This is a genomic window from Desulfomonilia bacterium (genome assembly GCA_036567785.1).
Taxonomy (GTDB): Bacteria; Desulfobacterota; Desulfomonilia; order UBA1062; family UBA1062; genus DATCTV01.
In genome coordinates, this window is record DATCTV010000035.1 from 1 (window position 1) to 57,671 (window position 57,671).

At 47.6% G+C, this 57,671-nt stretch carries 54 protein-coding genes and 4 tRNA genes (1 of these 58 running past the window's edge); 14 read left to right on the forward strand and 44 right to left on the reverse strand.

Annotation, left to right across the window (positions count from 1 at the left end; genetic code table 11):
• The 7 genes from VIS94_10125 to VIS94_10155 form a co-directional block, all read right to left on the reverse strand.
• Positions 1–141 (reverse strand): GTP-binding protein (locus VIS94_10125; GenBank protein ID HEY9161432.1); only part of this gene is annotated, 141 nt, incomplete at its 3' end.
• Between the two features lie 51 nt (positions 142–192).
• Positions 193–268, reverse strand: a tRNA-Thr gene (locus VIS94_10130).
• Positions 269–294: 26 nt separating this feature from the next.
• Positions 295–370 (reverse strand) — tRNA-Gly (locus VIS94_10135).
• A 71-nt stretch (positions 371–441) separates the two neighbouring features.
• Positions 442–526, reverse strand: a tRNA-Tyr gene (locus VIS94_10140).
• Positions 527–535: 9 nt separating this feature from the next.
• A tRNA-Thr gene (locus VIS94_10145) sits at positions 536–611 on the reverse strand.
• Positions 612–737: 126 nt separating this feature from the next.
• Positions 738–1,595 carry a 3-hydroxybutyryl-CoA dehydrogenase gene (locus VIS94_10150; GenBank protein ID HEY9161433.1) on the reverse strand — a complete coding sequence of 286 codons (858 nt, stop codon included), beginning with the start codon at positions 1,593–1,595 and terminating at the stop codon, positions 738–740.
• A 14-nt stretch (positions 1,596–1,609) separates the two neighbouring features.
• The gene (locus tag VIS94_10155; GenBank protein HEY9161434.1) at positions 1,610–2,788 is read right to left on the reverse strand and encodes an acetyl-CoA C-acetyltransferase; all 1,179 of its coding nucleotides are present in this window, start codon (positions 2,786–2,788) and stop codon (positions 1,610–1,612) included.
• Positions 2,789–3,017: 229 nt separating this feature from the next.
• Between VIS94_10155 and VIS94_10160 the strand changes: the two genes are divergently transcribed.
• Genes VIS94_10160 through VIS94_10195 form a run of 8 tightly spaced genes read left to right on the forward strand, consistent with a single transcriptional unit; the run spans position 3,018 to position 11,192 of the window.
• Positions 3,018–3,998 carry a MoxR family ATPase gene (locus VIS94_10160; protein ID HEY9161435.1) on the forward strand — a complete coding sequence of 327 codons (981 nt, stop codon included), beginning with the start codon at positions 3,018–3,020 and terminating at the stop codon, positions 3,996–3,998.
• Positions 3,998–4,879 carry a DUF58 domain-containing protein gene (locus tag VIS94_10165; GenBank protein ID HEY9161436.1) on the forward strand — a complete coding sequence of 294 codons (882 nt, stop codon included), beginning with the start codon at positions 3,998–4,000 and terminating at the stop codon, positions 4,877–4,879. Before VIS94_10160 ends, VIS94_10165 begins: the two co-directional genes overlap by 1 nt.
• Entirely contained in the window at positions 4,872–5,834 is a 963-nt protein-coding gene (locus VIS94_10170) for a hypothetical protein (protein ID HEY9161437.1), read from the forward strand. Before VIS94_10165 ends, VIS94_10170 begins: the two co-directional genes overlap by 8 nt.
• Positions 5,831–6,829, forward strand: coding sequence for a VWA domain-containing protein (locus VIS94_10175; GenBank protein ID HEY9161438.1), 999 nt, complete (start codon positions 5,831–5,833; stop codon positions 6,827–6,829). The genes VIS94_10170 and VIS94_10175 overlap by 4 nt, the downstream gene beginning before the upstream one ends.
• On the forward strand, positions 6,826–7,842 hold the full coding sequence (locus tag VIS94_10180) for a VWA domain-containing protein (GenBank protein ID HEY9161439.1): 1,017 nt from the start codon (positions 6,826–6,828) through the stop codon (positions 7,840–7,842). The genes VIS94_10175 and VIS94_10180 overlap by 4 nt, the downstream gene beginning before the upstream one ends.
• A 1-nt stretch (position 7,843) precedes the next feature.
• Complete coding sequence (locus VIS94_10185) at positions 7,844–8,695, forward strand: tetratricopeptide repeat protein (protein HEY9161440.1); 852 nt, start codon at positions 7,844–7,846, stop codon at positions 8,693–8,695.
• Positions 8,695–10,434: a BatD family protein gene (locus VIS94_10190; protein HEY9161441.1), complete on the forward strand. Its 1,740-nt coding sequence runs from the start codon at positions 8,695–8,697 to the stop codon at positions 10,432–10,434. Before VIS94_10185 ends, VIS94_10190 begins: the two co-directional genes overlap by 1 nt.
• Positions 10,431–11,192, forward strand: coding sequence for an SH3 domain-containing protein (locus VIS94_10195; GenBank protein ID HEY9161442.1), 762 nt, complete (start codon positions 10,431–10,433; stop codon positions 11,190–11,192). Before VIS94_10190 ends, VIS94_10195 begins: the two co-directional genes overlap by 4 nt.
• 22 nt (positions 11,193–11,214) lie before the next feature.
• On the opposite strand, the gene VIS94_10200 is transcribed toward VIS94_10195, so the two are convergent.
• From VIS94_10200 to VIS94_10320, 25 genes are all read right to left on the reverse strand, one after another.
• Entirely contained in the window at positions 11,215–11,736 is a 522-nt protein-coding gene (locus VIS94_10200; protein ID HEY9161443.1) for a DUF3795 domain-containing protein, read from the reverse strand.
• 24 nt (positions 11,737–11,760) lie between these two features.
• Entirely contained in the window at positions 11,761–12,402 is a 642-nt protein-coding gene (gene lepB, locus VIS94_10205; GenBank protein ID HEY9161444.1) for a signal peptidase I, read from the reverse strand.
• A 3-nt stretch (positions 12,403–12,405) separates the two neighbouring features.
• Positions 12,406–13,068: a hypothetical protein gene (locus VIS94_10210; protein HEY9161445.1), complete on the reverse strand. Its 663-nt coding sequence runs from the start codon at positions 13,066–13,068 to the stop codon at positions 12,406–12,408.
• 40 nt (positions 13,069–13,108) lie between these two features.
• Positions 13,109–13,513, reverse strand: coding sequence for an acetyl-CoA carboxylase biotin carboxyl carrier protein (gene accB, locus VIS94_10215; GenBank protein HEY9161446.1), 405 nt, complete (start codon positions 13,511–13,513; stop codon positions 13,109–13,111).
• A complete protein-coding gene (gene efp, locus VIS94_10220) occupies positions 13,514–14,077 on the reverse strand; it encodes an elongation factor P (GenBank protein HEY9161447.1) in 564 nt (187 codons plus the stop codon). It abuts the gene before it with no gap.
• A gap of 26 nt (positions 14,078–14,103) precedes the next feature.
• Complete coding sequence (locus VIS94_10225) at positions 14,104–15,168, reverse strand: Xaa-Pro peptidase family protein (GenBank protein ID HEY9161448.1); 1,065 nt, start codon at positions 15,166–15,168, stop codon at positions 14,104–14,106.
• Complete coding sequence (gene aroQ, locus VIS94_10230) at positions 15,153–15,590, reverse strand: type II 3-dehydroquinate dehydratase (GenBank protein HEY9161449.1); 438 nt, start codon at positions 15,588–15,590, stop codon at positions 15,153–15,155. Before aroQ ends, VIS94_10225 begins: the two co-directional genes overlap by 16 nt.
• Positions 15,571–16,095 (reverse strand): hypothetical protein, encoded by a 525-nt coding sequence (locus VIS94_10235; GenBank protein HEY9161450.1) that lies wholly within the window; start codon positions 16,093–16,095, stop codon positions 15,571–15,573. The genes aroQ and VIS94_10235 overlap by 20 nt, the downstream gene beginning before the upstream one ends.
• A complete protein-coding gene (gene aroB / locus VIS94_10240; protein HEY9161451.1) occupies positions 16,070–17,626 on the reverse strand; it encodes a 3-dehydroquinate synthase in 1,557 nt (518 codons plus the stop codon). Before aroB ends, VIS94_10235 begins: the two co-directional genes overlap by 26 nt.
• On the reverse strand, positions 17,623–18,750 hold the full coding sequence (gene aroC, locus VIS94_10245; GenBank protein HEY9161452.1) for a chorismate synthase: 1,128 nt from the start codon (positions 18,748–18,750) through the stop codon (positions 17,623–17,625). Before aroC ends, aroB begins: the two co-directional genes overlap by 4 nt.
• 134 nt (positions 18,751–18,884) lie before the next feature.
• Entirely contained in the window at positions 18,885–19,514 is a 630-nt protein-coding gene (locus VIS94_10250; GenBank protein HEY9161453.1) for an HAD family hydrolase, read from the reverse strand.
• A 34-nt stretch (positions 19,515–19,548) separates the two neighbouring features.
• Positions 19,549–20,220 carry a phosphoribosyltransferase gene (locus VIS94_10255; GenBank protein ID HEY9161454.1) on the reverse strand — a complete coding sequence of 224 codons (672 nt, stop codon included), beginning with the start codon at positions 20,218–20,220 and terminating at the stop codon, positions 19,549–19,551.
• Positions 20,221–20,276: 56 nt separating this feature from the next.
• Positions 20,277–21,122 (reverse strand): type II secretion system protein GspN, encoded by an 846-nt coding sequence (gene gspN, locus VIS94_10260; GenBank protein HEY9161455.1) that lies wholly within the window; start codon positions 21,120–21,122, stop codon positions 20,277–20,279.
• The gene (gene gspM / locus VIS94_10265) at positions 21,115–21,684 is read right to left on the reverse strand and encodes a type II secretion system protein GspM (protein ID HEY9161456.1); all 570 of its coding nucleotides are present in this window, start codon (positions 21,682–21,684) and stop codon (positions 21,115–21,117) included. The genes gspN and gspM overlap by 8 nt, the downstream gene beginning before the upstream one ends.
• Positions 21,681–23,183, reverse strand: coding sequence for a PilN domain-containing protein (locus tag VIS94_10270; GenBank protein HEY9161457.1), 1,503 nt, complete (start codon positions 23,181–23,183; stop codon positions 21,681–21,683). Before VIS94_10270 ends, gspM begins: the two co-directional genes overlap by 4 nt.
• 20 nt (positions 23,184–23,203) lie before the next feature.
• Positions 23,204–24,220, reverse strand: coding sequence for a type II secretion system minor pseudopilin GspK (gspK, locus tag VIS94_10275; GenBank protein HEY9161458.1), 1,017 nt, complete (start codon positions 24,218–24,220; stop codon positions 23,204–23,206).
• Positions 24,217–25,038 (reverse strand): prepilin-type N-terminal cleavage/methylation domain-containing protein, encoded by an 822-nt coding sequence (locus tag VIS94_10280; protein HEY9161459.1) that lies wholly within the window; start codon positions 25,036–25,038, stop codon positions 24,217–24,219. The genes gspK and VIS94_10280 overlap by 4 nt, the downstream gene beginning before the upstream one ends.
• The gene (locus tag VIS94_10285; GenBank protein ID HEY9161460.1) at positions 25,028–25,405 is read right to left on the reverse strand and encodes a prepilin-type N-terminal cleavage/methylation domain-containing protein; all 378 of its coding nucleotides are present in this window, start codon (positions 25,403–25,405) and stop codon (positions 25,028–25,030) included. Before VIS94_10285 ends, VIS94_10280 begins: the two co-directional genes overlap by 11 nt.
• A complete protein-coding gene (locus VIS94_10290) occupies positions 25,392–25,910 on the reverse strand; it encodes a type II secretion system protein (GenBank protein ID HEY9161461.1) in 519 nt (172 codons plus the stop codon). Before VIS94_10290 ends, VIS94_10285 begins: the two co-directional genes overlap by 14 nt.
• A complete protein-coding gene (gene gspG / locus VIS94_10295; protein HEY9161462.1) occupies positions 25,885–26,337 on the reverse strand; it encodes a type II secretion system major pseudopilin GspG in 453 nt (150 codons plus the stop codon). Before gspG ends, VIS94_10290 begins: the two co-directional genes overlap by 26 nt.
• Before the next feature lie 15 nt (positions 26,338–26,352).
• Positions 26,353–27,576, reverse strand: coding sequence for a type II secretion system inner membrane protein GspF (gene gspF, locus VIS94_10300; protein ID HEY9161463.1), 1,224 nt, complete (start codon positions 27,574–27,576; stop codon positions 26,353–26,355).
• 9 nt (positions 27,577–27,585) lie between these two features.
• On the reverse strand, positions 27,586–28,629 hold the full coding sequence (locus VIS94_10305; protein ID HEY9161464.1) for a peptidylprolyl isomerase: 1,044 nt from the start codon (positions 28,627–28,629) through the stop codon (positions 27,586–27,588).
• A 143-nt stretch (positions 28,630–28,772) separates the two neighbouring features.
• Positions 28,773–29,414 (reverse strand): thiamine diphosphokinase, encoded by a 642-nt coding sequence (locus VIS94_10310; protein HEY9161465.1) that lies wholly within the window; start codon positions 29,412–29,414, stop codon positions 28,773–28,775.
• A gap of 12 nt (positions 29,415–29,426) precedes the next feature.
• Positions 29,427–29,972 carry a dTDP-4-dehydrorhamnose 3,5-epimerase gene (rfbC, locus tag VIS94_10315; GenBank protein HEY9161466.1) on the reverse strand — a complete coding sequence of 182 codons (546 nt, stop codon included), beginning with the start codon at positions 29,970–29,972 and terminating at the stop codon, positions 29,427–29,429.
• 49 nt (positions 29,973–30,021) lie between these two features.
• Positions 30,022–30,597, reverse strand: a complete 576-nt coding sequence (locus VIS94_10320; protein ID HEY9161467.1) for a flavodoxin family protein — start codon at positions 30,595–30,597, stop codon at positions 30,022–30,024.
• Between the two features lie 167 nt (positions 30,598–30,764).
• Between VIS94_10320 and VIS94_10325 the strand changes: the two genes are divergently transcribed.
• Entirely contained in the window at positions 30,765–31,922 is a 1,158-nt protein-coding gene (locus tag VIS94_10325; GenBank protein ID HEY9161468.1) for a metallophosphoesterase, read from the forward strand.
• Between the two features lie 66 nt (positions 31,923–31,988).
• On the opposite strand, the gene VIS94_10330 is transcribed toward VIS94_10325, so the two are convergent.
• Positions 31,989–32,489, reverse strand: a complete 501-nt coding sequence (locus tag VIS94_10330; GenBank protein HEY9161469.1) for a winged helix DNA-binding protein — start codon at positions 32,487–32,489, stop codon at positions 31,989–31,991.
• 162 nt (positions 32,490–32,651) lie between these two features.
• Here VIS94_10330 and VIS94_10335 point away from each other — a divergent pair, with 162 nt between their 5' ends.
• Positions 32,652–33,170, forward strand: coding sequence for a hypothetical protein (locus tag VIS94_10335; GenBank protein HEY9161470.1), 519 nt, complete (start codon positions 32,652–32,654; stop codon positions 33,168–33,170).
• A 16-nt stretch (positions 33,171–33,186) separates the two neighbouring features.
• On the opposite strand, the gene rdgC is transcribed toward VIS94_10335, so the two are convergent.
• The 8 genes from rdgC to VIS94_10375 all read right to left on the reverse strand — a co-directional run bounded on the left by rdgC (position 33,187) and on the right by VIS94_10375 (position 43,889).
• Positions 33,187–34,347 (reverse strand): recombination-associated protein RdgC, encoded by a 1,161-nt coding sequence (rdgC, locus tag VIS94_10340; protein HEY9161471.1) that lies wholly within the window; start codon positions 34,345–34,347, stop codon positions 33,187–33,189.
• A gap of 159 nt (positions 34,348–34,506) precedes the next feature.
• Positions 34,507–37,512 (reverse strand): PAS domain S-box protein, encoded by a 3,006-nt coding sequence (locus VIS94_10345; GenBank protein ID HEY9161472.1) that lies wholly within the window; start codon positions 37,510–37,512, stop codon positions 34,507–34,509.
• A gap of 91 nt (positions 37,513–37,603) precedes the next feature.
• Positions 37,604–38,623 carry an AI-2E family transporter gene (locus tag VIS94_10350; GenBank protein ID HEY9161473.1) on the reverse strand — a complete coding sequence of 340 codons (1,020 nt, stop codon included), beginning with the start codon at positions 38,621–38,623 and terminating at the stop codon, positions 37,604–37,606.
• Between the two features lie 35 nt (positions 38,624–38,658).
• Positions 38,659–39,942 carry a hypothetical protein gene (locus VIS94_10355; GenBank protein ID HEY9161474.1) on the reverse strand — a complete coding sequence of 428 codons (1,284 nt, stop codon included), beginning with the start codon at positions 39,940–39,942 and terminating at the stop codon, positions 38,659–38,661.
• A complete protein-coding gene (locus VIS94_10360) occupies positions 39,939–40,631 on the reverse strand; it encodes an ABC transporter ATP-binding protein (protein ID HEY9161475.1) in 693 nt (230 codons plus the stop codon). The genes VIS94_10355 and VIS94_10360 overlap by 4 nt, the downstream gene beginning before the upstream one ends.
• Positions 40,632–40,667: 36 nt before the next feature.
• Complete coding sequence (locus tag VIS94_10365) at positions 40,668–41,900, reverse strand: FtsX-like permease family protein (GenBank protein HEY9161476.1); 1,233 nt, start codon at positions 41,898–41,900, stop codon at positions 40,668–40,670.
• Positions 41,901–41,910: 10 nt separating this feature from the next.
• Entirely contained in the window at positions 41,911–43,137 is a 1,227-nt protein-coding gene (locus VIS94_10370) for an ABC transporter permease (GenBank protein ID HEY9161477.1), read from the reverse strand.
• A 2-nt stretch (positions 43,138–43,139) separates the two neighbouring features.
• Positions 43,140–43,889: an outer membrane lipoprotein-sorting protein gene (locus VIS94_10375; GenBank protein ID HEY9161478.1), complete on the reverse strand. Its 750-nt coding sequence runs from the start codon at positions 43,887–43,889 to the stop codon at positions 43,140–43,142.
• Positions 43,890–44,042: 153 nt separating this feature from the next.
• Between VIS94_10375 and VIS94_10380 the strand changes: the two genes are divergently transcribed.
• From VIS94_10380 to VIS94_10390, 3 genes are read left to right on the forward strand one after another with little or no spacing between them, the layout of a single operon-like run.
• The gene (locus VIS94_10380) at positions 44,043–46,376 is read left to right on the forward strand and encodes a PAS domain S-box protein (GenBank protein ID HEY9161479.1); all 2,334 of its coding nucleotides are present in this window, start codon (positions 44,043–44,045) and stop codon (positions 46,374–46,376) included.
• A 29-nt stretch (positions 46,377–46,405) separates the two neighbouring features.
• Entirely contained in the window at positions 46,406–48,652 is a 2,247-nt protein-coding gene (locus tag VIS94_10385) for a PAS domain S-box protein (protein HEY9161480.1), read from the forward strand.
• 36 nt (positions 48,653–48,688) lie between these two features.
• Positions 48,689–51,430 carry a hypothetical protein gene (locus VIS94_10390; protein HEY9161481.1) on the forward strand — a complete coding sequence of 914 codons (2,742 nt, stop codon included), beginning with the start codon at positions 48,689–48,691 and terminating at the stop codon, positions 51,428–51,430.
• 89 nt (positions 51,431–51,519) lie between these two features.
• On the opposite strand, the gene VIS94_10395 is transcribed toward VIS94_10390, so the two are convergent.
• The 3 genes from VIS94_10395 to VIS94_10405 all read right to left on the reverse strand — a co-directional run bounded on the left by VIS94_10395 (position 51,520) and on the right by VIS94_10405 (position 57,127).
• The gene (locus VIS94_10395) at positions 51,520–53,511 is read right to left on the reverse strand and encodes an aldehyde ferredoxin oxidoreductase family protein (protein ID HEY9161482.1); all 1,992 of its coding nucleotides are present in this window, start codon (positions 53,509–53,511) and stop codon (positions 51,520–51,522) included.
• Between the two features lie 33 nt (positions 53,512–53,544).
• Positions 53,545–54,375, reverse strand: a complete 831-nt coding sequence (locus VIS94_10400) for an SDR family NAD(P)-dependent oxidoreductase (GenBank protein ID HEY9161483.1) — start codon at positions 54,373–54,375, stop codon at positions 53,545–53,547.
• 535 nt (positions 54,376–54,910) lie between these two features.
• Positions 54,911–57,127, reverse strand: coding sequence for a response regulator (locus VIS94_10405; protein HEY9161484.1), 2,217 nt, complete (start codon positions 57,125–57,127; stop codon positions 54,911–54,913).
• 167 nt (positions 57,128–57,294) lie between these two features.
• On the opposite strand from VIS94_10405, the gene VIS94_10410 reads away from it, so the two are divergent.
• Positions 57,295–57,671, forward strand: the 5' portion of a protein-coding gene (locus VIS94_10410) for an AEC family transporter (GenBank protein ID HEY9161485.1). The gene runs 121 nt beyond the window's last position; the window shows 377 of its 498 coding nt (coding positions 1–377); its start codon is at positions 57,295–57,297; its stop codon lies beyond the right edge, outside the window.

The window sequence follows — 57,671 nt, forward strand, 5'->3', positions numbered from 1 at the left end:
ATATGCTACATATTCGGCCATCCCCTTCTTCGCCAAATGCTTCGTTATCGCCGCCGTCAACGTCGTCTTACCATGATCTATGTGCCCTATCGTACCTATATTAACATGCGGCTTCGTCCTCTTAAATACTTCCTTGGCCATGTCAGAACCCCCTTTCTCTTATTTCTATTTTTCTTTTATATACGTTATTAATGGAGCCCACATCCAGGATTGAACTGGAGACCTCGTCCTTACCAAGGACGTGCTCTACCAACTGAGCTATGTGGGCATCTCTGCCAGTTCTTTGAGGGAAAGTGGAGCGGGAAACGGGATTCGAACCCGCGACCCTCAGCTTGGAAGGCTGACGCTCTAGCCACTGAGCTATTCCCGCATATCCGTCAAGATGAACGCAGTCAATATCGACTATAGTCTCCTGCGATCCCTCTTTTTAAAGCCTATTCCTGGTGGAGGGGGGTGGATTCGAACCACCGAAGGCGCCGCCGGCAGATTTACAGTCTGCTCCCTTTAGCCACTCGGGAACCCCTCCGTATTTTTCTGGAGCTGGAGATGGGACTTGAACCCGCAACCTGCTGATTACAAATCAGCTGCTCTGCCGATTGAGCTACTCCAGCCCTGTGTGCGCACACCTATTCTATGCGCAGATTCCGTCTCTAAACAATGCATTATTAAAAGTCAAGCTTTAATCTTGTATTTATTATAAATTCTTTGAAAAATGATTCTATTATATTTCCTTATCATCATGACTGGGAATATTCATAGAAACCCTTGCCCGTTTTCTTGCCCAGCCATCCTGCTTCGACATATTTCCTAAGCAATGGGCACGGACGATATTTAGAATCGCAGAAACCATCATAAAGAGTCTGCATAATGGCAAGGCAGGTATCCAGTCCTATCAGGTCTGCAAGAGCTAAAGGACCCATCGGATGATTCATCCCGAGTTTCATTACCGTATCGATCGCATCTGCCGTGCCGACTCCGTGATAAAGACAGTAGACCGCCTCGTTTATCATGGGCATAAGTATCCTGTTGGCTATGAATCCCGGATAGTCGTTCGCCTCGGCCGGAATCTTTCCGAATTTAACAGACAGATCCCATGTTAGCTTGAAGGTCTCATCGGATGTAGCTATTCCTCGAATGATTTCGACCAGCTTCATTACCGGAACCGGGTTCATGAAGTGCATCCCTATTACTTTGTCAGGTCTCTTCGTTTTTGCGGCTATACGGCCAATCGGAATGGATGACGTATTTGTTGAAAGTATTGAGTCTGCAGGACAGACCTCGTCCAGCGTTTTGAATATTCCAAACTTTATGTCTTCCCTCTCGCTGGCAGCTTCCACTATGAAATCCGCTGATTCCATATCCTTAAGGTTTGTACTGAGCTTAATCCTGTCGAGAACCGCATTCTTTTCGTCCTCGCTCATCTTTCCTTTCTCGACGTTTTTGGAAAGAAGCTTCGCAATATTCTTGAGTCCTTTGTCGACGAACTCCTGTGCTATATCGTTCATGATCACATTGATACCGCTCATTGCTGCAACCTGTGCAATACCATTGCCCATCTGTCCCGCGCCGATCACTCCGAAAGTCTTAATTTCCATTGTTTTTCTCCCTTCTATCTCTTCACTACCAGTGCGACGGCCTCTCCTCCGCCAAGACACAGTGAGGCGAGCCCTGTCTTCAGATCTCTTTTTTCCATTTCATATAAAAGCGTCGTCAGAATCCGAGCGCCGCTTGCACCGATTGGATGGCCTAAAGCAACGCTTCCGCCGTTCACATTTACCCTGGCCCTATCTAGCTTGAGTTCTTTCTCGATGGCACATGAAGAACCTGAAAACGCCTCGTTTACCTCGAACAAATCAACCTCATTCAGGCTGATACCCTGTTTTTTTAGCACCTTCGGAATAGCCAGTATAGGTGCGACGAGAACGTATTTCATATCCAGACCTGCCGAAGCCTGAGCACCTATGGTGGCCATGATTCTGCACTCCAGTTCCACTGCCTTTTCCCTTGCCATAACGACAACCGCAGCAGCTCCATCGGAAATGACGGATGCATTTCCTGCGGTGCCTACGCCCCCGTTCTTCTTGAACGCGGGAGGCATTTTGGCCAGTACCTCGTAAGGAGTCGGTTTCGGACATTCATCGGTATCGAACATCGATATATTTCCCTTTCTGTCTTTTATAGGTACGGGCACTATTTCATCCTTGAATCTTCCCGATTCTATGGCCGTAATGGCTCTTTTGTAGGATTCCTCGGCAAACCTGTCCTGATCTTCACGGGTGATTCCGTATTTTTCCGAGCAGAGTTCGTTTGACATCCCCATGTGGAAATCATTTACGACATCCCACAGACCATCGTGGACCATATGGTCCCGGATTGCCCCGTCGCCCATGCGGTAGCCGAATCTGCCTTTTTCCAGATAATAGGGGGCCATACTCATACATTCCATACCGCCCGCCACTACAACATCCGCATCACCGCATTGAACCGCCTGTGCTGCAAGCATCACGGCCTTGAGACTGGAGCCGCATACCTTATTTACCGAAATTGCCTCTACCTCCCATGGCATGCCTGCTTCTATCACTGCGAGTTTTCCAGGATTCTGGCCGTAACCGCACGGAAGCACTATTCCCATTATGGCTTCGTCAACATCTGATTTCTTTATGCCGGCCCTTTTCACTGCTTCATCGATAACCAGGGCTCCCAGTTTTACTGCCCCCAAATTTGCCAGCGATCCGCCGAAAGATCCCAATGGAGTCCTTACAGCACTGACTATGACAGCTTCTCTCATGAACATTTCCTCCAATCTTAAGAAAAGTGTCCCATGGATAAACGAGCGTGCAGATAATATCAAGCAAAAAGGATGTATATTTGACAATACAGGAAATGAAGGCAAGTGCCACTTCAGTTTATATGCATTAAAATTTTTTAGTCTTTGTAAAAAAATGTAAACCCGTCTTGAAAAGAAAAAACAATGTTATTAATAACTCAAGCATTCTTTCAGGGAGGGTTGAACAGTTATGGATATTCAGGAAGTCACCAGAAAGATCGAACAGGAAAGCCTCATTTTCAGACAGGTCTCCAGCGAAATAGGAAAAGTCATCGTTGGCCAGCGAAATCTCGTCGAACGAATGCTTATAGGGCTCTTATGTAACGGACATCTTCTGCTGGAAGGCCTGCCCGGGCTCGCAAAGACCACAGCCGTAAAAACCCTGGCGCAAGTAATCAACACCTCCTTCCAACGCATACAGTTTACGCCTGACCTTCTGCCGGCTGACATCATCGGAACGCAGATATACCGAATGGAAAGTGGTTCTTTCGAGGTCAAGAAAGGTCCAATATTCCATAACATAATCCTTGCCGATGAGATCAACCGCGCTCCGGCCAAGGTCCAGAGCGCTCTGCTCGAAGCAATGCAGGAGCGCCAGGTAACCATCGGAGAGACAACCTTCAAGCTAGGAAACCCGTTCCTTGTCCTTGCAACACAGAACCCGATCGAGCAGGAGGGCACCTATCCCCTACCCGAAGCCCAGATCGACCGCTTCATGCTGAAGATAAAAGTGGGCTACCCCTCCGAGGCCGAGGAAAAGGAGATCATGCAGCGCTCATATATGCAAAGCGGTGAAGAGGTTAAGACAGTCATAGAACCCGAGAAGCTCATCCAGGCAAGCCGGACAATGAATAGCATCCACATGGAAGACAAGCTCATGGACTACATAGTCAGGATAACTAATGCCACAAGGCGGCCAAAAGATTTCGGCCTCAAGGTCGGCCCCCTCGTAAGCTATGGCGCATCTCCTAGGGCTTCAATCTGGCTGGGGTTGGCATCAAAGGCATATGCCTTCCTGATGGGACGCGGCTATGTCATACCGCAGGATATAAAGACCATGGCGCCGGACGTATTGAGGCACCGCATCATATTGAGCTATGAAGCGGAAGCCGAGGGAAAAAGCGCCGATGAAATAATAGAGGCCGTCCTAGAACGTATAGAGGTCCCCTGATGCTCTCGGAAGAGATCCTTTCGAAGATACAGAAGTTCCACTTCCACACCCGCCACATGGCCAACGAAATGTTCGCGGGACAGTACGTAAGCGCCTTCAAGGGTCACGGCATGGAATTTTCCGAAGTGCGTGAATATCAGTCTGGCGACGATATACGATCAATCGACTGGAATGTCTCGGCCAGAAACGGCCGTCCCTTTGTAAAGGTATTCCACGAGGAACGAGAGCTTACCCTTATCCTGCTAATAGACATGTCCGGTTCGCAGCAGTTCGGGACAAAAGGCCGCTTCAAGAGGGATGTCATGGCTGAAATAGCCGGCATGCTGGCATTCCTCGCCATACGCACGAACGACAAGGTCGGTGCGATACTTTTCACCTCTCAGGTCGAGAGATTCCTCCCCCCGAAAAAAGGGGCGAATCACGTATGGAGGCTCATCAAGGAGATATTTACATTCGAGGCCGTAAGGCCGCGAACCAGCATCGACTCCGCGCTGACATATCTCAACCGTGCCGTTAAACGACATGCGATCGTCTTCCTGCTTTCCGACTGCATGGACGAGGGGTTTGAAAAAAGCCTCAGACTTACAGCCAGAAAGCATGACCTAACCATACTGCGTATTACCGATCCCGCCGAATCCGAACTTCCGGATGCAGGACTCATACGCATGAGAGATCCCGAGACAGGCGAAAGTTCAGTGATAAACACTTCGAGCACTCAGGTAAGACAGAGGTGGAGAATGGAAAAGGCCCAACAGGATGCCTATCTGAAGACAATAACATCCGCATGTGGCGTGGATGTAGTTGATATAAGCACCAACGGTGATGTCATGGAGCCTCTTTCCAGACTTTTCCTAAGCAGGAGAAACCGGATAAATGTCTGAAAAATCCTTCATTCGCTGCATCATTTTGATTACCGTACTTATGATATGCGCTTCAGTGCTGATGGCCGCAACGCCTCAACAGAAGGCAGCGAATCCTGCAAATGCGCCTGTATCCAACGGGACAATGAAAATCGCAGCACGCCTAGATCCCGTTTCGGCAAAGGTCGGTGACACCGTAACGCTCAACCTTGGATTTACCCTCCCTAAAGATTGCCGGCTTCCTGAAAAGCCTCAGATCGAAGGTATTGACAATCTTAGCATCACAGGAATAAAGGCCGATCCCAGCGGTCTCAAAGTGACTTTCATAGCAGATTCCCTCGAGAGCATACCTATAGGCCCGGTTAAGCTCACCTATCTGAACGGCAAGGGAGAAAGGCTTACCGCCTCGTCGGATGCCCTCATATTAAAGGTTGGCAGTAACATGGGATCGAGTCCGGATAAACAGCATCTCAAGCCTATACAGGACATCATACCTGCCTATCCGCTCTGGCTGCCATGGGTTCTCTGGACGGCACTAGCTGTACTAATTGTTGCATGTGCTGCAGGCATCATCCTGTGGCTCAAGAAACGATCAGCAAGAAGGCAAGGAATTTTAGCAGCCCCGCCATATATACGTGCAAGGAATGGTCTCGAACAACTGGAGGCATCGGCGCTTTTTGAATCAGGCAGGATAAAGGAATACTATTTTCGCTTCTCCGAGATCATGAAGCGGTATCTTGAGGAGATAAGAGGCTTTCCTGCGGCAGAATCCACGACGGAAGAGATATCCCAGTTCATTGCCCTGGATATCGACCGGGAACTTCTGGCCATCCTGAAAAGGGCGGATATGGTTAAATTCGCGGACAGCGTTCCATCACCATCACAAAAGTCTCAGGACATTGAATCTGCACTTGAATACATCTCGTGCACTTCACCGGAATCGAAACCCGCACATGAAGGGGAGAATCTGCAATGAGTTTCCGTTTCGCTTACCCGATTCTTATGTGCGTGCTACTTGCTCTGGTCTTTATATGGTTGTTCCTTGAGACAAGGCACTCGAATTCATCGGCTGTCTTTTCGACCGCATCGTCCCTCAAAAAGCTCATGAATGGAGGAGAAAGGCTGAAGGCACGCCTTCCCCTCATACTGGCCGCCTCGGCCCTTATACTATTGTGCGTTGCCGCAGGCCGGCCTCAGCTCTACAATGTTGAACATGAAACCATCTCGCCGGGTGTGGATATAATACTATGCCTTGATACATCACGCTCTATGGAAGCCATGGATTTCACTCTAGACGGTCAACCCGCAACACGCCTTACTGCAGTCAAGAAGGTCGTGAGCGAATTCATAAAGGAGCGCGAGCACGACAGGATGGGCATAGTCGTCTTCGGAGCCGAGGCATATACACAAGCACCTCTCACCATGGACAAAGGTCTGCTCCTTAAGCTTGTAGAAAACATGCAGACAGGGATGGCGGGCGACAGCACTTCCATGGGCGACGCCATCGCCATCAGCGCAAAACGGCTCAAGGATATCAATGCGCCATCGAAGATAATCATCCTGGTTACCGATGGACGAAGCAACACGGGAAAAATTTCTCCGCAGCAGGCCGCAGAGGCCGCAAGGGCGCTGGGGATAAAGATCTACACGATAGGCGTGGGAGGGCACGGAAGGGCGCCGATTGTAGTAAATACTCCATTCGGACAGCAGGTGGGTTATATCGATGACGACCTCGACGAAAACACGCTGACTGACATAGCCAGGACAACGGACGCCCGATTCTTCCTGGCATCCGACACCAAAGGGCTTGAAGATATCTACGGCATCATAAACAAGGCCGAGAAGCGCGATGTCAAGATAAAGGAATTTTTCAGTTTCAAGGAGCTTTACCGCTGGCTGCTCATTCCAGCGCTTGTTCTTCTTTTCGCCGCCCTCGGGCTGGAAATAAGCATATTCGGAGTTGTACCATGAGCTTCAGCAATACATGGATACTTCATTTTCTGTGGTTGTTGCCGTTCGTTGCTGCCGGCCTCATTATCTCCGGACGGCTGAGAACCGCAAGGCTCAAAAGGATGGCCGATCCGGACCTTCTCGTCCGTCTCGCAGGAAAGCCGAGACCCGGTGTACGCTTTTTCAAGGGCGTGCTCATCACAGCCGCGCTGGCTCTACTGATTACAGCACTTGCGGGCCCGCGCTGGGGGTCTCATTATCAGGAGGTGACCCAGAAGGGAGTGGATATCATAGTCTGTGTGGATGCAAGCCCTAGCATGCTGGCTTCTGATGTTAAACCGAACAGGCTCGAGCAGGCGAAACGCGAGGTATCTGATTTCATAAAGGTGGTGCAGGGAGACCGTGTAGGACTGGTGGCGTTTTCAGGAGAGGCGTTTCTCGAATGCCCGCTCACCCTGGACTATTCCGCACTACAGATGTTTCTCGGTCAGATCGAGCCGGGGATGATACCTGTTCCCGGCACCGACCTCGGAAAGGCCATTGACAAGTCGCTGGACGCCTTTGACTATAAATCCGCCACGGACAAGGTAATACTTCTGATCACTGACGGTGAGGACAATGAAGGCAGGGGAAAGGCGGCGGCAGAAAAGGCAAAGGCAAAAGGCGTGAAGATTTATGTCTTCGGCATAGGAGCACCGGAAGGCGCGCCTGTTCCGGACACAGAAGGGGGCGGATTTGCAAAGGACAGCGAGGGAAACATGGTGCTTTCGAAGCTTGACGAAAACGGCCTCAGGGAAATCGCCCGGCTTACAGGAGGCGGCTATGTCCGCGCCGCAACTGGCGACCTCGACCTGGACATGCTCTACTTCGCCGGCATCAAATTCCACACGAAGGCAAGCGAACTCAAGAGCGGCAAAATCAAGGTCTATGAGGACAGATTCGCCTGGTTCATTGCTGCCGCAATACTTCTCTTATTGTGCGAAAGACTTTTGAAAGAGCGGGGCAAACCTCAGGATTTGGTAAAGGGTGCATAAGATGAAAAACTTAACCTTCATTTTTGTCATTCTTCTCACCATCAGCCTTTCATTTGAATTCGCTCATGCAGCATCCAATCCCGACAGGCTTTACAGAAAAGGTGAATACAAGCAGGCCGAATCCTCATATGAAAAACTCGACCTGGAGAATCCCAAGGACATATCATACCGCTACAACAAAGGCTGTGCCCTTTATCAGCTCAAAGACTACAAAAAGGCACAAGAAGCATTTACAAGCGTCTATCAGAGGGCCGTGGATAATGACATGCGCTTCAGGGCGGCATACAACCTCGGGAATACCGCCTTTATGGCAGGTGATATGCAGTCTGCAGTATCATTTTTCAAGGAAGCCCTTCGCATGAAACCTGGAAGCGGCGATGCCCGCAACAATCTCGAACTGGCACTTAAAAAAATAAAAGAGGAAGAGGAGAAAAAGAAACAGCAGCAGCAACAACAACAGAATCAGCAGAACAAAAAGGAGCAGGAAAACAAGCAGCAGAATGACCAGTCCGGAAACAACCAGCAGAATGACCAGCAGAAAAATGACAAGCAGCAGAAAGGCAAAAACGACACCCTGAAAGATCAATCCGGACAAAAACAGCAAAAGGATGGAAACCAGCAACAGCAACAACAACAGCAGCAGCCGCAGAATCTTGAAGGAGAACTGAAGGCCGTTAATCCTGCTCAAGTTGACAAACAGGATAAAACGGGTCAGAAACAGCAGCAGGCCAACTCGCCTGCCAGGGCACAGGCCGAGGCACTGCTGGGAAACATCCAGGAGGACCGGTCCCGCTTCCACAAGAACCAGCCCCAGCAGGAGGACGGGTCACCTAAATCGGGTAAATACTGGTAATGAAAAAGATTACGATCATATCTATATTAATATTATGCCTTCTGGCGCCGGGAATTGTCTCGGCCAAGACCGGTATAAGCATCTCACTCGACCGCAATGAAGCAACCGTGGGCGATACGGTGCAGCTGAACGTCAGCATCGAAGGAGGCTCAGGAGGCGACCCTTCCATACAGGGACTTCAGGATTTTACAGTAAGCCGTGGCGGGACATCTTCACAGATACAGATCATCAACGGCAGCATGACAAGGTCGAACCAGACCACATACATCCTGCAGCCCATAAAGACCGGAACCTTCACCATAGGACCGGCAAGCATAACTGTCTCGGGAAGAACATACTCGAGCAACACAGTACGTTTGAGCGTTTCAAGAGAGCCAAATGTTAACGCCGGTGCGGCAGGTCCTCTTTCTCTCTCTGCAAGCATGTCCTCGACAACTGCCTATCCCGGTCAGCAGATCGTCTACACGCTAAAGCTGTTTCGTTCGGTCAGGGTAAGCGACGTCTCGGTTCAGCTTCCTGAGGTAAAAGGCATATCGTTCAAACAGCTGGGCGAGCCTTCCGAATACCAGACAACTGCAGGCGGGAATGTTGTGCAGGTCCTGGAAGTCCGATATCTGCTCAGCGTAAGCAAACCCGGGGAATACAGGATAGCCCCTTCATCGATGCGGATGAGCGTCTATGACCAGTCGCGACGCAGCAGACAGGATTTTTTCAATGACCCTTTCTTCGAGACACGCGGCAAACCGGCAGTGGTTTCATCCGGAGCGCTCAGCCTCAGCGTAAGGCCTTTTCCCCAGGAGGGAAGACCTGCCGATTTCAGCGGCCTCGTAGGGAAATTCGATATGAAGACACAACTCGATCCTGCTCAGGTCAAGACCGGCGACTCCGCCAACCTGACAATAACGGTAAGCGGCGAAGGCACTGTGAACATGATACCGGACCTTACATTTGCCGATATCGATGGACTCAAGGTATATCCGGACCAGCCGAAGATCGAATCGGATACGACTTCAGGAGGGGAAACCGGATCGAAGACTATGAAATGGGCCATCGTGCCGAAGAAACCGGGTATCTATGAATTGCCGCAGCTCAGTCTTACATATTTCGATACGGCCTCCGGCAGCTACAGGACCCTCAAGTCTCCTGCGCTCAGGCTTAACGTCTCCCAGGGTGATGTACAGTCCGGGCAGGCCCCTGCCGCCGGCAGCCAGTTACAGACATCCGACGCAACCCAAAAATCAGAGGTCAGGGAACTCGGCAGGGATATCCTTCCCATACACACCGATGCAGGGGACATGAGACAGGGCTTTAACGTCATGAAAAACACCCTTTACGCATCAATAATCCTTCTCATTCCACCAATTGCCTGGCTGGCCGTTGCAGCTTTTGTCAGACGAAGGAATTGGGGCATGAAGCATGAAGGCGTGATAAAAGCGAAAAAGGCGGCAGATGTTTTCTGTTCATCGCTCACAGGACATAATCTCAGCGCAAACCTGACAATAGAAGCCATACGCATCTTTATCAACAACAGATTCGGGCTTTCCTACGGCATCATAACACCTGAAGAAGCATATGACATCCTTACGGACCGGGGAGTCGGCCAGACAGATGCAGGTGACCTCAGGAAGGCGCTTTCAGAACTCCAGCAGTCAGTCTATACAGGAAAAGGGGATATGCCCGCAAAAACAGAGATCGACCTTTGCAGATTGATAAGGCGCATAGACAGGGAGGCGAAATGAAACGTTTCTTCATGAGCGCATTAACGCTAACTTCAATGCTCTTTATCATCGGTATTTCAAACGCATACGCAACGAACGCCGAAGAAGACTTTTTCAAGGGCAATCAGGCATACAGGAACGGGGACTATGCAGATGCCGTTCGTCTTTATTCCAAGCTTGCAGGCAAAAGATATCCGTCGCCTCATCTGTTATACAATCTCGGGAACGCCTATTTCCGGCTCGGAGACAAAGGAAACACAATATTGAATTATGAACGGGCCAGAATGTTCCTGCCAAGGGATGCAGACCTTATATTCAACCTGGGTTATGTCAGGGACAGATTGCAGGATGCGACGGAACCTCCCGGCCCCCCTCTTCAGTCAGTATTCTTCTGGCTTGATTCCGTGAATCCTAATGAGCTGTTCGTCATGTTCGCAGTTGTGAACCTGCTTTTCTTTGCCGTTCTGATCCTCAGAATTTTCGTAAAAGAGGAATGGGCTTTTGTAATGCTCATAGTTCTTCTCGTGGCCTGGCTGGGCACAGGTGTTTCATTCGGCGTCAAATGCTATCAGGCGGCATATGATAACCGCGCCGTGGTCACCGGCAAAGAGGTATCGGTGCTGGCAGGGCCTGATCCGAAAGACACTGAACTCTTCAGGCTTCATGCCGGAACAGTCGTCAGGACTGACAAGAGAGAAGGCGGCTGGACATTGATCAGGTTAGCGTCAGATAAACGCGGATGGGTTAATGATTCGTCTATTGGCATGATCAAAGGCTGATATCTTAGTTGAGTTATTTATTCTAAAGCCTTCCGTCTAGCTTCTCCGCTACATCCGCCTTACAGTTGCGGCAGGTTTTGGCTCCACGGAACAAGGGTTTGCCGCATTCGGGACAATGATATCGCTTGCAGACCGACCGGGCCCATTCAACGCTGCCCTCTTCGTCACCTAGTTCCCTGACCTTTTTACGCCATACAGGGATAGTATCTTTCATAACGCGCCTGCCTGTGGCGAATCCGAAATTCTCGATCATTTCACATGGCCAATCCGTACATTGGTGGCATGAATAGAACCCCTTGGCTCTTATACAGTCTCTGATTGAGCACATTTTACAGTAGCCATAAAGCTTCTCGGGAGGCTCAGGCTGCATGCAACCCATGCATTCGGTATCTTCAGGTTTAGTTCCGTAGAGATTACCCATGACTGTCTTGAATTTTTCATTTTTGTCCCTGGTTGCGATATAAACCCCGCAGGCCCCGCAATAAAGCCCGCACGGCGCCATAAGACTCTTGTTTCTTATCTCTTCCTCGCTCCACCCTTCCATTTTCTTCTCCTTTTTTTGTTCACATCACCTTATCACATGGCCTATCCTGCCGAGCCGCTGCAGAATATGATCCTTATCCCATGAGAAGTAGAGTATAAGGGCCTTGCCCTTGATGTTCTGTATGGAAAGCGGCCCCCAGAACCGGCTGTCGAAACTGTTGTCCCTGTTATCACCCATCACGAAAACAGTACCCTGCGGAATCGTCATCTCAGGCATGTTGTCCCTGATAGCTGCCTCGCCGCTGTTAATAAGCGGTTCGGTATATTTTTCATGTCCCAGAACAAGTTCTCTGCCGTTTATAAAAACTTTCTTGTCCTTTATCGCAATTCTCTCACCGGGCAGACCTACGACGCGCTTTACAAAATCGACCGACTTGTCCAGCGGAAAGGAAAATATTATGACATCGCCTCTCCCGGGTACTATATCCTTTCCCCATAATTTGTCAGTTGTGAACGGTATGGTGGAGCCGTAATTGAATTTAGTAGCCAGGAGCCAGTCGTTTTTGAATACGGTATCTTCCATTGAAGAACTGGGTACCCAGTAGGATCCCAGAATAAAAGCCTTTATTATCATGGCAAGAATGAAAGCCACGACCAATGCCTCGGCCCATTCCCGCAATGCACCTTTCTTCTTTATTACCACCGGTTCGTTTGCAGTTTTATCCATCACTTATATCTCTCCTGCACTGATACTTTGATACATTAGTTTCCTGACCGCCTCAACAAACGACTTTTCGGGAAATTCCGGCAGCATTTCATAAATGCCCGCCGGCGGTCTTGCCTCCGGACCGAAAACCCTTTTATAGAGATCACGGTCAACATTCAGCGGGATCACCCCTTGCAGAAGAAAGAACTCTTTTTTTCTCATCTGTGCCGCACCCATTATTTTCCTTCCCATGTATTGAAGCTCAAGCTGTGCACCCCTCTCAAAACAGATGCTTGAGAAACCGCTTTTGTGAGTAAGCAACCCGGCTTCAAGTCCGCAGACCTTGAATGCCTTGAGAAAAATATGGGATATCATGCCATATGCTGCCATTATATCGCCCTTGAACTGTCCTTCCAAAGGGGCGCTGACGCTGAAGGTTATATCATCTGAATGCAGCACGGCTCCTCCTCCTGTTGGACGCATAAGCACAGGTATGTCAAGGTCCTTATCATAAAGCCTGAAACCCTTCTGGTGATAGCCTGCCGTCACCGCAACCCTGTCCCAGTTGTAGAATCTTAGCGCTCCTGGTATTTCTCTACTGATGACTTTTTCGAAAAGGGCCTCGTCCCTGCCCATGTTCATCTCAGAGGGATATCTGCCGTCAGAAATAAAAAGCCAGGGGCTCATCGTTCCCCCCCGGCATTTTTAATCGGGATCATTTTCTGGTTTATAATCCTTCAATTATAAAAAGAGGGTCTCCATATCCGACCCTTTCGCCATCCTGTTTCAAAATAGCCGATACTGTGCCGTTCACATGAGACTCTATCTCGTTCATCAGCTTCATAGCCTCAATTACGCAGAGGCATTGCCCTTTTGCCACCCTGTCACCCACCTGCACAAACGGTTGGGCTTCAGGAACGGAAGCCCTGTAAAAAGTGCCTACAAGTGGTGAGGTCACTGTAATAGTCGGCTTTTCTTCTACCTTGGTCATTGCCCTCGGCTCTGAAGATGCTTTTTCTGGCTGCGGTTTGATTCCTCTTACGACATGGATCCTTTCGGGTGTCCATTCAAGCTCGACGATATCCGTCCCTTTGATAATATCAATAACATCTTTGAGTGTTTTCAGATTCATTCAGCTCACTCTCTCGATATAGGTCCCGTTTCTTGTATCAACCTTTAAAAGATCACCCTCGTTTATAAAGAGAGGAACCTGTATGGTCGCGCCTGTCTCAAGCTTGGCGGGTTTTGTCCCCCCGCTTACCGTATTGCCTCTGACTCCGGGAACGGTTTCGACAACTTTAAGCTCAAGAAAATTTGGGAGTTCGACTCCGATGGGTTTCTTATTATGGAACAGGATATCGACAATGCAGTTTTCTTTCAGATAACCCAGGGTATCACCCATATGGTCTTCGGTGAGCGCCATCTGCTCATACGTCTCGTTGTCCATGAAATGATAGCCCGAATCATCATTATAAAGGTAAACCATGTTTTTATCTTCGAGATCTGGCACATCAACCTTTTCTCCGGATCGAAATGTCTTTTCGAGAACACGGCCCGAAACAAGGCTTTTCATTTTTGTCCTTACGAAAGCCCCGCCCTTTCCGGGTTTGACATGCTGAAAATCAACAATGATGAACGGCTCCTTATCAAGCTCTATCCTCAGTCCCTTTCTGAAATCCGCTGTCGAATATTGCATTGCTACCTCTTAATAATTTTTTCACCTCAGTCGGCTATTATTATAGCACCCTTAGCAATATTTGTAAGGTGCTTGCAAGAGCTATCTGTTACAAAAAGGCAATCCTCAATGCGTATGCCGTACCTTCCTTCAAAATATGCGGCAGGCTCAATTGTTATAACCATACCCTGTCTGATTGAATCGCCCGATCTTGGAGAAATTGCGGGCGGTTCGTGAACCTCCATGCCTACGCCATGACCCGTACCGTGTCCATAGCAGTGTTCCAGCCCGTTTTCATCAAGATAGCCCCTTGCAAGCGCATCTATATCCGAGGCCTTTTTCCCAGGCGCGATTCCTTCGATGGCCCTCTGCTGGGCTTTCCAAACCTTTGCATAGACATCCTTGAACTCAGCATCCGGTTCTCCCGTGAATACGGTAACTGTCTGGTCGGAACAGTATCCTTCATATATGCATCCGAAATCGAAGACGACAGCCTCCTTTCTGCCGATTATCTTATCCGTCGGGGAAGCATGCGGCATTGCGCTTCTCGGACCCGATGCCACAATTGTCTCGAATGACGGGCCATCCGCCCCTGACCTTCTCATCTCATATTCAATCTCGATTGCAACATCCCTTTCGGTCCTTCCAATGATGCCCTTCTCAAGGATGCTTTTCATTACCTTTTCTGATATCTCTGCCGCCTGAACTATTTTCCTGACCTCTACGCCGTCCTTGATTATTCTAAGGTCCCTGAGCATACTCCCTGCAGGCACAAGCTCCACACCTGAAAATATCTCCTTGAGCTTCGTGGCCATATCGTAATCAAGGATATTCGATTCAAAACCGATTCTTGATATCTTCCTTTCCGTCAGAAAGAGGCCGATTTCTTCCCACTTCTGAGAAATTTCCTGAACATCATAAGAAGTTTCAAGTTCAGCCTGGACCGTGTATCGCGAATCGACAAAGAGCCTTACCTGATCACTCGTAATTATGAGCGCAGCATCCGTGCCAGTGAAACCGGTGACCCATAAAATATTGGGCCTGGATACCAAAAGAAGCGCATCAAGGCCGTCGGAGAGATACGCCCTGGCCCTTGCTAGCCTCGTTTCCATCCGGCCAGTCCCTCAAGGGCAAGGCAGTACCCTATGGGACCCAGACCCGCTATGGTCCCTATGGCGATATCGGAGAAAAAGCTCTTATGTCTGAAATCTTCACGTTTCGCGACATTACTTATGTGGACTTCGACAAACGGGATATCTGCCGCCAGCATGGCATCGCGCAATGCTACAGATGTGTGGGTAAATCCGCCTGGGTTGATGATGATGCCGTCCATCTTTTCAATTCCGGCCTTGTGAATCCTGTCAATAAGCTCCCCTTCATGGTTCGATTGAAAAAAATCGATTTCTGCTCCGAGTATTTGAGCCTTTTCCCTGATCATCTTCTCGATATCGGCAAGGGTGGTGGTCCCGTAAACAGATGTCTCCCTTTTTCCGAGCATATTGAGATTCGGGCCGTTAATTATCAGAACCTTCATATTTAATCCTCCCAAGCCATTCTTCAAGCGTTTTGATGATGAAAAGCTTCTGTATGTCGGTGGCCTCTTTTTTTACTCCGGCATCAGTCCTGATTTCTTCAAGCGCAGCAAATATGTCAAGCGACTGCTCATAAAGCCCCTGTGCCGCATATACCCTGGCAAGTTCAATCGATTGGCCCGAAACCATTTCAGTTTCAGGTGTCCCTTCAAGAAGATCCAGCGCCTCGTCATCCTCCGGCCTGAATGCAATATAGCGTTCAATGCATCTTCTGGAAAGGTCTGACTCGCCCATTTTCGCATAAACGGTTCCCAGATGCTTCAGGGCATCTACCATTTCATCGATCTGCGCCTCGATGCCGGCAAGTATGAGGGCCGCCTGCTGATACTCGCCCATTTTCATGAGCGACATACCCAGAATTATCTTATCCCTGGTAGTCGTAATCTCACTGGATGCCTCGATTATATCGAGATATCTTCCTTCAGCGAACGCCTTTTTTATATCCACGTGAATACCTCTTATATGCATCAAGTATGAAATCCAGTTTCAATTTTCTGACCTCAAAGCCGCCTATCCCCTTTGCCAGAACGAAATTGATGCCATCGGAAGCGGACTTCTTGTCGACCGCCATTGCCGTGCCGACTCTGCCAGCCGGGGGAAGAGAATATCTGCCCGAGACCATGCCGTATTTGTCCATTAGCTTTTTCACCCTGGATATTTCACTGCTCTTCATCAGACCGAGTTCACCGGAAAGGAAACACGCAAACTCCATACCCATGGCGACCGCCTCGCCATGATGCATTTTAAATTCATAATACTGCTCGATTGCATGGCCGAGCGTATGTCCGAAATTGAGGATACGTCTCAGTGATCCTTCCAGTTCATCTCTGGCCACCACATACGCCTTGTCCCTGCAGCACATCCTGACAACAGTTTCCATATCGAGGCCTTCATTCTCAAGACCGTCGAAAATGACCCTGTCCATAATGATGCCGTATTTAACGACCTCTCCCATACCGCCTGTGATTTCTTCCTTTTCAAGTGTATCAAGAAACTTTGTATCACACACAACGAATGCAGGCTGTTTGAACAGGCCTATCAGATTTTTGCCCTTTTCATGGTTTATTCCGGTCTTGCCCCCAATGCTTGCATCCACTTGTGAAAGCAGCGTAGTGGGCACCTGGACAACAGGAATCCCCCTCATGAAAACGCCCGATGCAAACCCGGAAAGATCCCCGGTAACGCCCCCGCCGATTGCGAGGCAGGACCACTGCCGGTTCATACCGGATGAAAGCATTTCTGAAAGAACCTTATCAAGAAACTCGCAGCTCTTAGACCCTTCACCCGCCGGGACTTCCATTATTAGGTGCCTGAATCCGGAAACTGCCTTTTTGATTTTACTTTTGTAAAGCCTTGATACATTTTCATCGACAAGGCAGAAAATGCCTTCGGGTTTCATATGGCGGCTGATAAGTGCATCAAGCCCGTCGAATATTCCCTTACCGATATAGACAGGGTAAGGCTGGTTTTCCAGAAGCACCGGCACAGGCTCTGGTGCGGTTTCTATGAATTTCTTTATTTTCTTTGCCGATCCTTTTACGCTCAGTCGATTTGTATCGATTATCAGATCTGCGTCCGAGTAGGCGGTCCGGCGCGAATCGAAAAGCTTTTCGATTCCATCGTTCCAGTTCGGTCTGTTGCTGTCCCTGCCCACACGTTTTCTGAGGACATCTAGCGGCGCCGTAAGGTTTATTATCGCACCTGATGCCTTCATGACAGCACGATTCAATGGATTTACAGGCGCGCCGCCGCCGGTTGAGACAATACCTGTACCTTTACCGGCTACTTCAAAGAGGACATCCCTTTCTATCATACGAAATGCCTTCTCGCCGGCATATTTGAAAATTTCGGGAATGGTGGAACCTGTCTTTGAGACAATTACTTCATCCATGTCGATAAACGGCTGAGACATTATCTTCGCAAGCTCTGCGCCTATAGTTGTCTTGCCAGTTCCCATGAATCCAGTAAGAAAGATCATCGAAGTATCGAACGCCTCCTGTGTTCATCAAATGCATATTTCAACTCGTCAATATTTGCCTGACCGTAATCGTTTAATATTGCTCTGGCGATTGCAATAATCATCATTGCCTCGCCTGCAACGCTTGCGGCAGGCACTGCGCAGTAATCGGAGCGTTCATATTGCGCCTTCACTTCCGCACCGCTTCTGATGTCAATTGAATTTAGCCCCTTGATAAGCGTTGGAATAGGTTTCATCGTGCATGTGACGATAATATTCTCTCCGTTTGAAATGCCGCCTTCAATACCGCCTGCATTGTTCGTTCCCCTTTTGCCTCCTGCGTATATTTCATCATGAAGAACAGAGCCTCTCATCTCACCCGACAGTGTACCCTTTCCAATCTGTACAGCTTTAATCGCAGGAATGGACATCATGAATGCGGATATCATCGTATCCAGCCTCTTGTCCCACTGTGCGGATGAGCCGATGCCGGCAGGAAGCCCTGTGACCTCTATCCTGAAATTTCCACCCAGGGTGTCACCATCCTTGATGGCCTTTTCAATTTCCTTTTCCATTTCTTCCGATGCCGCCGGGTCAGGACAGAAAACACTCGATGCGTCTCTTTTCATTATATCAAACTCACCATCGAACCTCGCCTTCCCTATTCCTGTGACGAAGCCGTAAACCTCGATGCCGAGCACTTTTAACAGGCACCTTAAAAATCCGCCCGCGGCAACCCTTCCTGCTGTTTCTCTTGCGCTGCTCCTTTCCAGGACATTGCGCAAATCCTTGTGGCCGAACCTTATTGCGCCTGACAAGTCCGCATGCCCGGGTCTGGGCGTATAAAGTTCTTTTCCCGGAATTATGCTGAAAGGGTCCATAAAACTTTTCCAGTTTTCAAAATCGACATTCCACACAGCTAGAAGTACCGGGCTTCCCAGAGTTATGCCGCCGCGAATACCGGACAGGACATCAACCTTGTCTTTTTCTATCTTCATCCGTCCGCCACGGCCGTAACCCATTTGCCGCCTGGCAAGGTCGTTATCAACAGCCTCTTTTGAAATCTCGAGTCCCGCAGGTATCCCGTCAAGAAAGGCAAATATTCCCCTGCCGTGTGATTCTCCAGCCGTATAGAATGTCAGCATGGCCTTTTACCGCCTCCGAATTTCTTTATTGGAATCTAATACAGATATAACCCCATAGGCAACAAAGGGAATACTAAAAAAGGAATAAATATGAGAAATTGTTTTTTCGATTACCGGCATCCACTTTTGGGCATTCATCCATTTACAATACCCAGAATCTCATCAAGCGAATCTATCGAGCTTTCATGCCTTTCACCTTTACCTCGGAATATATGGCAGGCGTCATAGCCCGCTTTTACAGGCGCCATGAAATCATGATGAATGCTGTCGCCCACATGGATGAATGGACCTGCAACATTCTCGAGCCTGCTGAAGGCGTATGGGCCCGACTTGAGCATATTCCAGTCATCAGGGAGTGAAACTACAAGGTCAAAATAGGGGTTCAACCCGCCTCTGCTCATCTCTTCATCAAGAAAGAGCCTTGTTGCGTTTGAAAATATTATAAGCTTGAAACCCTGCTGCTTAAGCCTGCTGAGGGTCGGTATGACATCGCTGTAAAGCGCTATGCGATGGGAGAAATTTCTGATTATTTCATCTGCATCTTCATCAAGCCCGAAATGTTTAAGCCAGAAAGGAAGCTGGTAATATCTGATTGACCTGTCTCCTATAATCTCGTAGGCGTTCCGGCATATAAATCTCGCCGCTTCTTCAGGGATCTTATAGCTCCGAGATACACTTGAAGGAACCCCCTCTTCCCAGACGGCATCGACGAATGTACGGGTGGTAAGAGTCCCGTCCAGGTCGAAGGATATTGCCCTGTTCATTTTATCTTTTTTATGTCCTTTAGCACTGACATGATCAGAGAAGGTGCCATGCCCCGTCGCGCTCTTCAATCTCTCCCGATATGCTCATGTCCGAGAGCGCTTTTTCGATATCCCGCGTGGCTATCTCCAGGTTCATTGAATCTTCAAGTATCCCTATTATCTCTTCAATTGTAGCACCGCCTGTTATCTGGAGAGCTTTCTCGGTAAATATGACCAGGTCTTCATGCTTGGACCACGGGAACAGCACCCACCGCCAGTCATCCATGACCCTGGGACAGAAATCCGCCTTGAATCTGCTGTCCTTTTTACTGACAAGAACCGCTGTTTTTATATCTCCAACCTTTGAACTCAGGTAGTTTACAACCGCATTCATGGTCATGCCTTCATCGCTGACATCATCGACAACAAGCACTTTCTTATCGGTAAGGTTGATTTCCGGGAGCGGATATATCAGTATCGGATTTTCAGTAATTGTCATATCGCCTGTCAGATGACCCATCTGGAATGTACATATATGTTTTTTCTGAAGGTAATCGAGCAGTATTCTTGCAGGGACAAGCCCTCCCCTTGCAACCGCAATAACCACATCAGGGTCATAGCCTGTCTCGTTGAGATTCAAATAGACATCCCAGACTAGATTTTCCAGGTCATCCCAGGTTATGTTTATCGCTTTTGGAAAATTGCTTTTCTTATTGTTCAAGTCCATTTTCATCTCCCCCCATTTCTATCCTCAACTGCTGTTTGTCTGTCTCCACTGATTCTCTAATTGAAATTCGTTCTAGGTGAACCCAATTTTCCCCCGATAGAGATCCTGACATTTTCATTTCCTGACGATCCGAGAAAAGACCTGTAAGCTGGTGAAAGCCTCAGACCGACTACAAAATTAAGGTCAGAGTTCTCAATACTGTCCCCCATTTTCATATCGCCGCGCATATTGCCCGAAACATCGTTCCCTGACAGATCAGCCTTGGAGATTTTCAATAATCCCTTATCCATATCCGCCTTCAGCTCAAACTTACTGAACGGGATGGCAGCAATAGGAAAGCCCGGTATGTTAATCGGTATCTGACCGTTGTCGACAAGGAGGTTTATTTCACCTTTTGATCTTTCAGGTTCTTTCTTTATGTATGTAACATCCACCTCGCCGCTCACTGTACCAGACAACTCCTCGAGCTTTTTGGAAAAATGCCTCACTACTGCCAGTTCGAACTTCTTCATGCTCAGATCGACATCAATCCTGTTCCCGATCTTTAAAAAGGTCGTGGCAATGCGCCCTTTGAGCGAACCCTTCCCTTCCGTCATTTTAACGCCCAGAGCGAACCGGCCGATGAACAGGGGGAGTATCTTCGGTTTTAATGTCAGGCTGTCCATGACATGCTCATCAGATATATCAAGTCCGATCATCGTCCATCCTATAGGCAATGCGGGCTTAATCGCGTTTATGGAAACATCCATGTCAATGACCCTGCTCAAAGCATCTTCGAATTTCGGCTTTAATGCATAATAGGGAAACAGCAGATATGAAAACAGCAGAACACAGAAAACCCCATAGACAATATAAAGAGTTTTCTTCCAGAAATTGGGTTTTGCTGCAGTTGCATTATCCATTTATCTGCACCTGAAAAGTGACATCTATGGTTTTATCCTTCTCCGATTTTCTTAGATTGAAACGATTGAACTTCAGATTGGTCGGCGAAGTATCAATACCATATAAAAATCCTATCAGATCTCCTTCGGAAACCCCCTTGATCCTTATTTCCACAGCCTCTCTCTTGTTGTCGGCCAGTGTCACAGGTTTCATATACTCTATTTTGTCCTTGATATTCTGTTTCCCGGCAAGATCCTCAAGGTATCCGAATACGGTGAAATCACCCCTCGACGCCCGGCTGCTTGCATTTGCGGATTCAATCGCCTTAATCTTCGAACCGATTTCATATACCTTATTTAACTGCTTTTCCTTAATATCAATATTTTTCTCCATCCTGGCATTGAGCCTTCCCAGTGGAAGCATGACGAATATAACCAGAATAAAGATCATGGCAAAACAGCAGCCTGCAAAAAGGTATTGTTTCTCTCTCCTGGTAAGCTTCTGATTCAGCTTGTCATTCAATTCATCCTTTAACTTGATCACACCATTCAGATTAATGGCATCCTTCAGATTAATTTTCATTTTGGACCGCCCATGGAACAGGTTAATTTGAATATGACCTTCTGATCATTTTTGTTTACATTTGCGGATATGATTTTCACTTCCCTTATAAACGGGATCTTAGAAATGCCTGATTTGATTTTTTCGACATTTTCATATGAATCCGTCGTGCCTGAGATAGTCAGCGCACTTTCATCAAGTGTCAGGGAATCAATTACCGTATTCAGATCCGCCGGAATCTTTTCGCTCAGTTCTCTCATAACGGCAAGGGGCGATTGTCCTGCACCTGCACCGGTTCCATATTCGGAATTGAGGGTTTTGAGCCTTTGCTCAAGCTGAATAACAGGGTCTACCATCGGGGACCCGGGCGGCATAAGCATTGCAAACTGTTTTTTTACCTGCGCATCAAGCTTGTGGCTGATCCGGCTTTTCAGAACAGTGTCCGCCGTATAGCCGATACCCCACAGCACGACAAGAATGACGGCTGCCTTTACCCAGACACCGAATTGTGCCTTCAATTTTCCCAGTTGAGCTGTAAAAGGATTGGCGTTTTGATAGAAATTCACCATGTCGACCTTGTCTTCACCCCTGAAGGCAAGTGATACGGACATGAACGAGAGCATCATGTCCTTTGTCGAGCCGTCATATATGATACCTTTAAAGGACGGCTGGCTGTTGTATATTTCCGAACTCTCGAGCATTGTGGAAAAATCGTTAATGCAGGTGGCATAACCGGCAGGTATCGCTATATAGTTCTCAACCTCCCGCGGAATCTTATACAGAGATATCATCACTTCCATTATAAGCCTGTCGAGATGGCCGCCTCCGTCAATACCTGTTTCCATGGCTTTTTCGAATGCGTCGTTTATGCTTATCGCCATATCTTTCGCCACAGACTCCAGAAGCATTTCAAAACCCTGAGGCAGAGAACCCATATGCTTGACCACATTTCCGTGTAATATACAGATGGATGTGTCTCTCCATCCCATATGGATTACGACGTATCCCTTTTCTTCTCCCAGATTGAATATGTTCCTGGCCCCGGCTCCTATTGCCGATGAAGGGGCTTCCAGGACTTCGGGATCAATTCCCGCGTTCCTTAAGCCCGATACTATTTTTTCAACCTCTGTCTTTCTGGCCGCAGCAGCCTCGATGAGAGTCTCACCTGCATCATCCTTGCCGACTATTACGAAATCAACCTTAAGGTCATCCCCGACAGGGAGCAGAGTCTCCGCCTCCGGGCCAACCGTCTCCGCAATCTTCTTTCTGTCGGTGAAAGGCCTTTTCATCTGGCGGTACATGACATACTGGCCTGATAATGCGGTTATGTTTTTTTCTGCACGAAAACCAATCTCGGAAATAAGCGATTTGACGTCTTCTTCAAAGCTCTTGACAGGACGGCCGTGAGCAACATCTCTCCTTCGTCTTATAAGCTTCTCAATGGTGGATTCTCCAGAGTTAAAAAGGCATGCCTGTATTTCGGTATCGTCTCCGTAAACACCCAGAGAGTATCTTGCCATATTTGAGTCGCTCCCCTTGTTTAATATATTTTATAATATACTATTTGCGGGGTACCATTATCAATCACAAAGAGCTTTGCTTTTGTATTAATCGTAGCACCAGTTGATACTATGGTACCTTTGATGTCCACACTGAACATGGTGCTTTGTATGTCAAGCATCGCCTTCAGTTTGGCAGCCTCATTCGGGTCTTCCACCAGCGTATCGTAATTCGGGATGCATTTAAGCACTTCATCTGTTTTTTTAAACGGTCTGCAGTCAATGATCTGTTCGGCAGTCATTTCATCAATCCTTGGGGCAAGGCACATCAGCACCTCTTTCGAAGCGGTATTCAAATTTACTACACCCTTGCCCATTGAATTTGTCCCGGCCGTTATGAACTGTCCTATGCCCTTGTAGTCTTCTGTACCGTAATACCATTCCTTTTTCATGCCTTTGACCAGAAGGATTTCTTCCGGCGAGTCCATTGGACCGTCCTTGCAGTCGTAAGGCTCGTCCAGCGTCTTGTAATAATCATCCTCAGCACCGCCGTTCGGCTGAGGTTCATTATCAATGTCGATCCAGTCACAAATACTGTTAATAAGATCATCAGCCTCTTTGTCAGATATATCTATCTTAAGGACATCAATCATCAGTCTCTTAAGCTGTGCCGCCCTGAATTCATTCTTTTTATATATGTCGCCATCAAGTTCGACCAGGCTGTTTATATCGAGCTTGGAACACTCGTCTGTAATTTTTCCTTCTATGTTCATATCTTCAAGACTGCCGCTCGCCACCATCATGAATTGAGAAAACTTGGCCCAGTCTTCATCATCAGCATCATATTCGTTGTCGTCATCAGCCAGTATGGACATTGCAGCCTCAACCCCTGCGCTTCCCAGATACTGCAACTGGAGGGAATCCCTGAAATTATAGGCAAGCGCCCGGTCCATGCCCTGATCGGATTTGAAATTGAATATGAGTATGTAGAACAGCGCACATACAGCCAGCACAAGAATAAGCACCACCCCTTTTTTATCCTTGATCAGCGGTCTCATTCCTGCTTTTCCCCGCTTGCCGGCAGCTGCATCTTTGCAATCACCGGATACGCAACCCCGGTAAACGCATATTTATCATTGCCGTTTTTAAATGTTATTGTGATCTTGATTAAAGACGGCAGTGTTGGGGGAGACATGCTTGTTGCATCCCACTCATCGCTTTCTTTCCCGCTTTTGTCATAATAGACTATATTCATGGAAACAACGTTCTCTGCTATTTCCATCCCGGGATTTTTCCCTGAGTCGGTTATCCCGTCATGGGGTTTATTGTCCTCGCGTCTTATCAGCAAATAGAGTTCCTTGTTGTCAGGGTCTTCCTTAAGCTCGTAGTCAACCTCGTTTACGATACCGCTTATATCGCCAAGACCGATATCGCTCGTGGTCGTGAAATATATCTTGTCGGTATCATTTGTCCCGTCATTCTCATTCTTTCCTATAAACCTGTATTTCTGGGCAAGTTCGTTGGCCTTTTCATTTTTCTTGAGGTCTTCGTCCAATATCAGATACGGTGAAAAATATATGCAGTTCAGGTCCTTAATCATCCGGTCCAGACAAAGCCTCGCCATCTGGTAAACTTCCGTCTGGGCAGCTACCGTGCTTGTCACCTTATGCGACTGGTAGAATGTGACGTAGACCGTACCCATGACAACAATGGATATGGCAATCGCGAGCATTACCTCTATCAGGGTAAAGCCCTTTCTTCTTGATTTCTCTTCTATTTCTGTCATGCGGAAGTTCGTCGATAACGGCTCAATCACACCGGCGTAATCGTCATTGAAGTCGGCGCATGAATCGAGATTGTCTCTGTCAGCTTGCATATATAAAAGTTATGATCTTATTCTGGTAGGCATCTTTGCCTGTTCCAAATTTCACTGTAAGCGTATATTTGTAGTAGGCGGCTAATGGTGTAGCCTCAATATCTTCTATGTATGTATATCCCGGGTAATCCGCTCCGAAATCTCCGCTTTTCTGTCCCGGCGTCGGCTTCTCCTGATTAATCCCGGCCTTGACCTCGGAGATATGCTTTTCCGCAAGAAGTGTTGCTGTTGTTATGAACTTTGACTGCGAGCACATTTTTATGCCCTCGGCCTCCGCCTCCAGAAGAGCCATGAATGTAATGCTTAGAAAAACCATCGCAATCATTACTTCAAGCAGGCTGAATCCTTTGCTGCTATTGCTTGCCATATCCCATCTCGATATAACTGTCGTGAACCTTGAATTTGCCTGAAAACGGCTTGACTTCCAGCGTATATATTTTGTCGCCGCTTCCTTCAAGATAAATAAGGCTCTTCTCGATTATTCCGTCTGTGTTTACCTTGATATCGGCCTTGCCCTGTTCTTTTTTCGGCTGATTCATGGTCTTGACGCCCTTGATTTCGATTGAACCAGGAAGTTTGATCTTCTTTTCCAGCTCGGGTTCTTTTCCCGAACTCTCAGGTACCGGGTAAAAACCGACCGTCTTGTTATCGATATCATACTGGATATAACAGGGTTTATGCTGGTTTACCGCAAAGGACTTGGTATTGAGATACAGGCCTTCCAGCATCCTCTGTGCCACGTCAATATCGGAATTGGTCAGACTGGTTATTATACGGGGGGCTGCATATCCAAGAACAATGCTGATGATCGCCATAACGATCATCAGCTCAAGGAGAGTAAACCCTTTACTGGGTCCGTTCCTGCGACTCACTTTCCCAGTTCCCTATTATTTTGCTCTGATCTCCGCCCGGACCGTCAGGACCGTAAGAGAATATATCGACACCATTCACATTATGGGTTCCGGGATTCAAGTACATATATTCATTTCCCCAGGGATCTTTGGGCACTTTCCCCTTTTCAAGATAACCGCCTTCTTTCCAGTTCTTGGGAATATTGCCCACAACAGGCTTTTCCACAAGGGCCTTGAGGCCCTGTTCGGTCGACGGATATTCAAAGTTTTCCAGTTTGTAGAGTTTGAGTGCATCTTCAAGGGTCTGTATCTGAATTTTTGTCTGGTTTATCCTTGCCTTCTCAGGTTCCTTCATCAGATTTGTTGCGACAAATGTGACGAGAATGCCAAGAATAACCACAACCACAAGCAATTCGATAAGTGTAAATCCTCTTTTGTCAGTCTGCATTCTCTTCCCCCTTCTCTACTTGATTGCTGTGCTCATCTGTATCATCGGCAACAGCACTGAAATGATAATGAATCCTACGATAAACGCCATGAATATGATCATAACCGGTTCAAGTACGGAAGTAAGCCCGGCAACCGTTGTTTCGATATCGTCTTCATAGGCATCCGCAGCCTTGATAAGCATCTCTTCAAGGGTTCCGCTTCGCTCGCCCACTTCAATCATATGATACACCATCGACGGGAATATGCCTGACCTCCTGAGCGGAGCGGCAAGAGTAGAACCTTCAATGATATCGTTTGTCGCCTCGCTCAGATACGCCTCCATAACCTTGTTCTGAACAATCGTCTTCACAATCGTCATCGCCTCGACAATAGGGACACCTGCCGTTAAAAGCGTACCGAGAGTTCTGGCAAACCTGGCAACCGACACCTTGACGAATACCGCGCCGAATAAAGGCATGCGCATTTTGAACTTATCGAATTTGAGGGCGCCTGTCTCGGTCTTTTTCCAGCGGTTCAGAAGAAACATCGCGGCCACAAACAGAAGTATTATGATCCACCATGTCTTCCCAAGAAAAGAGCTGATTAAAATAAGGACCTTCGTGGGAAGCGGTAAGTTCTGATGCATGCTTTCAAACATCGATACAACCTTGGGAACAATCGTCGTGAGCAGAAAGAACACTATACCGACCGCAACAAACAGCAGCAGGACCGGATAGATCATTGCAGATTGAACTTTCGCCATGAGCTTGCGCTGGCCTTCGAGAAAATCAGCCAGACGGTCTAGAACGATATCCAGGGCACCGCTCGCCTCTCCTGACCTGACCATGTTTACATACAGATCGGGGAATATCTTCTTGTGCTGAGCCAATGCGTCGGCAAAGCCGGAGCCTTCGTTTACAGCATCCCTTACCTGTGCCATTGTTTTTTTCAGCGTGGGATTATCCGTCTGATCGTACAGGGCGCTAAGAGCCTCAACCAGCGGAACACTTGCCCCTATAAGGGTTGAAAGCTGTCTTGTAACAATTGCGACATCCTCTTTTTTGACTTTGCCGAGGATGTCGCGGATATTCGCCGTTCCGGTTTGTACCGCACCTACAGGGGCCTCTTCATTAATTGAACTTACAAAAAGGCCCATGGCCTTCAGCTTGACTTTCGCTTCCCTGAGGGATGCCGCATCGAGCATCCCTTTTTCGGTCTTACCTTTATCGGTATAACCTGTCCAGCTGAAGAGAGGCAAGGCTACTCCTTACTTTGCCGGCTGAGCCTGTTGAGGTGCTGTTTTTGGAGCATTCTGAGAAGTCTGTGGTCCGGGAGCAGGTGCGCCGGGTGCTGATTCACCTGGTGTCCCGGGAGCGGCAGGTGCTTTCTGAGCTTCTTCTTTTGTCTTCTTGGCTGCTTCTTCCTGCGCCTTCTTGAAGTACTCCTCGTTTATTGTAATCGGGAAATCCTTCTTTACCTGTTCTTTCATCTTGTTGACGGCTTCCTCTTTCTTCTCTCTCTGAAGCTGCCTTTCTATCTGCGGTTTTACCTCGGCAAGGCTCTTTTCTTTCTTGGCCTCTATGTCGTCACAGATAATAATATGATAACCGAAAGAGGATTTCACAATCCCGCTCATCTGACCTTTTTTAAGGGCAAAAGCGGCCTTTTCAAATTCAGGGTCCATTCTTCCAGGTGTTACCCATCCAAGGTCTCCTCCCCTTTGAGCCGAAGGGCATTTTGATTTTTCTTTTGCAAGTTTTGCAAAATCGGCGCCTTTTTTGAGCTGGTCGAGAATCGCCTTGGCTTCAGGCTCAGTAGCGACAAGAATATGCCTTACCTTTACCCTTGGACCCTGTGCAAACTTGTCCTTGTTATCGTTATAATATTTCGTGATGTCGGCATCGCTTATTTTAATGTTTTCTACAGTCGATTCCTCAAGATCACGGGCTAGAATCTGATCGCCAATATACTCAAGCTTCAGCTTTGTTTCAGGCTTCTTGTCTATGCCTCTCTTCTTTGCTTCCATTGCCATCATCTTTACTTCCGCCATCTTCTCGATGATTTCCCTTTTTGCCTCAGGCGTCGCATAACGCTCACGGTAAGGCTCTGGAATCTGGGACAGTATCGCATCAAGATCGGAATCCTTTATTTCGGTTGTCCCTATCTTGGCTATTACGTGCGGATTGCTGAACTTAACCGCCTTCTGATCCGCAGGTTTTCCACCCTCAGTGCCCTTTGAACAGCCGACTACGGCCAATCCCAATACAACCAGTAAAATTATTAACCTTTTCACCATGTTCTCCTTTCTCATCTTTCTTATAATTTTTGGTTTAACTTAAAACCTTTTTTATATCGTTATTTATGAAACTGAAGAAACGATAGCATCATTGGGTTTCTCTGTCACTAGTGATTATAGAACATTAGCCAGTCTTAATCCTGTCATATCCTTCTCCATCACTCCCCGCTTCTTATAATTACAGCAATCAGAATACCATCCGAAACAAAAACCTCCGCGGAATTCGAACGGATGACATTGCTGACACCAATGGGGAAACTCATATCCATATTCATATTATCCGTCTCGTATTCGAATCCCTTCAAGGTTATGCCTTTTGCATAACGCTCAAGGGGAAGGAAGGAGACAATTGCACCGGCTTCATTCATAATAATGTTCTTTCTTTCGATCAGGAATATTTCATGGATTCCGGAAACAATCTTCGCATTAGCACCCTGTTTCATCGCCCTGAAGAGAAGGTGCACATTCGCCAGACTGTGGTCAAATCTCGAGCCAATACCTGCCAGTATTTCAATTTCATCTGCGCCCTTCTCGATCGCCGCATCGACGGCAATCTGGGTATCGGTCATATCCTTTCTGCAATCAAACCTGCGGATTTCTATTCCTTTTGAAACAAGTTCATCATGAAAACCGGAATGTAGAGAGTCCATATCTCCGACAACCATGTCTGGAAGTATGCCGGCATCCAGGCAATATCCGGCACCCCTGTCTGCTGCAATAATCATGGAAGAAAAAGAGGCCTTTTTTTTCAGCAGGTCTTTTTCAGGCCTTTCACCGCCCGTAACAATAAGCGCTTTCATCTTCTTTACTGTTTAAAACACATCTCCGATTTCACTCATTAACGGCAGCCGCCTGTCCTTGTCGGACAGAAGGATATCTTTAAAAGGCCAATCTATATCGAGCACTGGATCGTTCCATATTATCCCGCCTTCGGACTTCGGAGCATAGAATTCATCAACCTTGTAAAAAACAATACTTTCCGGCTCAAGGGTGCAGAAGGCATGTGCAAAACCCTTCGGAACCAGAAGCATCTTCATGTTATCGGCAGAAAGCTCCACACCTGTCCATTTCCCGAATGTCTCGGAAGTTTTCCTTAAATCAACTATCACATCATAGACGCTTCCCTTTAAGGTGCGGACGAGCTTTGTCTGGGCGTGAGGAGGCTTCTGGAAATGAAGGCCCCGCAACACACCCTTTTCTTTTGAAAAAGAGTGGTTATCCTGCACGAAATCGATCTTGAAACCTTTATCTTCAAATATCCTTTTACTGTACGTTTCTGTAAAAAAACCTCGCTGATCCTTGAATATTACAGGTTCAATTACAAACGCGTCTTTAAGGGATGTTTCCGTAAATTTCATGAGCGCCAGATATATATCAACGTATCTAAGTTGGCAAGGATTAGACTATCTAAGAATGAATCTTCTTTAAAAGCCATGCCATATTTACACCGAGCGTCTTCATGATGGCTATGCCTTCCTCATCCGACTCTACCGACCCGGGTTCCCTCCCCATGCCCATATTCCAGTAGCTTGAACCTGGCACAATCATCTGGTTTATGAAGAAGAAATGGTTGATCGTATCGAATGCATACACTGCACCTGCCCGTCTGACCGCTATGACAGCCGCTCCCACCTTGCGCCTGAACATATCGGCGTTCATTTTTGCCACCATGCCCGCACGATCGATCAGTGCCTTCATCTCTGCCGTCACATCCGTGAAGTAGGTGGGTGAGGCCAGTATTATTCCGTCGGCATCAAGCATCTTCTCGATATAACCGTTGAGCGGATCATCTTTCACGGCACACCTTCTGTCAAGATTCTCACCGCATTTAAAGCATGCGGCACAGCCTCTGATTTTAATTCCTGAAAGCTGAATCATTTCAGTCTGAATACCGGCCTTCTCAAGCTCACTGAAAACATGTCCGATCAATATCCCGGTATTTCCGTTTTTTCGCGGGCTTCCGTTTATTGCAATAACTTTCATGTCCTCTCCTTTATCTCAAAATAATGATAATAATCTTAATAGCACAATGCCCGATCATTCAAAACCCATGACTTGACAGACACTATCGAACACCAAATTTATGCTTTTAAAAAAACCGCCAATCTGCTACTTCCTGAAGAATATTATTGCATATGAGGAGAAATAAAATGAGACATCTTGAATGTGGTAGAAAGAATCTGTTTCTGTCTGTGTTCTTATCAGTTGCAGTTTTATTCCTGAGCGGATGCCCTGAAGTCACAATTACAAAAGGTCCTTACCTTCAGAATGTAACCACCGATGGCATTACAATCTGCTGGGAAACCACATCGGCCTGCCTTGGTGCCGTTAATTATACATTAGCGGGCTCTGCCCAGGCAGTACCTTTTACTGCCGTCGAGGAGATACCTCAGACATTCCACACCATCAGGCTCAAGAATCTATCGACAGAAAGCTATTACGATTATCAGATAATCAATAAAGTGAAGTCCAGCCTGTTTAAAAAATGGGTGGATAATCCAGGCCCTTCGTCAACCTTCAGAACGGCGCCGGATACCGAAACTCCTTTCAGTTTTACAGTATGGGGCGACTCTCAGGATAATCCGGATATTTTCGGAAGGCTGATCAACCTGATGGATGAGTATGATCCCGATATAGCAGTCGGTGTAGGTGACCTGGTATCCGACGGATGGGTGCTTTCGGAATGGGATCTGAAACATTTCGGACCCATGAAGGATTTTCGAACAAGAATCCCTGTATTCTCAGCAATCGGCAATCATGAGGGTGAATCGCCTTATTTCTATAAGTATTTTTCACAACCCGGCAATGACCACTGGTTTTCTTTCACTTACGGAAACAGCATATTCATAGTGCTGGATTCTGTAATATTCTTCCCATACAGCCCTCAGCACCTGTGGTTCCTCAATACCGTCAAATCCGACGGCTTCAGGAATGCCGCACATAAATTCGTATTCTTTCATTATCCTCCATATACGGAACTCTGGAACGGCCACTATTACGATGGAGACCAGCTTACAAGAGACTTCCTTGTGCCGGTTATCGAAGGATCCGGTGTCGATATTGTATTCAGCGGTCACACACATGCATATGAACGCGGCAGATGGCCCCGGGAAGGTGAACCTTTTACCTATTATGTCGTAACCGGAGGAGGCGGGGGAGGTCTTGACACTGAAGCATGGAAAGACTGGCCTCAGCTTGAAATCATCGAGTCGCAGCATCACTTCATGATCATCGACGTAGACGGCGAGCACCTGAGCGGAAGGGCTGTGAATATAGACGGTGAGGTTATTGACAGCTTCAGCAAGTAATACGATGAAAAGCCTCTGCCTTTTGTTACGGCAGAGGCTTTATTACAATCCCCTTTTCTTTATCTTCTAGAAAACGACCTCGACTGCACCGGGTTCCTCATTGCGAGGAACAGCTTTTTCAGGTCTTTTCTTTGTGCTTATGGTCTCGAGCAGTTTGCCGACATTGCCCATCGAGGAAATCATTATAGAGGCTTCATTTTCATTCATAAGCTCCAGATATGAAGTGAATATATGGTAATGATGGGCCTGTACCTGCTTTATGATTCTTGCACCTTCGGGTGTCAGGCTTAGGTAAGTATTGCGTTTGTCTACCTCGTCTTTTGCTTTGGCAACAAGACCTTTTTCCGTCATGGCCGCAAGAAGCCTTGAAACAGCGAAAAGCGGCATATTCAATTCATTTGCAAGATCGCTTACCCTGCAGGGAGAATGCTTCAAAAGGAATTTCAGGGAATGAATGTCACGCCAGGAAAGGCCGAACCGTTCCATGTCCATGTTCTCCAGTCTGTGAACCTCTTTGAAAATCTTGAATACAATTTCCTCAAGCAGATCATTTGTAACCCTGTTCATAAATTAAATCTCCCATTTGAAATTTCAATTTCAGCAAATTATATCAATCTTACTTGCAAATTGCAACTACACGGATCATTCATTAAAATATTCTTCCTTCCTTTTGTTTTATCTAATGCTTGAATCATTTCAGCCGAAATATATTTCAAGGGGAGATATCAAATGAACAAAACCATAAGTTACATTCTATCAATATTTTTCATTGCGTTCGTATCATCAGGTTGTTCAACGGTAAATGTAAAACAAATCCCTTCAAAAGAAGACCTTTCAGGAAAAGGCATTCTGATAGTGACCTCCTATGACACAAAAGGCGACATGGATGACAATAAGCCGACCTCTCACCAGATGATTATCGCAGTTTATGACGGGAACCCCGATGACGATGACTCCAAGATCATTCAGGAGGTCGAAGGCCCGGTATTGCGTGTAGAAAACCTTTTACCAGGCAAATATTATTTGAGAATAAAAGGCTGGAAGGATGAAAAAGGAAAGATTGACAGCTCTAAATCACGGGACATGAAATTCAAAATCGAACCCGGAAAAATAACCGAGATCAACCTCGTGATCACAGATTATCTGAAGTCAACCATTCTAGTCGGTGGAGTGGCTGTTGGAACTGCAGCCTTACTGGCGGTAGGTTTTTCGGTTGTATTGGTGTTAGCCTTGATTGCGGCGATATGAAAACACCAAATGTATCTCATTCTCCCATCCATTTTCTGATTGCCTTCATCCTGTCCTGCCAGGTATTTGAGAGTCTTTCAGCAAGGAATGCCCTGAAGAAACTGTCAAAGAGCTGAATGCCGGAATCCATAAGGCTCATGCGTTCAAGAAAAGCCGCCTCTCGCTCGGCTGAAGGATCTTCGATAAGCTCCCCCTTTTCAATCCTTACCGGGGGGGATTTGAATGATGAAAAAACAAAAGAATCGCTTTTCAGATTGAGGCTCCAGCTCAGGTCGGCCTTTTCAAAATAAATCGCCGCTTCACAAATGTTCTTGCCTGCTGCAAGGGCTTTCTTTGCCTCACCGAAGTCCTGCTGGGGTCCTATTATTCTGCTCTTACGAACGCCCTTTTCAGGCTCTCCGGCAAGGAGGAACGAGTCGTGAAGATAAGCCACAAAAACCTCCCCCTTATTGAATGGCCCGTCCGTACAAATCCTGTATTCGCCCTGTGACATGCTTGTGGAATACATTGCCCAGAGCAGGAATTCGTGGCCTAGCCACCTGTTCTTGTTTATCTGCTGAAGGACATCCTTTGTCGAGGCCTTGTCCTCATGCGCCAGAGATGCCTTCATGCCGTCGTCTATCACCAGCTCGGCCCTGGCCATTGGATAAATTGAAACCAGCTTGAGCCCCTCAAAAGTCTGCATGAATTTGTCTTCCACAAGTTCAAGTGTTTTTGCGCTTACGGATGCGAACGTGACTGTCGAGGTCTTGACATTCCAGATAAGATCACACACGGACGGCACCGGCAGCGACCTTGTTACAAGGCTGGCCACAAGATTGTCTCTGATTTCCGCCTTTCGTTTTGACGGCATCTTTTTTATATCCGGATGATCCGCCATCCATTTGCCGCATTCAAGATCAAGCCTGCTCTTGATCACGGCTGCAGGAACGCTTCTTTTGTCCCTTCTCAGTGAAAGTCCTATATAATCGCCGATCCTGGGAGAACCGAGGCTGAACGAGCTGTCGTTGTAGTCGAAAAGGCTGACCCAGCCGGTCGTTTCTTCATCGGGAAGGTTGTCTATCGGCGAGAATCTGTTCCTGTAAAGACAGTCGGCAAGCCATGATTCGATATCCGAAGGCACCGGCCCTTTCACCTTGTATTGCGATATGCTTACGGTATTCGATAATATCCCCATAGATTATTCCCTTTCATTAAAATTGCGATATTCTCCAGAATCTTAACATCATCCGGCAGTGCATCCGTGTAGCATATTTTACCTCGAATCCTCCAGAAGTTTATGCATGTTTCATCGGGGAAAATTTATTAAGAGTTCAATTCGAAAACATTCGTTGTTTCAACCGAGAACTTTCTTTAGTATATCGGTCAGATTACTCAGGCTGTAGGGTTTCTGAATGAAGCCTGAAAAGCCTTTGCCTGAAATTTTCTGAGCGATCTCCTGCTCGTTGTAGCCGCTGCTCATTATCACACGGATATCGGGATCGATCTTAATCAGTTCACGGAAGGTCTCTTCCCCGTCCATATGCGGCATGGTCAGGTCGAGAATTATGCAGCGGATTTTACCCCTGTTTTGATTAAAGACCTCAACGGCATTCCTCCCGTCACTGGCGGTAAGCACATCAAAGCCTATACGTTCAAGCAGCAGCCGGCAAAGGTTTCTTATGGATTCATCGTCATCTACAAGAAGTATCGTGCCGCTGCCTTTCCAGACGTCCGCTGTCTTTTTATTCTCAGACGATGTTGTTTCCGACACTGACATGACCGCCGGGAACATCACCCTGAATGTCGTCCCCTTACCCGGTTCGCTGTCAACCATAAGTCCTCCGTTGTGTCCCCTCACAATGCCCAGAACGGCAGCCAGTCCAAGTCCCCTGCCGGTAAACTTTGTCGTGAAGAACGGATCGAATATTTTATCCATGGTGGCCTTGTCCATACCCGAACCGGTGTCTGCTATTTCCAGATAGACATACGTGCCTTCTTTTATTTCATTATGAACTTGTGTATTCTTCAGATAATTGCTGTCGCATTCCATAAGACCTGTTTCTACCGATATTGCACCGCCCTTTTCGCCTATGGCTTCAGAAGCGTTAATTATAAGGTTCATGATTATCTGCCGGATCTGTGCCGCATCAGCCTTTATGAAAGGAAGTCCCTTTGCCAGATTATAATTGAGGATAGCCTTTTTCGACACAGATACATCAAGCATGCGGCCCATTTCGCCTACGACCTCCGAGAGGTCTATGGGCCGGATGACAAAACGGCCTTTCCCTGAATAAGCCAGCATCTGCTTGCACAGATCCGCCGCTTTTATCGCTACATTGTTTATGTCTTCAAGCCTCTGTCTTGCAGGCGATGTCTCGGAAATCTCCATCTGGGCAAGCTCCGCATTTCCAAGAACAACCATGAGCATATTGTTGAAATCATGCGCTATGCCTCCCGCCAGCACACCCAGGCTCTCGAGTTTCTGCGCCTGCTGAAGCTTTTCCTCAACCTTCCGGCGTTCTTCCTCCGCATTCTTGCGTCTCGTGATGTCCCGGAAAAATCCGCAGAAACAGGTCTTACCCTTAACCTCCACGAGGGATGAACTGACATCCGCATAAATTATCGTGCCGTCCGTTTTCTGTAAGGGAATGTCCCTTACCATCACAATCTCTCTCTTTATCTGTTTCTCAAATATATCCAAGATATAGGAAAGATCAGTTTCACGGACAATGTCACTGATGCCGTACTCAGATATCATATCCAGCTGCAGACCGAGCATGTTGCAGAAAGACATGTTACACGATATGAATTTTCTTGTCTCGATATCTATGAGAAGTATGCCGTCATTTGCATAATCGAATATACTTTTAAAACGGCTCTCCGATTCCTTCAGCGCCTCCTCTGCCTGCTTTTGTTTCGTTACATCTTCGAAGACTGCCACTATCTCACCCGAAGGAAGCTTATAGACGAAATTGTCGTACCATTTGTTCAGGCGTTTGTCCTTATATAGCTTCACCGGAAAGTTTTCGGCTGCTCCCGTCTTCCAGACGCGTCTGAAGACTTCAATCAGACCGAATTCCTCAACACCCGGCCTTGCCTCGAATATGCTTTTGCCGACGAGATTCTTTCTGTCGTCATTGTCCATGATCTCGCCGGCACGGTTGAAGTCCCTGAATATGAAATCCCTGCCGCCGTCCACCACCTCATACACTGCCACCCCGTTGTTTATCCCGTCGAACAGCGCCCGGTAGCGTTCCTGGCTTTCTTTAAGGGCCTTTTCCGCATTCCTGCGCGTCGTGATATCGCGGACAGTGCCGAACCTGTACAAGGTACGCCCCTCATCATCCCTGATCATGGAAAACCTGTCGGCCACCCAGTTGTAATGACCCGCCTTCGTTTTGATGCGGAATTCGACATGATAAGGCCCGCCGCCTTCTCTATCTGCTGCATCAAGCATTTCTTTGACACCGCCTAAATCTTCGGGATGGATCCTGTCCAATATCTCATCGATACTCATGGATAGCATCTCTTCGGGGGTATATCCAAGGACTTGCGATGAAGCAGGACTCATGTATTCGAAACGGTTGGACCTGTAGCTTCTCCTGTATACCGCGTCCGAGGAATTGTCCAGAACCTCCCTCAGGTTCCTTTCGCTTTCCTTGAGCGCAATCTCGGCCTTGTCCTTTTCGATCATGACCGTTTCGAGTTCGCTGTATACCCTCTGGCCGTTCAGCATGAAAAAGCATGTATCCCAAGCGAGTTCTGCAAGCAGTATGGTCAGAAAGAATATCACATCCGGTGTATTGTTAGTAAAATATATGTAATGCCACGAGGAAAGCATGATAAGGCCTCTCGTGAAGAAAATCGCACCATAAATAAGATGTATTGCTGCGATGATATAGTTGAGCCGCCTGCTGCCTTTATCCCTGTTCCTTATGAACTCGAAGGCTATTACAAAGGTCATGAAGGAAAAGGCAAGTGTCGAAATGAATCCGCGCGCTTGTATATCGTTCACGATATAATAGAAGTAGCAAAGACACAGGAATGCCAGAACGGGAATGGCATAATAGGCACGTGATATTTTTTCCCGGCCAAAGAAGAGCCTGATGCCATAAAAACGTATTATCAGGACGCTCGATATGCCTGTATTCGCGATTATTATCGTAAAGAAGTCCGCCAGAGCACCCCTGAATATGACCCTCGAGAGCATCATGGCCTGGAAAATCGCGGTCAGGAAAGTTGTCAGCGTCCAGAATCCGAAGCCCCTGTAGGTCTTCTGTACGCTCATATAGGCATACAGCAGACCTGCCATAACGAACAGCACCAGGATATTGGTCAGGAAGATTGTCTTTACGTCCATAAGCTTCCCTCCGTATCTGAACACTCACTGTACTTATTTTTCGGAATGCATGGTCAACAAACTTGAAAAAAAATGAAGGACATTCAGGAAATCAGCCCCCGGATGTATATTCCTCCCTGTACACCTCGATGAAAGACATGGCGGCCGCGAATATAACCGGACCTATCACTATGCCGGGAACTCCGATCATCTGAATCCCGCCTAGAATCGAGAAAAGTATCCATATCGGGCTGATTTCCTCCGATCCCCTCATGAGGTAAGGGCCCAGCACATTATCACATATGCCTATCACAATGATTCCGTAACATGCGATGAACAGAGCGTCTTTAAGCTCAGAAGTCAGCAGCAGAACGATGACCGCGGATGTCCATACCGTAACAGAGCCTATAATGGGAATCATTATCCCGGTTGCAACGGCAAGGCACCATAGAAAAACCGGGAGTCCGGTGAAGTAGAATCCCGGAAAGGAAATGAATGCAACGGCCAGCGAATTAAGCAGCATGCCTCTGACAACGGATCTGCTGACGCCTTTCAGTTTTTTCATTATCTTAACAGTCTGATGCCCGGGCAGAGGGACCGTTCTGATCAGAAACCTTATCATGGCGGGTCCGTCCCTTAAAAAGCAGAACATGGACATGAGAAACACCAGGATGCCTGCCGCAATCTTTATGGTGTTGGTCATGAATGCCGCGCTGATTCCTATTATGAACGACTCGATATGAGATACCTGGCTCATAACCTGCTGTCTTATAGCCTTTTCAGACAGGTGCAGATAATTGTTCGTGTAATAGAATATTTTTTTTATTCCTGCGGGAGGCCTGTCAAAATACCGTGGTATGTCGTGCATCCATACCGAGGTCTCGCTGATTATATATGTGCCGATTATCACCAGCGGAATAAGCACAATTATAATAAATATGGCCACCACCAGAAGAGATGCCGCCGTACGCCTGCCTTTTAAAAGCACAAGGATCCTTTTATAAAGAGGGTACATGAATGCGGCGAAAACCATTGCAAGCAGGATTACACTCACATATGGCATGAATACCAGCACAAGCAGAAAGATCGACAGAAACAGAGCAAAAAAGAAAAACGGTATTTTCTGGTTCACTCACACACCTCTGTCATATGCTGCACCACATCATTTCAGAAATAAACCCTCCCCAGCAGATAGACCGACCTCGGGTAAAGGCCGAATTCCGATTTAACATCAAGTGCAAAATCATGAGTATTGTAAAAAGAGGTTTCCCCGTAAGGGATTGTCCCTCCCAATATGAGTTCCGCCTCGTCGCTTATGCTGTAGATAACGCCAGGACCGAACAGAATGGAGCCGTCATCGAGATTAGCAATCAATACACCCTGAAGTTTAAAAAGCGGTGAAGGTTCTCCCATAACGAATATCCCGGCATAATTCCTGCCCATATACGGGTCCATGATATCCGGATAGTCCAATATGCGCTCCATATATTGATCCGGATTGGATTTGCCGTTTCCGTGATAATAATATTCCAGTATCACATGAAGCGAATTTTCCCACCTCTTGTCTATCCCCAGCGAAATCTGGAAGAAATCCGCATGGGCTTCACCTTCAATCGGATGGGAATAGTTGCCTTCGAGTCTTAACCCCAGACCCGATGCCTCCGCATTAAGCGTCATTCCAAGAAGTCTTCTGGAATCGGTCTTGCCGGCAAACACTGTAATGTCGAGGCTTTTCACATTCGTGCCGCCTCTCAGGATCACAGCGGATTTCTCCCAGGAAGGGTCATTGTCATCATATCCCGCTACACCCAGCGCGGTTATGGTTGAGAGGTCCGTAATGTCATAATCGAAGCGCAATGCATCGACCCCGGGCCTGAATTCCCGATCTACTGCGGTTGCTGAAAAAGGATAGAAAACATCGTTCGGTGTGAATATGAAATTATTGGCAAGGCTTACAGGCTGCCTGCCTGCGGTCAGATTATACCGGTCAGAGTGGTATTTTACGCTCAGCTGGTCGATGTCGCCTATTATCATCGAGCTGTCGGTCTCGGATATTTCCCAGTACAGCTGAGGATAGCGGTACGGGCTGTCCTTCTCTTTGCTGAGATTCGAGAAATACGTCTGCTCGTTCGAGCTAGCATAGATATACCCGTTGAAATCAAGGCGAGTGTTTCCGGCTATTGTCGAATCGAGAAGGAGCCTTGAATTAGCACTGTTAAAGCCCTCGGTGTCATCGGGATAAATGATTTCCGGCTGAGGATAATGGGTGAATCCGCTCATAAGGTCAATTGCAAGGCGCCCTCTGAAATTGGAATTATCCCCCTTGTATTCGTAAAATGCCTCTGCCCTTTCCGGTTGCAGGAAGATTGCCATGGCTATTACAACAAGAACCAGTCTTAAATTGCCATTATCCTGTCTCCTGTCCCCTGTCTCCTGCAATCTTCCTGTCATTCAACCCTCCTGTCCTCTGTTATCTCCCCGTCTTTCATCATGATAAGCCTGTGCGCTCGCTCCATAACCCTTGAATCATGCGTCGAGAAAAGAAACGTTGAGTTGTGGTCGTGATTAAGACGCTCCATCAGCACCAGCAGAGACTCGGCGGTCCTGGAATCCACATTTGCTGTAGGCTCGTCGGCAAGGATAAGGGCCGGGTCCGACACCATGGCCCTTGCAATTGCGACGCGCTGCTGCTGGCCTCCGGAAAGCTGGTTCGGTCTTCTGTCGGCAAGATCCGCCATACCGACTTCATCAAGAATGGCCATAACCCTTTCCCTTCTTTCCTTCTCGTGAATTCCCTGAAGAACCAGCACGAACTCGGCATTTTCATAGGCGGTAAGTACAGGGATAAGGTTGTAGGCCTGAAACACGATCCCGATCCGGTTCATTCTCATAATCGAGAGCTCGGCCTTTGACATTTCGGCTATATTCCTGCCTTCCACCACGATTTTTCCCGAACTCGGGGTATCGAGCGCACCTATCAGGTTGAGAGCCGTAGTCTTGCCCGAACCCGACGGACCGCAAAGGGCTGCAAACTCACCTTTTTTCACCGAAAGAGATATCCCGTTAAGTGCATATGTCTCGACATCACCTGTTATGTATATTTTTTTTACGTCTTCAAGCCTTACGATCTCTTCATTCATCCTTTAACTCCGGAACCTGAATTTGTCCTTTCCTGCTTAAATTATCTTTATCGTCTCGACCGGGTTCGTCCTTGCAGCCAGAAACGCCGGATAAAGGCCGGTTGTCATTATCAGCAGCATTATCGCACCGATGATATTCGCAAGATGTCTGGGGATGATGGCCCCTTTTACAAGGGGCTCGAAAATAATCCCGCCAATAGTATTCTCTCCATTGGAGAGGAAGATGGAAAAATCAATTCCGTAGACATGAAGATACCAGTATACGGGAGCCGTGAGAATAAAGCCCGCAACAAGTCCGGCCACGGCAAGCCAGAATGCCTCGGCCATGACCAGTCTTATGATCTTTCCCGGCGTCATGCCCATTGATATCATTATGCCGAATTCGCGCATCCTTTCAGTCACGCCCATGAGTATAGTGTTCAGGATACCGGCTGAAATCAAAAGAAAAATAAAAATCTGGAATATCACTGACGAGGTCATGTCCATTGTCATGTATCCATAGAAATCGGGCATGAGCACGGACCACGGCAATGAGACTCCGCCGTAATTCTTCGACAGGGGAAGCATCTTTTCCGCTATTTTCTCCGAATCCCATCGCTCTTTGACGTAAACCGCTATATGGCTTGATTCACCGGAATTATATCCTATCTGTGAACGGACAAAACCTATGGGCATTATGACAATATTATTGTCGGCCTCATTCATGCCGGTCGAAAATATGCCAGAAACCTTGACAAGGAAATTGACGACCTGGCCGTGCCTGTCCGTAGTGGTGATCACAAGTTTTTTACCTGGCCTCAAATCGAGCTGCTTCGCCATCAAGGAACCGATAAGCGCATGCGCCCCGTCACCCGGAAGCCCGGAACCCGCTTTAATATGTTTGAAGAAATACATTGTGTCATTTTCTTTTTCCGGATCTATTGCAATATAACCCATTCCTGTCGAATCGGCAGCCGAAGAAGCCATCCCCTGGCCCACAACCCTTTCCCTCAATGCCTTAACACCTTTAAAGCGCGCCAGCTTTTCCATAAGCTCCCGGGTGTTTGATATGACCTTGTCGGACCCCGGATGATCCCTGTAATCCTCGGGTTCGACGGTTATGTGCCCTGCCCCCATGTCGGCGGCGATATCTATCATCCTTCCGTATGAACCGTCCGAAAGGCTTGTAAATACGATCGTCAGCAGGAATCCGAATGAGATTGAAATCAGGGTGATTATTGTCCTGCGTTTGTTCCGCCACAGGTTTCTCCATGCGAGCTTTAATATCATCCGGGTTTCCTCATGTGTAATGAATGGCCCTGATAGGATCCAGTCTGGCCGCCCTTATCGCCGGTATTGCACCGGCCGCCAGCGAAAACACAAACAGCGCCGCAAGGGGAGTAAGAACGGCAAAGGGTGTAAGATAGGAAAAAAGGGCAAGGCTGACGGCCACCCCCGAAATGGTTCCACCGTCCACAAGAACGGAGAGATCGATGCCGTATGTCTGAAGGCTTATTGCAAGAGGTATGCTGAATGCAAGGCCTATAACCGCCGCAGCTGCCGCCTGGACAAGTATTTCCACAATCACCATACAAAAAATATCAAAAGGGGTCACACCCAGGGCCTTCATCATTCCGTATTCACGAATGCGCTCGAAAACGGCCATGAGCATGGCATTGAGTATGACTATGGAGATCGCCGCAGAAGTAATGATTACCAGGAATATCATGACAATATCGAGTATGTTTATAATATTCGCCAGAGCCGGATTAAGCAGCTGCCATGACCTTATGTCCTGGCCCCTGCATATCCCTTCAACTATTCTCAACGCTATATTCGAATCGTATCCGGCAGGTATCATGACTGCTATTTCGTGCGCGCCTTCCGGCATCACCATAAGGTCCCTGAATGTGTTTATTGGCATGATAAATCCGGCACGGTCGGTTATTTCACTAACGGATTTGAGAATTCCCCTCACCCTGAACAGATCATTTGCAATCGACCCGTCGGCGGCCTGCGAGACTATGACTATCTCATCCCCGATGCCTGCGGAAAGGCTTCTGGCAAGCCTTTTGCCGATCACGACCCCTTTCGGATCCGCATTATCAAGCCATTTGCCGTCCATCAGCTGCCGGGGCATCTTAAACGCCCAATTCTCCGCTGAAGCGTCCACACCCTCTATCAGAACGCCGGCCGAAGACTCATCCTTTGCGGCAAGCCCGCTTGAGAACAGCCTTGGAACGGCCTTGAAACCTCTTGAGTCGATGGCCCTGATATAATCATCCGGGCTGCTGATCATTTTATAAACGGATCTCGTCTCGAGGTACCCCGGGGCATGAACCTGGATACTGCCCATCTGCATGGAAACTGCATTATCAGCCATGCCCCTGCTGTATCCGTCAGTCAGACTCAGGTATATAATCATCATGCCAAGCGCAAAAGCCATTACAAGAGTGGTTATGGCGCTCCTTCTTCTAGCCCTGAAGACGTTCCTGAAAGAAAGCTTTATGATGCTTGCCGGTTTCAATCCTATCTCCTCAGTTCGGCAATGGAAAAAAATCCTTTCTTGAACGAAACATCGAATGTCAGATCGCTGTATATGACCTCGGTATATTCACCGGGCTTATCCAGCGGGGACATTACAATCCTTGTTGGTACCAGCCTTCCCGAGACGGTCTTGTAATCAGAGCAGGTCATTATCCTTACGATTTTTCCATCCTCGTCGTAGTATGTGTTCTTTACGGGCATCCAGTCCGAGGCACGGGCCACAACTACAATTTTTCCCCATACGACCGGGGCATCGGGCTTAGGTGTGAGTGTTATCTCGATAACATCCTCCGAGTCGCGTCTGCCCTGAAAAGTTATCCTGGCATTGTAGTCTTCGGATAGCCTGCTTCCCTTCACGAGGTCGTCATTATTAAAGTGGCTGCCCATCCATGACCCCATCATCATGGCGGAAGTAAGCTTGATCGTCCTGTCCGTCTTGGGAAGATAATTATAAATCTCGTCAAATACCTTAAGGGTGGCAGTTCCCTGCTCCTTCATCGGCAGAATGACCTTCACGAGGGAATAGTCCTTTCCCTGCGAGTACACATCCATTGTAAGGGACCTCTTCCAGTTCGATGTTTTGACATTCATAACCATCTTTCCCTTTGAGGAAGTCCCGCGCCACAGGTCGTCCTGTTTCGCAAGCACTTCATGGGCCTCAGGAGTCTTTGCCCCGAGCATCGCAAAAACAGCAGCCATAACGGCAAACAGACACATCCTTCTCGAATTCATGCATCCTCCGCAGAAAAGATATTCATTCAGTGACAAGTCCTATACCATTTTATTTTTATTAAACGCAGACCTTTTGTAATAATAAATTATTCAAGTCAGTCCACAATATATTCCGATATATAAAAATATTTCGGTTCAAAAAAGGTGAGCGTTATGACCACTTCGAAACGGCTTGAGAATGCCCTTCTTACAGGCAATACCGCTGATGAAGAAGCATCAAAGCTCAAGGCTGCATTCGAGCTCAATCCCGGCGCACTCTCCATATCGACATTCGACGAGGGAGTATTCATAGAGGTCAATGATAATTTCTCACGCATATCAGGCTATGAGAAAAATGAGATCATCGGCAGAAGCGCCTTTGAAATAGGCTTCTGGAAAGATCCTCAGGACGGCCTGCGGTTGAGGAAACTGCTGGAAACAGAAAAAACGGTCCGGAATTTTGAATTCGAGACCAGGAAAAAGAACGGTGAATCCGCCTGGATACTTCTTTCAGGAACGCTTATCAGCTTCGGAGGCAGGCGGTGCATATTCGCTCAGTCTATCGACATTACCGAAAAAATCGTTGCGGAAAAGGCCATTAAGGCCAAGACCGAGGAGCTTGACCAGTTTTTTACAAGTGCACTCGACCTTTTGTGCATTGCGGATACCGACGGCTATTTTATCAGGCTTAATCCGATGTGGTCAGAAGTGCTCGGCTATCCGCTCACCGAACTTGAAGGCAGGCGCTTTCTCGACCTGGTCCACCCGGATGACATTTCATCGACAATGGAAGCAATAAAAAAGCTGGACAGCGGAACCAATGTGCTCAATTTCAGCAACCGCTACCGTGCAATTGACGGCTCCTGGCGATGGCTCGAATGGAGATCCTTTCCGTACGGCAACAAGCTCATATATGCAGCAGCAAGGGATGTGACTGAAAGGATAATGGCGGAAAAGGCTCTCAGAGAAAGCGAGGAAAAGTATCGTATAATATCCGAAAACACGGGCGACGTCATATGGGTGCTCGACCCTTTATCAGCGAAATTCACATATGTCAGTCCTTCGGTAGAACGGCTGAGGGGTTTCACGCCCGAAGAGGTAATGTCCCAGCCACTCGAAAATGCCCTCACGCCCGAATCCTTTACCAGACTTGCCAATGAACTGCCGGGTGCGATTCAGGCTGTCGAATCAGGAGACGAAAAGGCAAGGGTACGTTTCGATTATGTCGACCAGCCGCACAAGAACGGTTCAATCGTAAATACCGAGGTAGTCACCACTTTTCTCACCGGAGACGATGGAAAAGTGATTCATATTGTAGGCGTCTCGAGAGACATAACCGAGCGCAAGGCCAATGAGGAAACTCTGCGTGAAGTCCAGAAACTGGAAAGCCTTGGCGTGCTTGCCGGAGGCATCGCTCATGACTTCAACAACCTGTTGATGGTGATACTCGGGAATATCGACATGAGCCTGATGTCAATACCTGAAAATTCACCTGTGGTTAAAAATCTGAAGGCCGCTGAAAAGGCATGCCAGAGTGCAGCCGACCTGACCAAGCAGATGCTGGCATATGCCGGGAAAGGCCAGTTTTTCCCGCAGGAGATAAGTTTCGAGGACATTATTTCAGAAATTGAAATGGTCATGTCAATTTCCATATCCAGGAAGATCAGCCTCAAATGCAGGATAGATAAAGCTGTTCCCGGCATAATAGCCGACCCGGGACAGATGAAGCAGATGATCATGAATCTTGTAATGAACGCATCCGAGGCGATAGGAGACAGACAGGGGGACATCACTGTTTCCATCGGAATATATGATCCAACGGCAAGCACTTCGAAGAAGGGTACGGTATTCCTCGAGAAAAATCTCATTCCGGGTTCATACGCCTTTATTGAAGTTGCAGATACCGGTGAAGGAATCGATGACAAAAGCATCCCCAAGATATTCGACCCGTTCTTCACCACCAGGTTCACAGGCAGGGGGCTGGGGCTTTCCGCTGTCATGGGCATTGTGAGAAGCCTTAAAGGCGCAGTGAGGGTAGATAGCCAGACAGGCAAAGGCTCTGTATTCACCGTTTACATTCCTGCCGCAACCCCAAGGAAGAATTCCATAAAAACCGGGCCGGAAGTCCAGCGTAAAACTGTCCTTATCGTCGATGATGAGGAGGACGTCGTGAGACTTGGCTCTCAGATGCTTGAAAATCTAGGTTATATAGTAATGGGAGCGAAAAACGGAGCCGAAGCCCTCGAAATTATCAGAAATCATGAGGCAGACGGCACAACCCGGATTTCTGCGATTATCCTTGACATAGGCATGCCGGTCATGAACGGCGAAGAACTTTATGAAGAGCTGATGAAGATGGGCTGTGATATCCCCATATTCATTTCAAGCGGTTATGGTGAAACATACGTCGAAGAACGCTTCAAGGGCAGCAAGGTGGCCGGAATGCTTCATAAGCCCTATAAATTCGAAGCACTCAAAAAAATGCTGGAGGATTATTTTACCATCTGAAGAAGACACTTTGATCCGGAGGCGGCTGAGTGGATGTAAAAACCCTGTTCATACTCAATATCCTGATAGCCTATCTCATGGGCGGCACTATGCTCATCTTCATGCGCCTGCAGAAAACGCACAGGGGGTTCGGCTGGTGGACTGCCACCGCCATCATGGCAGGCGCAGGATACTCTCTTGTACTTGCAAGGATTTTTTTCAAAGGCCCTATAGCTGATTTCCTGACATTCGTTATCGCAAATACGTTTATATCGAGTCTCCTGCTTTTCAGGCTTCAGGGCGCGAGAAGATTTTTCGGACATGGCAGTATATCACCCGCATACCTGATAATTCCTGCCCTGGTTTTCATTTCATATTGTTATTTTGTCTACATTACGCCTGATGTCCCGAAGCGTACGTTTTCATCGAGCCTGTTCATATCGTTATCTGCATTTATTCTGGCAAGAGAGTTCATCATAAACAGAAAATCGGGAAGCACTCTGCTCAATCTGATCATAGCGTCAATGAACATTTTTTTCGGACTGACCTTTTTTTCAAGAGGTTTATATATCCTTATCTCCCGGGATTACCGGTTTTTATCAAACAATCCTTTGGATATGGCGTTCTTCACAATGCTGCCCGTTTTCGAAGTGACATGGAATGTATTTTTCATACTTCTGAACAGTCAGCGGACATATTACGACCTTGATGCGGCAATGAGGGAAAAAGTAAAGGCGGATGAGGCAGCAATAGCCGCAAATACGGCCTACCGTGAAATATTCGATAATGCCAATGACGCCATCTTTATTGACGATATGAATACCGGCTCCATGATTGACGTCAACAAAAAGATGGTTGAAATGTACGGTTACAGCCGTGAAGAGGTCCTTAAAATCGACATAGGAACGTTAAGCTCCGGAGAACCCGGGTATACTCAGGAGGATGCAATCGGTCTGGTTAAAAAAGCGATTGAAGGTCAACCTCAGGTATTCGAGTGGAAAGCCAAAGACAAGAGCGGCCGCATATTCTGGGTAGAAGTCAACTTGAAACGTGTTTCACTGGGTGGCATCGACAGGGTTCTCGCCATAGTCAGGGACATTGACGACAGGAAACGCATCGAGGAGGAACGCAGGAAAAACGATGAAAAACTCCAGCAGGTGCAGAAACTGGAGAGCCTGGGTGTGCTTGCCGGAGGCATTGCGCATGATTTCAACAACCTGCTCATGATCATCCTCGGCAATATCGACATGAGCATGATGTCGGTCCCACCGGATTCCATCGTGGCTAAAAACCTGGAAAACGCTGAGAACGCCTGTATCAACGCAGCCGAACTTACGAGACAGATGCTTGCTTATGCAGGCAAGACACAGTTTGCTGTTCGGGATGTGAACTTGAACGAGATTATTTCAGATATGGACACGGCCGTTTCTGTGGCTGCGTCAAAGAAGGCGGAGATAAGATACTGCCTCTATGAAGAACTCCCTTGCTTTACTGCCGACCCGGGTCAGATAAAACAGCTGTTAATGGCCCTTGTGATGAATGCAGCAGAGGCTGCAGGTGAAAACGAAGGCTTCATAACCGTTAAAACAGGTGTTTGCGTTTATAAAGATATAACATCGGGAAAGAAAAAGATATTCCTTGCTGAGAATCTCAAGGAAGGTGAATACGTATTTCTTGAGGTTTCCGATACGGGTTGCGGAATTGAAGAGGAAATGCTGACGAAGATTTTTGACCCGTTCTTCACGACAAAATTCGTTGGAAGGGGTCTGGGTCTGGCAGCGGCAATGGGAATCATAAAAAGCGTAAACGGCGCAATCAGTGTGGAAAGCAGTCCCGGCAAAGGCTCTGTCTTCACATTCTATTTTCCTGTTTCTGAAATTCGAGAAAAAAAGGAAAACAAACTCCAGCGGAGAAAGACAGTACTTCTTGTTGATGATGAGGACAGTGTCCTTGAAATCGGCGCACAGATGCTTGAAAAGCTCGGATTTGAAACAATCACGGCAAAAAACGGGGCGGAGGCGCTCGATATCGTGAAAGACCGTACCTGTTCCGGCTCCCCCATATCATTCATTATTCTGGATATAGGCATGCCTCTCATGAATGGGGATGAGACGTATGCCGAAATCGTAAAGGTTGATGAGAAAATTCCTGTCTTTATTTCGAGCGGCTATGGAGAAAACGACATAACCAAGCGTTTCAGCGACAAGAAGATCGAGGGTATGCTTCACAAACCCTACAAGCTAGAGGACATGAGGAAACTTTTTAACGGCTTCTCAAACAGTGATGCCGTGAAGTAATGACAAATATCCTGACATTCATACACAGAGGTAATTATGGCCGAAGATTCGCATGAACAGATGGAGGGCCTGGAAGACCGGCATTATTATCATCAGGGAAGAGAACCTAAGGTTGTTTTATTCATAAAAAACGGTTCATATTCAGGGCTCGTTGACAACTACTGGCGGAACGGACTTACGATCAGCCTGTCCGCGGAACTGCCCGTGAACCCGAACGAGACGATAAAAAGCATTTTTTTCGAACAGCTCGGTAAAGACTACATCATCGAAGGGATGCGCGTGCTCAACTATTCATGGAACGGGGCCACAGGGACGGGAACACTCGAGCTATACGCTCCCGATCCGGAAACAGAAAACCTTTTTGAAAAGATTTTCGACGCACTGTTCGAGAAACCCCCCGATGACCCTGTCGACAGGTTTGAAAACAGTAATATGCCGCAATATACCGGCAGGGAGCATTATTCAATGGATGCCATGAAGGCTCGCCTGGAATGGGTCAGGGATGTTTCCGGCGCACAGCTCAAGCACCTGCCAAAAAGCATGTTCACGCCTGAAAACGTGGCGGGAAACATAGAAAACTATATTGGCGCCGTGCAGATTCCGGTCGGCATTGCAGGACCCATAAAGATATCAGGCACCTATACCCACGGCTTCATCCCGGTACCGATAGCTACGACTGAAAGGACTCTAGTCAATTCGATCTGCCGTGGCGCAAAGGCATGCAACGCATCAGGAGGCATCACCACATATGTTACGGGACAGAGCATTTACAGGGTGCCGGTTTTCTTCTGCAGGGACATGTTCGGCGCCATCAATCTTGAGAAATGGATAGTGGCAAATACCGACCTGATAAAGACTGCAGCTGAAAGCATAACCTCGATTGCAAAGATAAAGGATATCAAACCCTACACCTACGGGGATTCGGTTCATGTAAGGTTCACTTATACGACAGGCGATTCATCCGGCTGGAACATGACATCGTCCTGCACCTGGATGGCATGCGAGTTCATAGCAGGTCAGGCCGTGGATAATCCAGCGCTCAAATATGAAGGATACAACCTTGAAAGCAATATGAGCGGCATCAGAAAGGCTAATTTTCAGAGCCTTATCCAGGGCATGGGCGTAAGCGTGATGGCTTCATGTTTTTTGCCGGAGGATATAATAAAAGAGAACCTTCACTGTTCGATAAAGGAATTCATGCGAAGCTACAATGCCTTTGAACTCGGTGAAGTGCAGATCGGTACACTCGGGAGAAACTACAACTTCGCCAGCGCGGTTGCAGGAATATTCACGGCCACAGGTCAGGATATCGCCTGCGTACATGACTCGTCCATCGGAATTTTCCAGGCCAGAGCCGAAGAAGACGGGATCACCTTTTCCGCATATCTGCCGTCGCTTGTAATCGGTACGGTGGGTGGAGGGACAAGGCTTCCGACCCAGCGTGACTGTTTGAAGCTTCTTGCATGCTACGGCGAAGGAAAATCATTCAGGCTTGCTGAAATTATCGCATCGGCCTGTCTGGCTCTGGATATCTCAACAGCGGCATCCATCGCCACAAACGAATTCGGAGGAGTCCAGGAAAAGGGTGAGCCTTCGAGACAGGCAAAATACCTGACACGATCTGATCTGACTCCTGCGTTTTTTTCATCGATGCTGCATGGAAGTGAAACCTCCGTCGAGTCGGTGGAGGAATATCCTTTCGGCTGCAACTCGGCCATAATATCAAATCTTGCCCAGAGCACAATGAACATACAGGGATTGTACAGGTTTGTCCTGAAGCTCAAGGCACCGGAAGGGCCATGCAATGTTCCGGCAGTGCTGAAGGTCAAAACCGCTGATGTAGAGCTCGTCGACATGGCGGTGAATCTTGCCCGTCTGTCAGGGGAAGACCGTCTGCCGGGTCTTATTGAGTCGCATGCCCCGATTTTCGGTTTCGAGAGAAGCCAGGAAAGGGAGGCCAATTTCTACCGGCATGCGAAACCGGAAATCCTGCAGTACTGCCCGAAGATTTACGGCACCATGATCGACCTCAAAAGAAACATCTTTTCCATACTTATGGAAGACCTTTCGGAAATGAGCCATCTTGACACGGTCAATAATATCTCCGCCTGGAGCGAATCCGATATCATTGACGTCATAAACGACATGGCCTGCATGCACAGCATATATCTCGACAGGTTCGGGGACGTTCCGAGGCAGATGCACATCAATATGCTCACACCGGAATACGCCGGCAGCACATCGGAATTTCTCATAGACCTCACACAGTACAATCACAGAAGATACCCCGGCATGATTACCAGGGAAATGGAGCTCTTTTTCACCGACGTCCTGAGGGAAGCGCCATCATTCGCAACCCAGATGAATGAATTTCCATCCACCCTTACGCACAATGATTTCAACATCAGGAATCTGTGCCTCAGACCCCCCGGAAAAGGATCCAGGCCAAGACTGGTTCTATACGACTGGGAACTTTCGGCCTTCCAGAATCCACAGACTGACCTGCTGGAGTTTCTCATTTATACACTGCCCCACGGCACCGGGATCAGCGTTTATGACGTTTTCACCGACAGATACATCGACAGTCTGTCAAGATGCTCCGGCAGGGTTTTTGAAAGAAAAGCCTTCATGCGCATCATGTATCTTAATGCATTGAAGATGGCTGCAATAAGATTCAACCTCTATCTGCTGGCTCATAATGTGGCGCATTTCCCTTTCCTGGAAAGGGTATACGGAAACCTGGCTGATTATATCAAACAGAAAAGAGGAATTGTTTGAACAAACAAGAACATGCGTTTACATAAGTGTGATTTTCTGTGCGGTCAACACCGGCTGCAGGTGTTGACCGCACTTGAAATTATCTCACATCATACACCGAAGAGCTGATCAAGTCCGAGCTCTCTCATTTTTGCCGGTGTCGGTTTTCCCGTATCCTGCTCCCAGCCGACGGACTGGAAGAAGTATCCCTGGAGCATATCTATGTCTACGGTCTTTCCTTTGTTCGGCCCAGATGCCAGCGGCTTCTTACCTATGGCAAGCGCATGCACTTTCTGATCCTGAGGTGTAATTCCTTCGCGCACGTTGAACGCCTTGCGCAGACTCAGTATCCTCTCTCCGGTTTCATAATACTCATCCGCGCTCATTTCCCATCCGGTGACGGCGTTCAGATATTCGAACAGGGGAAGTGCGGATGTAATCCTGCCGAACAGACACATGCCGCATCCGTTCATAAGCTGCATGTAAATGCTTGACGCCGCGTAGAGGTATGCATTCTTCTGATTTTCATTCAGTGCTCGTTTGAGCGCCCTCTGCACCTTGGGCACCATATCCTGCACCCTGAAGAGGTTGGCGTGCATATAACAGCCTATGGTATGGCGGCCCGGAGTCGGTTCGCACTGGTATGCAATCGCATATCCGGCGTCGTTTCTGGGGTCGTGCAGTGGAAGTTCCTGCCCGCCGGCATGTACAGCATAGGCCTCGGAGCCCTTGCCTATCCTTTCGCTGGCCCTTTTCACCCCGTCTGCCAGCAGATCGCCCAGGCCTTCGCGGTTTATGATCATTTCCGTTAGCTTAAGGATCGATTCACCATTGCCCCATTTGAGTGCTATTCCACCGGTATCCTTCACTGACAGAATGCCGTGTTCGAAACAGTCGATTGCAAAAGCGCACGCTGCGCCGGTAGATATTGTATCGATTCCTGCCCTGTTGCACATCTCGTTGAGTTCGATCAGCGTGTCTGAATCGTCAACCAGTGTCAATCCTCCGAAGGCGCCTACAGTCTCATACTCTATCTTGTGTCCTTGTGTCCCTGCGTACCGGCCTTTTTTTATGTCGATTATACCTCCGCATCCCAGCGGGCATCCCTGGCAGGCATACTTTTTCTTCTGCCGCTTAAGGATGCTCTCGTCGGAATTCTTGGCCGCGCTCTTCATCGTATAGTCCGTATATCCTACCCCGCCCCAGTTCTTGATTGGCGTATCGCCTGTCATGAAGGAGTACACAAGGTTCCCGGTCGTACCGTATTTCTTGAGTATCTCGCGCACCATGGACGGGTGGGCAGGAACGGACATCCCTGTCCAGTAGATCATTTTAGTGACGATGTTATTGAGCAGTCGCAGCGATATGCGGTCAGCCAGCTTGGACTGTTTGAATTCCTTCATATATTCAGAGTTTATCGCCTTGAGTTTTTCCGGATAGGCCACAGGCACTTTCTTGTTTCCGCGCACTGCAACAGCCTTGAGCTTCTTGCTGCCCATGACGGCGCCGAGCCCTGACCGCGCCGCAATCCTGCCTCCGTCGTGAACTACACCGGCCAACCTTGAAAGACGTTCGCCGCTCTGGCCTATACAAGCTACTTGAACCTTTTTGTCGCCAAGAATCTCTCTAATTGACTCTTCAGTCTCTATTGCATCTTTTCCCCAGAGAGATCCTGCGTCCTTGATCTCTATACCCGATTCGGTAATCAGTACCCATACCGGTTTTTCAGCCGCACCGGTAAAAAATACCGCATCATATCCGGCCGCCTTCAGTTCCTTCGACAGGAATCCGCCTGAATTGGCGTCCCCCCATCCGCCGGTGAGAGGCGATTTGCCGACCACCATAAAACGTCCGGCAAAGAAACATCCCGTCCCGGTCAGCAGTCCCGTACAAATTCCCACATGGCTTTCCGGAGAAAGGGCATCGATCCCCGCAGGCTGACGTTCCGTGATCACGGCAGCTCCAAGTCCGTATCCTCCCAGATACTTCCTGTAAAAATCATCTCCGGGTTCTACGACTTCCGTCTTGCCGGTCGTCAGATTGATTATGCAATACTTACCGACATAACCGCCTTTGGGAACCGTGTTTCTATTTGTTTCCATAAAAGTCTCCTTTCATCCTTGTAATATACAGCCTTATTCCTGAATTCCCATATGTTTCAGGAACAGGAAATCCACAATTTTCTGAGGCAGACTGGACATGATCGCCAGATTGATCGTATCCTTCCGGGTTATCTGATTATGCAGTTTCGGATTCGGAGACTCAACAACCTCTGCTATCCTTTGAGCGGCCTGAAACGGTGTCGGTGCGCTTTTCAATATCTCGCTGTTCTTGGTGGAGAATTTGACCACCCTCTCATAATAAGGCGAGTCCTTTGGCGGCCTCGTATGGCTCTTTGCCGCAAACTGGGAAGAAACCTGACTCGGTTCCACTAGAGCTACTTTTATCCCGAAAGGCTCGACCTCATATCTCAGAGAACATACCAGTCCTTCGACGGCATATTTCGCCGCCGAATATATCGATTCGAATGGAAACGGCATGCGGCCTACCATGGAGGCCATAACAACAAGCTTGCCTGCCCTGTTTTTCCTCATGGAAGGAATGAATGCCTGGAGCAAGGCGGCCGCACCGAATACGTTTATCTCGAAATTCCTGACCGCCTTTTCAAGATCGACCTCTTCAAAGGGTCCGAAAAACCCCACTCCGACATTGGAAAGCACGGTGTCCACATGGCCGAATTCCTTGAGAACTTCATCCCTGAACCTGAAGATGCCTGGACGATCGGTTATGTCAAGCGGGACAAGATAATGCTGGACGCCTTTTCCGCCGAGTTCTTTTTTTAGTGACTCAAGTCCATCCTTATCCATGTCGAATCCTGCGATAGACATTCCCTTACCGGCAAGGATTTTTGCAACCTCACGACCCATACCCTGCGCCAGTCCGCTTATCACCACTACCTGATTCATATATCCTCCTTAATAGGAACTTCGTTCTCATTTGATCCTTTATTGAAAGCCAATATTTATTATTTGGAATTGAATGTAATTTGACCATAAACCTGAAATACCCGGATGATCCGACTCCTTATTGCTTATAAGTCCTTCAGCCTTAAAGGTTTTCAGATTGGAATAAAACCGGGCATGGTTAATTGGCCAGACAGGTTTGAATGACCTTTCAATCCGCTTTTTAATCTCACACACGTGTATGCCCCTGCAATGAAACAAACCGGATATCGCATGTCCAACCGCCATATATAAAGGCCTCCAAACATGGTATATATATTTTATATATATCTAATGTATATATGTCAACTTTGAATTATTCCTGTTGGGTGTTGGCTGTATAGATGAAGATAATTTGATTAATTAGTCGATATCACGGACTTTTCGAATCAATGTTATGATTTGGATTCTCCACAAAAAAAATTTCCTTATGAATCTTAATCAGGCTCAGGTTTTACGAATCTTCGTATCATTTTCTATCACGCAATCATTTTAATCTTCATGCATATTGTTCCTCTGCAAGAACCTTCTTTAACATTCCGGCAAGATTATCAATCTTGTATGGCTTCTGGATAAAACCGGAAAGGCCGTATTCCGGAAAACGATGCACTACATCGTGCTCGCTGAAGCCGCTGCTTACTATGACCTTCACTTCGGGTTTAACGAGCTTCATTTCACGGTAGGCCTCATCTCCGCCCATATGGGGCATTGTCAGGTCAAGAATTACACAGACGATCTCATCCTTGAATGCATTGAACACATCGAGGGCTTCCTTGCCGTCGGCAGCCAGAACAACGTCGAATTCCATGCCTTCGAGTATCTGGCGGCCCAGAGATCTTATGGGCTCCTCATCATCAACCAGCAGTATGGTACCGCTTCCTTTCCAGTCAGCATCATGAACATTAACTTCCTCCGGTAAAAAATCTTCATAATGCACCGGAATCGGCAGCAGCACCTTGAAAACCGTTCCCTTGCCGGGCTCGGTCAAGACCGACAAACCTCCGTTGTGGCTTTTTATAATCCCCTGCACGGCTGAAAGGCCCAGCCCCCTGCCTGTAAATTTTGTTGTGAAAAACGGATCGAATATCTTCGAAAGTGTCTCATGATCCATTCCGCAGCCGGTGTCCGCGACTTCAAGATACACATAATGCCCTTCCGGGAGATCACCGTTCATCCTGTTTTCAATCATGAAACTGCCGTCGCATTCGATTATTCCGGTGGATATATTGATAACCCCGCTTTTATCGCCCACGGCTTCGGATGCGTTGATTACAAGGTTCATAATTATCTGCTGCATCTGTGCTACATCAATCTCTACAAGGGGCAGCCCCTTTGCCAGATTATAATTCAAAACAGCTTTCTTTGATATCGACACATCAAGTATGCCGGTCATTTCCCTTACCAATTCCGAGATATCGACAGGCTTGACCACGAACAGGCCTTTCCCTGAATATGCAAGCATCTGCCTGCAGATTTCGGCTGCTCTTATAGATGCCTTATTTATATTTTCCAGCCGCAGCCTCAAGGTTGACGATTCAGGAGCTTCATCAAGGGCAAGCTCCGTATTGCCGAGAATGGCTGTAAGTATATTGTTGAAGTCATGTGCTATTCCCCCGGCAAGAATTCCTATGGATTCAAGCTTCTGGGAATGGTGAAGCTGCAGTTCGAAGCGTTTCTGCTCTTCCTGAGCATTCTTTATTCCGGTGATATCGGCAATCGTGGCAAGGATATTGGTATTGCCGTTGATGGTCATCACCTCAGCTGAATAAAGGCCGGTGATGGTCTCCCCCGTTTCCTTCCTGAACTGAAATTCCCTGCTGCTTATTCTTTTGTTTGCCGCCAGGTCTTCAATAACAGAGGATCGCTCATCCATATTCACCCAGAGCTTGATTTCAAGAGTCGTCTTTCCGATAACATCCTCGCGGTTGAATCCTGTAATATTGATGAACCCTTCATTGACATCCAGAATACGCCCGTCATTGAAATCGGTAAGCATGATTGCATATGGTGACGATCTGAAAACTGTTTCAAACTTGTCTTCGCTTTCCCTGAGTTCATTCAGAGTACGCTGCGAATTGACGAACAGAAGGCTTATGCCGAGCCCTATATTGAAAACAGGGGTGGTAAAGAACAGGATGATATTGAAAAAAACAGGGTCCAGCATTCTGTATTCGGGCATGAACAACCAGAAGGTGGAACGTAAAAGCAGCACAAATCCCCATGCAAGATTGATCAACCCCACAGCAATATACAGTATGTTCCTTTTTCCGCTCCATCGGAAAAACACGGCCGAGGTGAAAGCAAAAACAAAGAACATCACAGCAGAAAAGACAAGGTTTCTCACTGCAACCGCATCATTCCAGATAAGGAAGTAGCTCATGACAGCCAGCGTGACTGCGGGAAGCAGATAAAAGGACTTCCAGAGCTTTTTTGCGAGGACGAATCTGAATGTGCCGTCGAGCCTTATAACGATTGCGAGTATCAGCAGAAAGTTCTGCAGGAAAAAAAATTCAAAGGAAAGAAACCTGTTTGATTCAACATCCGGAATACCCCTTGCAGCCATTGACAGGTATGCAAGAAATAATACCAGTGATCCTGCCTGCCAGTGACCGAAACCATAATAGGTTTTCTGGGTCTTTTCATAAAATATGAACATCAGCCATATGCTGAAACTGACAACAGCTTCACTCATAATCAGGGTGTTGATATCAATCATAAATGCTCCTTATCGTGCCCGATTACTTTGTCATCTTCCCAACAAATAACATTTAAAAAACAATGTTCTGGCAAACCGGATTCCTCCGTAAGCTTTCGAAACAGATATCGGCTATCCGGATGAAAATATTTAAATAATTTTTCACCTCCTGAAAGGTTTCATTAGCCATGTATTCCGGCGGATCGTTCAAGGAGGAAAGGGATTTCGTAGAGGTTATAAGGAATTATTTCACTTCAACGATATTCATCGCTGTTGTTTCCGCAATGATCCTGTCGAAAATCGATATTCCCGAAGATCATTTTACAGCCACAATCCAGGAGGAATTAAAAACGGTTCAGTGCTCGCTGGCAGTGATCTCGGCCATAATTCTCGGGCAGCAGCTTTCTTTCCAGCCGATGAAGGGGTTATGGGCGCTTATCACCTTTTCCATTTTCATCCAGATGCTGTTCCAGGTATGTTTCTGCAGTGCTGTTTCAAACATCCCGGGAGTCAATCATGTGAACAGGGATATCCTTGTCCTCTCAAGCGCCATGCCTGCAGCCCT

Excerpts from the sequence above, each read along its gene's own strand:
- VIS94_10150 (HEY9161433.1), bottom strand. The coding sequence starts at position 1,595 with ATGGAAATTAAGACTTTCGGAGTGATCGGCGCGGGACAGATGGGCAAT.
- VIS94_10155 (HEY9161434.1), bottom strand. The coding sequence starts at position 2,788 with ATGAGAGAAGCTGTCATAGTCAGTGCTGTAAGGACTCCATTGGGATCT.
- VIS94_10160 (HEY9161435.1), top strand. The coding sequence starts at position 3,018 with ATGGATATTCAGGAAGTCACCAGAAAGATCGAACAGGAAAGCCTCATT.
- VIS94_10165 (HEY9161436.1), top strand. The coding sequence starts at position 3,998 with ATGCTCTCGGAAGAGATCCTTTCGAAGATACAGAAGTTCCACTTCCAC.
- VIS94_10170 (HEY9161437.1), top strand. The coding sequence starts at position 4,872 with ATGTCTGAAAAATCCTTCATTCGCTGCATCATTTTGATTACCGTACTT.
- VIS94_10175 (HEY9161438.1), top strand. The coding sequence starts at position 5,831 with ATGAGTTTCCGTTTCGCTTACCCGATTCTTATGTGCGTGCTACTTGCT.
- VIS94_10180 (HEY9161439.1), top strand. The coding sequence starts at position 6,826 with ATGAGCTTCAGCAATACATGGATACTTCATTTTCTGTGGTTGTTGCCG.
- VIS94_10185 (HEY9161440.1), top strand. The coding sequence starts at position 7,844 with ATGAAAAACTTAACCTTCATTTTTGTCATTCTTCTCACCATCAGCCTT.
- VIS94_10190 (HEY9161441.1), top strand. The coding sequence starts at position 8,695 with ATGAAAAAGATTACGATCATATCTATATTAATATTATGCCTTCTGGCG.
- VIS94_10195 (HEY9161442.1), top strand. The coding sequence starts at position 10,431 with ATGAAACGTTTCTTCATGAGCGCATTAACGCTAACTTCAATGCTCTTT.
- VIS94_10200 (HEY9161443.1), bottom strand. The coding sequence starts at position 11,736 with ATGGAAGGGTGGAGCGAGGAAGAGATAAGAAACAAGAGTCTTATGGCG.
- lepB (HEY9161444.1), bottom strand. The coding sequence starts at position 12,402 with ATGGATAAAACTGCAAACGAACCGGTGGTAATAAAGAAGAAAGGTGCA.
- VIS94_10210 (HEY9161445.1), bottom strand. The coding sequence starts at position 13,068 with ATGAGCCCCTGGCTTTTTATTTCTGACGGCAGATATCCCTCTGAGATG.
- accB (HEY9161446.1), bottom strand. The coding sequence starts at position 13,513 with ATGAATCTGAAAACACTCAAAGATGTTATTGATATTATCAAAGGGACG.
- efp (HEY9161447.1), bottom strand. The coding sequence starts at position 14,077 with ATGCAATATTCGACAGCGGATTTCAGAAAGGGACTGAGGATAGAGCTT.
- VIS94_10225 (HEY9161448.1), bottom strand. The coding sequence starts at position 15,168 with ATGGAAACGAGGCTAGCAAGGGCCAGGGCGTATCTCTCCGACGGCCTT.
- aroQ (HEY9161449.1), bottom strand. The coding sequence starts at position 15,590 with ATGAAGGTTCTGATAATTAACGGCCCGAATCTCAATATGCTCGGAAAA.
- aroB (HEY9161451.1), bottom strand. The coding sequence starts at position 17,626 with ATGATCTTTCTTACTGGATTCATGGGAACTGGCAAGACAACTATAGGC.
- aroC (HEY9161452.1), bottom strand. The coding sequence starts at position 18,750 with ATGCTGACATTCTATACGGCTGGAGAATCACACGGCAGGGGAATATTT.
- VIS94_10250 (HEY9161453.1), bottom strand. The coding sequence starts at position 19,514 with ATGAACAGGGCAATATCCTTCGACCTGGACGGGACTCTTACCACCCGT.
- VIS94_10255 (HEY9161454.1), bottom strand. The coding sequence starts at position 20,220 with ATGGACTTGAACAATAAGAAAAGCAATTTTCCAAAAGCGATAAACATA.
- gspN (HEY9161455.1), bottom strand. The coding sequence starts at position 21,122 with ATGGATAATGCAACTGCAGCAAAACCCAATTTCTGGAAGAAAACTCTT.
- gspM (HEY9161456.1), bottom strand. The coding sequence starts at position 21,684 with ATGAAAATTAATCTGAAGGATGCCATTAATCTGAATGGTGTGATCAAG.
- VIS94_10270 (HEY9161457.1), bottom strand. The coding sequence starts at position 23,183 with ATGGCAAGATACTCTCTGGGTGTTTACGGAGACGATACCGAAATACAG.
- gspK (HEY9161458.1), bottom strand. The coding sequence starts at position 24,220 with ATGAGACCGCTGATCAAGGATAAAAAAGGGGTGGTGCTTATTCTTGTG.
- VIS94_10280 (HEY9161459.1), bottom strand. The coding sequence starts at position 25,038 with ATGCAAGCTGACAGAGACAATCTCGATTCATGCGCCGACTTCAATGAC.
- VIS94_10285 (HEY9161460.1), bottom strand. The coding sequence starts at position 25,405 with ATGGCAAGCAATAGCAGCAAAGGATTCAGCCTGCTTGAAGTAATGATT.
- gspG (HEY9161462.1), bottom strand. The coding sequence starts at position 26,337 with ATGCAGACTGACAAAAGAGGATTTACACTTATCGAATTGCTTGTGGTT.
- VIS94_10305 (HEY9161464.1), bottom strand. The coding sequence starts at position 28,629 with ATGAGAAAGGAGAACATGGTGAAAAGGTTAATAATTTTACTGGTTGTA.
- VIS94_10310 (HEY9161465.1), bottom strand. The coding sequence starts at position 29,414 with ATGAAAGCGCTTATTGTTACGGGCGGTGAAAGGCCTGAAAAAGACCTG.
- rfbC (HEY9161466.1), bottom strand. The coding sequence starts at position 29,972 with ATGAAATTTACGGAAACATCCCTTAAAGACGCGTTTGTAATTGAACCT.
- VIS94_10320 (HEY9161467.1), bottom strand. The coding sequence starts at position 30,597 with ATGAAAGTTATTGCAATAAACGGAAGCCCGCGAAAAAACGGAAATACC.
- VIS94_10325 (HEY9161468.1), top strand. The coding sequence starts at position 30,765 with ATGAGACATCTTGAATGTGGTAGAAAGAATCTGTTTCTGTCTGTGTTC.
- VIS94_10330 (HEY9161469.1), bottom strand. The coding sequence starts at position 32,489 with ATGAACAGGGTTACAAATGATCTGCTTGAGGAAATTGTATTCAAGATT.
- VIS94_10335 (HEY9161470.1), top strand. The coding sequence starts at position 32,652 with ATGAACAAAACCATAAGTTACATTCTATCAATATTTTTCATTGCGTTC.
- rdgC (HEY9161471.1), bottom strand. The coding sequence starts at position 34,347 with ATGGGGATATTATCGAATACCGTAAGCATATCGCAATACAAGGTGAAA.
- VIS94_10345 (HEY9161472.1), bottom strand. The coding sequence starts at position 37,512 with ATGGACGTAAAGACAATCTTCCTGACCAATATCCTGGTGCTGTTCGTT.
- VIS94_10355 (HEY9161474.1), bottom strand. The coding sequence starts at position 39,942 with ATGACAGGAAGATTGCAGGAGACAGGGGACAGGAGACAGGATAATGGC.
- VIS94_10360 (HEY9161475.1), bottom strand. The coding sequence starts at position 40,631 with ATGAATGAAGAGATCGTAAGGCTTGAAGACGTAAAAAAAATATACATA.
- VIS94_10365 (HEY9161476.1), bottom strand. The coding sequence starts at position 41,900 with ATGATATTAAAGCTCGCATGGAGAAACCTGTGGCGGAACAAACGCAGG.
- VIS94_10375 (HEY9161478.1), bottom strand. The coding sequence starts at position 43,889 with ATGAATTCGAGAAGGATGTGTCTGTTTGCCGTTATGGCTGCTGTTTTT.
- VIS94_10380 (HEY9161479.1), top strand. The coding sequence starts at position 44,043 with ATGACCACTTCGAAACGGCTTGAGAATGCCCTTCTTACAGGCAATACC.
- VIS94_10390 (HEY9161481.1), top strand. The coding sequence starts at position 48,689 with ATGGCCGAAGATTCGCATGAACAGATGGAGGGCCTGGAAGACCGGCAT.
- VIS94_10395 (HEY9161482.1), bottom strand. The coding sequence starts at position 53,511 with ATGGAAACAAATAGAAACACGGTTCCCAAAGGCGGTTATGTCGGTAAG.
- VIS94_10400 (HEY9161483.1), bottom strand. The coding sequence starts at position 54,375 with ATGAATCAGGTAGTGGTGATAAGCGGACTGGCGCAGGGTATGGGTCGT.
- VIS94_10405 (HEY9161484.1), bottom strand. The coding sequence starts at position 57,127 with ATGATTGATATCAACACCCTGATTATGAGTGAAGCTGTTGTCAGTTTC.